Origin of the sequence: Streptomyces sp. cg36 (assembly GCF_041080675.1) — a bacterium.
Taxonomy (GTDB): Bacteria; Actinomycetota; Actinomycetes; order Streptomycetales; family Streptomycetaceae; genus Streptomyces.
This window is the reverse complement of record NZ_CP163520.1, coordinates 623,106-678,029: the sequence shown is the minus strand read 5'-3', so window position 1 is coordinate 678,029 and position 54,924 is coordinate 623,106. Positions and strand designations below refer to the sequence as shown.

The 54,924-nt window shown below is 73.4% G+C and carries 54 protein-coding genes (1 of these 54 cut by a window edge); 21 read left to right on the top strand and 33 right to left on the bottom strand.

The window, feature by feature from the left end:
- From AB5J87_RS03025 to AB5J87_RS03005, 5 genes are all read right to left on the bottom strand, one after another.
- Positions 1-559: the 5' portion of a BTAD domain-containing putative transcriptional regulator gene (locus tag AB5J87_RS03025; protein ID WP_369373603.1), read on the bottom strand. Its footprint begins 2,810 nt before the window's first position; 559 of the gene's 3,369 nt are visible here — the first part of the coding sequence; its start codon is at positions 557-559; its stop codon lies beyond the left edge, outside the window.
- 74 nt (positions 560-633) lie between these two features.
- Entirely contained in the window at positions 634-975 is a 342-nt protein-coding gene (locus AB5J87_RS03020) for a nuclear transport factor 2 family protein (RefSeq protein WP_369373601.1), read from the bottom strand.
- 55 nt (positions 976-1,030) lie between these two features.
- The gene (locus AB5J87_RS03015) at positions 1,031-1,456 is read right to left on the bottom strand and encodes a nuclear transport factor 2 family protein (protein ID WP_369373599.1); all 426 of its coding nucleotides are present in this window, start codon (positions 1,454-1,456) and stop codon (positions 1,031-1,033) included.
- Positions 1,457-1,679: 223 nt separating this feature from the next.
- Positions 1,680-2,750: a M14 family metallopeptidase gene (locus AB5J87_RS03010; RefSeq protein WP_369373597.1), complete on the bottom strand. Its 1,071-nt coding sequence runs from the start codon at positions 2,748-2,750 to the stop codon at positions 1,680-1,682.
- A gap of 12 nt (positions 2,751-2,762) precedes the next feature.
- Positions 2,763-3,077, bottom strand: a complete 315-nt coding sequence (locus AB5J87_RS03005) for a hypothetical protein (protein ID WP_369373595.1) — start codon at positions 3,075-3,077, stop codon at positions 2,763-2,765.
- A 371-nt stretch (positions 3,078-3,448) separates the two neighbouring features.
- Between AB5J87_RS03005 and AB5J87_RS03000 the strand changes: the two genes are divergently transcribed.
- The gene (locus AB5J87_RS03000) at positions 3,449-3,982 is read left to right on the top strand and encodes an FABP family protein (RefSeq protein WP_369373593.1); all 534 of its coding nucleotides are present in this window, start codon (positions 3,449-3,451) and stop codon (positions 3,980-3,982) included.
- Between the two features lie 134 nt (positions 3,983-4,116).
- Here the strand turns inward: AB5J87_RS03000 and AB5J87_RS02995 are convergent, their stop codons facing one another.
- Positions 4,117-5,085, bottom strand: coding sequence for an SMP-30/gluconolactonase/LRE family protein (locus tag AB5J87_RS02995; protein WP_369373591.1), 969 nt, complete (start codon positions 5,083-5,085; stop codon positions 4,117-4,119).
- A 155-nt stretch (positions 5,086-5,240) separates the two neighbouring features.
- Between AB5J87_RS02995 and AB5J87_RS02990 the strand changes: the two genes are divergently transcribed.
- Complete coding sequence (locus tag AB5J87_RS02990; protein ID WP_369373589.1) at positions 5,241-6,098, top strand: carboxymuconolactone decarboxylase family protein; 858 nt, start codon at positions 5,241-5,243, stop codon at positions 6,096-6,098.
- 55 nt (positions 6,099-6,153) lie between these two features.
- On the opposite strand, the gene AB5J87_RS02985 is transcribed toward AB5J87_RS02990, so the two are convergent.
- The 4 genes from AB5J87_RS02985 to AB5J87_RS02970 form a co-directional block, all read right to left on the bottom strand.
- Positions 6,154-6,612, bottom strand: a complete 459-nt coding sequence (locus AB5J87_RS02985) for a hypothetical protein (protein WP_369373587.1) — start codon at positions 6,610-6,612, stop codon at positions 6,154-6,156.
- A 53-nt stretch (positions 6,613-6,665) separates the two neighbouring features.
- Positions 6,666-7,922 carry a hypothetical protein gene (locus AB5J87_RS02980; RefSeq protein ID WP_369373585.1) on the bottom strand — a complete coding sequence of 419 codons (1,257 nt, stop codon included), beginning with the start codon at positions 7,920-7,922 and terminating at the stop codon, positions 6,666-6,668.
- Positions 7,923-8,014: 92 nt separating this feature from the next.
- Positions 8,015-8,662, bottom strand: coding sequence for a TetR/AcrR family transcriptional regulator C-terminal ligand-binding domain-containing protein (locus AB5J87_RS02975; protein WP_369373583.1), 648 nt, complete (start codon positions 8,660-8,662; stop codon positions 8,015-8,017).
- Positions 8,659-9,045 carry a VOC family protein gene (locus tag AB5J87_RS02970; RefSeq protein WP_369373581.1) on the bottom strand — a complete coding sequence of 129 codons (387 nt, stop codon included), beginning with the start codon at positions 9,043-9,045 and terminating at the stop codon, positions 8,659-8,661. Before AB5J87_RS02970 ends, AB5J87_RS02975 begins: the two co-directional genes overlap by 4 nt.
- A gap of 205 nt (positions 9,046-9,250) precedes the next feature.
- Here AB5J87_RS02970 and AB5J87_RS02965 point away from each other — a divergent pair, with 205 nt between their 5' ends.
- Both AB5J87_RS02965 and zapE read left to right on the top strand, forming a co-directional pair.
- On the top strand, positions 9,251-10,183 hold the full coding sequence (locus AB5J87_RS02965; RefSeq protein ID WP_369373579.1) for an aminoglycoside phosphotransferase family protein: 933 nt from the start codon (positions 9,251-9,253) through the stop codon (positions 10,181-10,183).
- Between the two features lie 93 nt (positions 10,184-10,276).
- On the top strand, positions 10,277-11,350 hold the full coding sequence (gene zapE, locus AB5J87_RS02960) for a cell division protein ZapE (RefSeq protein WP_369373577.1): 1,074 nt from the start codon (positions 10,277-10,279) through the stop codon (positions 11,348-11,350).
- Positions 11,351-11,386: 36 nt separating this feature from the next.
- Here zapE and AB5J87_RS02955 read toward each other — a convergent pair whose 3' ends face one another.
- Complete coding sequence (locus AB5J87_RS02955; RefSeq protein ID WP_369373575.1) at positions 11,387-13,546, bottom strand: choice-of-anchor A family protein; 2,160 nt, start codon at positions 13,544-13,546, stop codon at positions 11,387-11,389.
- A 299-nt stretch (positions 13,547-13,845) separates the two neighbouring features.
- Positions 13,846-14,610, bottom strand: coding sequence for a hypothetical protein (locus AB5J87_RS02950; protein ID WP_369373573.1), 765 nt, complete (start codon positions 14,608-14,610; stop codon positions 13,846-13,848).
- Between the two features lie 200 nt (positions 14,611-14,810).
- On the opposite strand from AB5J87_RS02950, the gene AB5J87_RS02945 reads away from it, so the two are divergent.
- Both AB5J87_RS02945 and AB5J87_RS02940 read left to right on the top strand, forming a co-directional pair.
- Positions 14,811-15,512, top strand: a complete 702-nt coding sequence (locus AB5J87_RS02945; RefSeq protein ID WP_369373571.1) for a L,D-transpeptidase family protein — start codon at positions 14,811-14,813, stop codon at positions 15,510-15,512.
- A gap of 443 nt (positions 15,513-15,955) precedes the next feature.
- Positions 15,956-17,227 (top strand): serine hydrolase domain-containing protein, encoded by a 1,272-nt coding sequence (locus AB5J87_RS02940; protein WP_369373569.1) that lies wholly within the window; start codon positions 15,956-15,958, stop codon positions 17,225-17,227.
- Positions 17,228-17,340: 113 nt separating this feature from the next.
- Here AB5J87_RS02940 and AB5J87_RS02935 read toward each other — a convergent pair whose 3' ends face one another.
- Both AB5J87_RS02935 and AB5J87_RS02930 read right to left on the bottom strand, forming a co-directional pair.
- A complete protein-coding gene (locus AB5J87_RS02935) occupies positions 17,341-18,117 on the bottom strand; it encodes a MerR family transcriptional regulator (protein ID WP_369383338.1) in 777 nt (258 codons plus the stop codon).
- A 105-nt stretch (positions 18,118-18,222) separates the two neighbouring features.
- On the bottom strand, positions 18,223-19,692 hold the full coding sequence (locus AB5J87_RS02930; protein WP_369373567.1) for an FAD-dependent monooxygenase: 1,470 nt from the start codon (positions 19,690-19,692) through the stop codon (positions 18,223-18,225).
- A 67-nt stretch (positions 19,693-19,759) separates the two neighbouring features.
- Between AB5J87_RS02930 and AB5J87_RS02925 the strand changes: the two genes are divergently transcribed.
- Entirely contained in the window at positions 19,760-20,389 is a 630-nt protein-coding gene (locus tag AB5J87_RS02925; protein ID WP_369373565.1) for a TetR/AcrR family transcriptional regulator, read from the top strand.
- A 45-nt stretch (positions 20,390-20,434) separates the two neighbouring features.
- Here AB5J87_RS02925 and AB5J87_RS02920 read toward each other — a convergent pair whose 3' ends face one another.
- Positions 20,435-20,680 (bottom strand): hypothetical protein, encoded by a 246-nt coding sequence (locus AB5J87_RS02920; RefSeq protein ID WP_369373563.1) that lies wholly within the window; start codon positions 20,678-20,680, stop codon positions 20,435-20,437.
- A 5-nt stretch (positions 20,681-20,685) separates the two neighbouring features.
- Positions 20,686-21,204 (bottom strand): MerR family transcriptional regulator, encoded by a 519-nt coding sequence (locus AB5J87_RS02915; RefSeq protein ID WP_369373561.1) that lies wholly within the window; start codon positions 21,202-21,204, stop codon positions 20,686-20,688.
- 146 nt (positions 21,205-21,350) lie between these two features.
- On the opposite strand from AB5J87_RS02915, the gene AB5J87_RS02910 reads away from it, so the two are divergent.
- The 5 genes from AB5J87_RS02910 to AB5J87_RS02890 all read left to right on the top strand — a co-directional run bounded on the left by AB5J87_RS02910 (position 21,351) and on the right by AB5J87_RS02890 (position 23,982).
- Positions 21,351-22,016, top strand: coding sequence for a class II aldolase/adducin family protein (locus tag AB5J87_RS02910; protein WP_369373559.1), 666 nt, complete (start codon positions 21,351-21,353; stop codon positions 22,014-22,016).
- On the top strand, positions 22,013-22,396 hold the full coding sequence (locus tag AB5J87_RS02905) for a carboxymuconolactone decarboxylase family protein (protein WP_369373557.1): 384 nt from the start codon (positions 22,013-22,015) through the stop codon (positions 22,394-22,396). The genes AB5J87_RS02910 and AB5J87_RS02905 overlap by 4 nt, the downstream gene beginning before the upstream one ends.
- A gap of 209 nt (positions 22,397-22,605) precedes the next feature.
- Positions 22,606-22,926: a hypothetical protein gene (locus AB5J87_RS02900; RefSeq protein WP_369373555.1), complete on the top strand. Its 321-nt coding sequence runs from the start codon at positions 22,606-22,608 to the stop codon at positions 22,924-22,926.
- A gap of 82 nt (positions 22,927-23,008) precedes the next feature.
- The gene (locus tag AB5J87_RS02895; protein WP_369373553.1) at positions 23,009-23,656 is read left to right on the top strand and encodes an RNA polymerase sigma factor; all 648 of its coding nucleotides are present in this window, start codon (positions 23,009-23,011) and stop codon (positions 23,654-23,656) included.
- Positions 23,653-23,982 carry a hypothetical protein gene (locus AB5J87_RS02890; protein WP_369373551.1) on the top strand — a complete coding sequence of 110 codons (330 nt, stop codon included), beginning with the start codon at positions 23,653-23,655 and terminating at the stop codon, positions 23,980-23,982. Before AB5J87_RS02895 ends, AB5J87_RS02890 begins: the two co-directional genes overlap by 4 nt.
- Before the next feature lie 182 nt (positions 23,983-24,164).
- Here the strand turns inward: AB5J87_RS02890 and AB5J87_RS02885 are convergent, their stop codons facing one another.
- A complete protein-coding gene (locus AB5J87_RS02885) occupies positions 24,165-24,842 on the bottom strand; it encodes an RICIN domain-containing protein (RefSeq protein ID WP_369373549.1) in 678 nt (225 codons plus the stop codon).
- A gap of 257 nt (positions 24,843-25,099) precedes the next feature.
- Between AB5J87_RS02885 and AB5J87_RS02880 the strand changes: the two genes are divergently transcribed.
- Entirely contained in the window at positions 25,100-26,083 is a 984-nt protein-coding gene (locus AB5J87_RS02880; protein WP_369373547.1) for a TIGR01777 family oxidoreductase, read from the top strand.
- A gap of 36 nt (positions 26,084-26,119) precedes the next feature.
- Here the strand turns inward: AB5J87_RS02880 and AB5J87_RS02875 are convergent, their stop codons facing one another.
- The 3 genes from AB5J87_RS02875 to AB5J87_RS02865 all read right to left on the bottom strand — a co-directional run bounded on the left by AB5J87_RS02875 (position 26,120) and on the right by AB5J87_RS02865 (position 28,056).
- Positions 26,120-26,872, bottom strand: a complete 753-nt coding sequence (locus AB5J87_RS02875; protein WP_369373545.1) for a DsbA family protein — start codon at positions 26,870-26,872, stop codon at positions 26,120-26,122.
- 157 nt (positions 26,873-27,029) lie between these two features.
- A complete protein-coding gene (locus tag AB5J87_RS02870) occupies positions 27,030-27,452 on the bottom strand; it encodes a DUF1992 domain-containing protein (RefSeq protein WP_369373543.1) in 423 nt (140 codons plus the stop codon).
- Between the two features lie 109 nt (positions 27,453-27,561).
- On the bottom strand, positions 27,562-28,056 hold the full coding sequence (locus AB5J87_RS02865; protein ID WP_369373541.1) for a MarR family winged helix-turn-helix transcriptional regulator: 495 nt from the start codon (positions 28,054-28,056) through the stop codon (positions 27,562-27,564).
- Between the two features lie 199 nt (positions 28,057-28,255).
- On the opposite strand from AB5J87_RS02865, the gene AB5J87_RS02860 reads away from it, so the two are divergent.
- Entirely contained in the window at positions 28,256-28,675 is a 420-nt protein-coding gene (locus AB5J87_RS02860) for an HGxxPAAW family protein (protein WP_369373539.1), read from the top strand.
- Between the two features lie 23 nt (positions 28,676-28,698).
- Here the strand turns inward: AB5J87_RS02860 and AB5J87_RS02855 are convergent, their stop codons facing one another.
- Positions 28,699-29,355, bottom strand: a complete 657-nt coding sequence (locus AB5J87_RS02855) for a maleylpyruvate isomerase N-terminal domain-containing protein (protein WP_369373537.1) — start codon at positions 29,353-29,355, stop codon at positions 28,699-28,701.
- 521 nt (positions 29,356-29,876) lie between these two features.
- Between AB5J87_RS02855 and AB5J87_RS02850 the strand changes: the two genes are divergently transcribed.
- From AB5J87_RS02850 to AB5J87_RS02840, 3 genes are all read left to right on the top strand, one after another.
- Positions 29,877-30,077 carry a DUF6229 family protein gene (locus AB5J87_RS02850; RefSeq protein ID WP_369373535.1) on the top strand — a complete coding sequence of 67 codons (201 nt, stop codon included), beginning with the start codon at positions 29,877-29,879 and terminating at the stop codon, positions 30,075-30,077.
- 285 nt (positions 30,078-30,362) lie between these two features.
- Complete coding sequence (locus AB5J87_RS02845) at positions 30,363-33,191, top strand: type 2 lanthipeptide synthetase LanM family protein (RefSeq protein ID WP_369373533.1); 2,829 nt, start codon at positions 30,363-30,365, stop codon at positions 33,189-33,191.
- A gap of 148 nt (positions 33,192-33,339) precedes the next feature.
- Positions 33,340-34,335, top strand: a complete 996-nt coding sequence (locus AB5J87_RS02840; RefSeq protein ID WP_369373531.1) for a cytotoxin leucocidin — start codon at positions 33,340-33,342, stop codon at positions 34,333-34,335.
- Between the two features lie 103 nt (positions 34,336-34,438).
- Here the strand turns inward: AB5J87_RS02840 and AB5J87_RS02835 are convergent, their stop codons facing one another.
- The 3 genes from AB5J87_RS02835 to AB5J87_RS02825 form a co-directional block, all read right to left on the bottom strand.
- The gene (locus AB5J87_RS02835; protein ID WP_369373529.1) at positions 34,439-35,227 is read right to left on the bottom strand and encodes an HAD family acid phosphatase; all 789 of its coding nucleotides are present in this window, start codon (positions 35,225-35,227) and stop codon (positions 34,439-34,441) included.
- Positions 35,228-35,353: 126 nt separating this feature from the next.
- Positions 35,354-36,010 (bottom strand): leucine efflux protein LeuE, encoded by a 657-nt coding sequence (gene leuE, locus AB5J87_RS02830; protein WP_369373527.1) that lies wholly within the window; start codon positions 36,008-36,010, stop codon positions 35,354-35,356.
- A 168-nt stretch (positions 36,011-36,178) separates the two neighbouring features.
- On the bottom strand, positions 36,179-36,982 hold the full coding sequence (locus AB5J87_RS02825) for a maleylpyruvate isomerase family mycothiol-dependent enzyme (RefSeq protein ID WP_369373525.1): 804 nt from the start codon (positions 36,980-36,982) through the stop codon (positions 36,179-36,181).
- 145 nt (positions 36,983-37,127) lie between these two features.
- On the opposite strand from AB5J87_RS02825, the gene AB5J87_RS02820 reads away from it, so the two are divergent.
- Positions 37,128-37,580, top strand: coding sequence for an iron chaperone (locus tag AB5J87_RS02820; protein ID WP_369373523.1), 453 nt, complete (start codon positions 37,128-37,130; stop codon positions 37,578-37,580).
- Positions 37,581-37,672: 92 nt separating this feature from the next.
- Here AB5J87_RS02820 and AB5J87_RS02815 read toward each other — a convergent pair whose 3' ends face one another.
- The 5 genes from AB5J87_RS02815 to AB5J87_RS02795 form a co-directional block, all read right to left on the bottom strand.
- Positions 37,673-38,566: an anti-sigma factor gene (locus AB5J87_RS02815; RefSeq protein WP_369373521.1), complete on the bottom strand. Its 894-nt coding sequence runs from the start codon at positions 38,564-38,566 to the stop codon at positions 37,673-37,675.
- Positions 38,563-40,749 carry a PEP/pyruvate-binding domain-containing protein gene (locus tag AB5J87_RS02810; protein WP_369373519.1) on the bottom strand — a complete coding sequence of 729 codons (2,187 nt, stop codon included), beginning with the start codon at positions 40,747-40,749 and terminating at the stop codon, positions 38,563-38,565. The genes AB5J87_RS02815 and AB5J87_RS02810 overlap by 4 nt, the downstream gene beginning before the upstream one ends.
- 509 nt (positions 40,750-41,258) lie before the next feature.
- A complete protein-coding gene (locus AB5J87_RS02805) occupies positions 41,259-41,732 on the bottom strand; it encodes a carboxymuconolactone decarboxylase family protein (protein ID WP_369383337.1) in 474 nt (157 codons plus the stop codon).
- Between the two features lie 171 nt (positions 41,733-41,903).
- On the bottom strand, positions 41,904-43,310 hold the full coding sequence (locus AB5J87_RS02800; RefSeq protein WP_369373517.1) for an MFS transporter: 1,407 nt from the start codon (positions 43,308-43,310) through the stop codon (positions 41,904-41,906).
- Between the two features lie 31 nt (positions 43,311-43,341).
- Positions 43,342-43,935: an ArsR/SmtB family transcription factor gene (locus AB5J87_RS02795; protein ID WP_369373515.1), complete on the bottom strand. Its 594-nt coding sequence runs from the start codon at positions 43,933-43,935 to the stop codon at positions 43,342-43,344.
- 391 nt (positions 43,936-44,326) lie between these two features.
- Here AB5J87_RS02795 and AB5J87_RS02790 point away from each other — a divergent pair, with 391 nt between their 5' ends.
- The 3 genes from AB5J87_RS02790 to AB5J87_RS02780 all read left to right on the top strand — a co-directional run bounded on the left by AB5J87_RS02790 (position 44,327) and on the right by AB5J87_RS02780 (position 50,165).
- A complete protein-coding gene (locus AB5J87_RS02790) occupies positions 44,327-45,922 on the top strand; it encodes a hypothetical protein (protein ID WP_369373513.1) in 1,596 nt (531 codons plus the stop codon).
- A gap of 32 nt (positions 45,923-45,954) precedes the next feature.
- On the top strand, positions 45,955-48,024 hold the full coding sequence (locus AB5J87_RS02785) for a hypothetical protein (protein ID WP_369373511.1): 2,070 nt from the start codon (positions 45,955-45,957) through the stop codon (positions 48,022-48,024).
- Between the two features lie 89 nt (positions 48,025-48,113).
- Positions 48,114-50,165: a DUF11 domain-containing protein gene (locus AB5J87_RS02780; RefSeq protein WP_369373509.1), complete on the top strand. Its 2,052-nt coding sequence runs from the start codon at positions 48,114-48,116 to the stop codon at positions 50,163-50,165.
- Positions 50,166-50,222: 57 nt separating this feature from the next.
- On the opposite strand, the gene AB5J87_RS02775 is transcribed toward AB5J87_RS02780, so the two are convergent.
- From AB5J87_RS02775 to AB5J87_RS02760, 4 genes are all read right to left on the bottom strand, one after another.
- Positions 50,223-50,813, bottom strand: coding sequence for a hypothetical protein (locus tag AB5J87_RS02775; protein WP_369373507.1), 591 nt, complete (start codon positions 50,811-50,813; stop codon positions 50,223-50,225).
- Between the two features lie 149 nt (positions 50,814-50,962).
- Positions 50,963-51,448, bottom strand: a complete 486-nt coding sequence (locus AB5J87_RS02770; protein ID WP_369373505.1) for a hypothetical protein — start codon at positions 51,446-51,448, stop codon at positions 50,963-50,965.
- 113 nt (positions 51,449-51,561) lie between these two features.
- Positions 51,562-54,270 carry an AAA family ATPase gene (locus AB5J87_RS02765; RefSeq protein WP_369373503.1) on the bottom strand — a complete coding sequence of 903 codons (2,709 nt, stop codon included), beginning with the start codon at positions 54,268-54,270 and terminating at the stop codon, positions 51,562-51,564.
- The gene (locus tag AB5J87_RS02760; RefSeq protein ID WP_369373501.1) at positions 54,267-54,611 is read right to left on the bottom strand and encodes a hypothetical protein; all 345 of its coding nucleotides are present in this window, start codon (positions 54,609-54,611) and stop codon (positions 54,267-54,269) included. The genes AB5J87_RS02765 and AB5J87_RS02760 overlap by 4 nt, the downstream gene beginning before the upstream one ends.
- Positions 54,612-54,924 lie beyond the last annotated feature (313 nt).

Here is a 54,924-nt window from a genome sequence, read left to right as displayed (position 1 = left end):
CCTCGCGGGCGACCAGCCGCAGCTCTTCGAGGCGGTCGGCCTCGGCCAGCGCGAAGCTGCGGTCGCTCACGCCTTCGAGCGCGGGGCCGGTCCACAGGGCCAGCGCCTGGTCGAGCAGCGCGACGGCGGACGCGGGGTCGTCCTCGGCGGCGGCCTTGCGGGCCCGGTCGGTGAGGTGCACGAAGCGCACCGCGTCGACCTGGTCGTCCGCCACCTGGAGGGTGTAGCTGGTGTTGCTGCGGGCGCCCGCGCTCAGCAGCACCTGGAACCCGGACGTGGCCCGCCGGCCGGGCTCCAGGACGCGGCGCAGATGCATGACGTGGGTGCGCAGCGAACTGATCGCGCCGTCCGGGGCGTCGCCCTCCCACAGGAGTTCGGCCAGCCGGTCGGTGCTGACCGGGCGGCCCCGGGCGAGCGCGAGGACCGCGAGCAGCGCGCGCTGCTGCGGCCCCAGGCCGATGTGCTCGCCCTGGACCTCCGCACTCACCGGGCCCAGCAGACGGATCCGCACCGACTCCTTCGGCGCCGGTGTCTCGTCTGGCCCCGAGGTGCGGCTCACGCGCTTTCCTCTGCTTTCCTGGTCCCACGGCCCCTGCCGACTGCGCGTGGGGCGCCCGCTCGCCGCCGCGGTGGTCAGGCGGGACCGGTGACGAACCGCCTGATCATCTCGTCGGAGACCGAGAACTCCCATGCGGTGTCGATGTCCCCCCAGATGTCATTGTGGAAACGGGCGGTCACCGACAGACCGTCGGGCGACTCGCGCACCACGCTCATCCGGGCGTGCGAGGAGAACAGTTCGCGCTCGACCCAGTCGTCGAGGTCGCGCTCGGTGCCGACGTCGATCACGGTGGCGTCCTTGGCGAGGACGGCCCACAGCGCCTGCGGGTCCTGGGCGTTGACGGCGTCGACGAACGCGCGCACGGCCCGGTGGGACGGCAGTTCGCCCGGTGTCGTCTCGGGTCCACGGGAAGTCATCTCTGGTGCCTTTCGCGGTGGTGGGGGCCGTGGTGGCGGAGGGGCTCGGGAGGCGTCAGTCGTCGGTGACGGCCCGGTGCAGGGCGTGGGTGTCCTCGAAGAGGTGGTAGCGGGTGATCTGTCCGCCGACGACCGTGACATGGGCGGCGAACGGCGTGACCAGCGGCTTGCCGGTGGCCTTCACGGTGTCCCGGAGATGTCCGATGATCACCCCGTGCTCGCCCTCGACCACGATGTGGGTGACCGTGAACTCCTCCGGCTTGAGGTACTCGTGCAGGGTCGTGAAGAACTTCATCACCCCGTCGCGCCCGTCGCGCCGCCCCGACCACGGCACCGCCGCCGAGCCCGGAGCCTCCCACTCCACCGACTCGGCGAACACCTGCACGGCCCCGTCCAGATCGCGCGCCGCGAGCCGGGCCAGATAGGCGTCGATCGCACCTCGGGTGGCCTGCGCGGCTCCTGCCTGGGGCTGCTCGGACATTGCACCAACTCCTCGTCTCACGTCGTCCCTGGCTCGTGCGGATCCAGTCTGGAGGGCGGCGGCGGTGAGCGTAAGTCGCCCGTCCGTTTCCGGCCATGCCCCCGCCGACCCCCGCGCGGCACCCCGTGCCGAGTCCGCTGACGATCTACCGGGGGCGGTCCGTGGTGCGAAAGGGGCGCCCGCCGACGGCGAGCGCCCCTGCGTACGGATTGGTGCCGTACGGCTACGTGAGCGCGGTGAGGCAGAACTGCACGAGCCCGGAGTCCACGTCCAGGACGATCCGCTCCATCTCGCTCCACGGCGGCTGGAAGCTCTTGCCCCACTCGACGGTGAATCCGAGGATCTTGCCCTGGTGGGCGTCGACGATGTGCCGGGAGTAGGCGTAGTCGTCGCTGGTGCCGCTGGTCGGGTACAGATGGAACGCGGACATCGGCCGGTACGAACGGCCGCGCACCCCCTGGACGCCCTTGCAGAACTGCTCGGCGAGCACGGTGCTGTCGTCGGCGTCGTCCTTCGGGATGTACTCCGCGTACGCCAGGTCGCCCGCCACTCCGCGCTTGCCGTCGAAGGCGGGGTTGCGGAAGTTCTTGGCGGGGTCCAGCGACTGGTTCTCGTCGTCGCCCCAGACGTAGAGCATGTCCTCGGAGTAGCTGTGCACATCGACGAACCAGCGGGTGCGCGGGAAGGCGTCGAACAGCGCGCGCACATTGCGCGTCTCGGGCTCCGAGAACGGGGCGGGGCCCTGGTACACCTGGAAGTCGCCCGGGTCGGCGGAGACCTGGGGCCCGGCGCCGGGGGCGAAGGCCGTGGCGAAGTCGAAGAGGAAGTCGTAGTTGCGGTTGATGTCGACGCCGATCCGGGCGGGGTCGCCGCCGGAGTCGGCGGGGTTGCGGTTCTTGCGCCACATCGGGTCGACGGTCTGGCTGTAGTGCCGGCCGTCGGGGTTGACCAGCGGGAAGACGACGACGTCGAGGTCGTCGAGGATGCCGTGCACCTGGGCCGCGGTATAGGTCCGCGAGCCGTAGGCCAGCCCGGTGCCGCCGGCACCGGCCTCCAGGAGGTCGGCGGCGAGGTGCACCAGGATCTCGCAGCTGCCCCACTCACGGGCGTGCACGCCGCCGATGAGGACGACGCAGTCGTGGGTCCCGGCGGGGCCGCTGCCGATGCGCAGGGCGTGGCAGGTCCGGCCCTCGACGGACGGCTCGGGCAGGGGGACGAGCTCGCACGCGCCCGGGAACGCCGTGGCCAGGCTGGTCACGGCGGACTCGACCTCGGTGGTGTTCAAGTACGACATGGCGGTGGCTCCTCAGTCGTCCCTGACCTTGAGGGCGAGCCCGTGCGGGACCGCGTCGTGGGCGGCGAACCGGTCGCCCTCGCCCACTTCGGCCTGCCGGGCGCGGCCGGTGGCCGCCGCGTCCTCGATGACCGTGATCGAGACGCCCTCGCGTTCGAGGGCCTCGGCCTCCTCGGGGGAGGCGTACGCCTCGATGCTGAACGCGCCGTCCTCGCCCCGGCGCGGGCGGCCCCCCACATCGGGGCGGGCCTCGCGCAGCAGGGCACGCAGGGTTTCGGCGTCCTTGGCGGTGACCCGGACGCGCAGGAGCTGACCGGCGGTGGACATGACGGGCCTCTTCCGGGCGCCGTGCGGTGCACATCAGCGGTGCCGACGACGCGTGGCTGATGTAGATGTATGTCCGATGTGTACCCCGTGGATCCAGGGTGCGCTCCCGCCGCGGAACGAGTCAAGCGGTGCCCCGGGGCGGCCGTGGACCGAGTCGAGCGGCGCCCCCGGTCCGGCGGGGAGCGAGTCGAGCCGTGCCCCGGGCCTCGCGTCGAGCGGCCCGGCCGCGCCGGGGCCGTCCCTTCCTCGTCGTCGTGGACGGCGAGCCGCCACGCGAGCGCGCGGTGGCGGGCACTCGGCGACGCCCTAGGCTGCCCCCTGGAACTCCGCCCCCGACCCCTGGAGCGCACCCCGTGTTCGACCCCGCAGCGATGTCCACGAGCCCGTACCCCGACAGCCTCCGGCCGGACGCCGCGCCCGCCCCGCACGCGCTGCTCGCGCCGGTGGCCTGGCTCCTGGGCACGTGGCACGGCACCGGCCGGGGCGAGTACCCGACGCTCGATCAGGACTTCGCGTACGCGCAGGAGGTGACGTTCAGCCATGACGGGCGGCCGTTCCTGCGGTACGAGGCGCGTGCCTGGCTGATCGACGGTGAGGGTGCGCCGCTGCGGCCCTCGGCGCGGGAGAGCGGCTGGTGGCGGCTGCAGCCCGACGGGCGCGTCGAGGCGCTGATCACCCAGCCCACCGGCATCGCCGAGATCGCGGTCGGCGGCGCGGCCGAGGGCGAGGCCGACCTCGCCACGCACCAGGTGGCCCGCACCCCCACCGCCAAGCAGGTGGACGCCACTCGGCGCCGCTACACCCGGGCCGACGACGGCACGCTCGTCTTCGTTCACGAGCTGGCGGCCGTCGGCCGGCCGCTCCAGCACCACCTCTCGGCCCGCCTGCGGCGCGGGACCGCGTAGCGCGGATCCGCCTGCCGGGATCAGGGCGGACGCGAGGGGCCCGGTGCGGGTGTTTCCGGACACGCCACCCGCGGGTCGCGCCATGGCTTCGGCCGCGCGGCCCCGGGGCCGCACCCGACGGCAGGTGCGGGCGGCTACCCGGCCGAGGGGTCGTACCCGGCCGGGATCTCGTAGATCTTCCCGTTCACCCCGGCCCGGTAGAGCTTCCCGGCCGAGAAGCCCTGGGTGCCGTGGCCGTAGGTGATCTGGGTCGACAGATACATGCCCGACTGGACCGCGCAGAGCGCGCCGTCCTCGACGCGCCAGATCTGCCCCGCCGCATGCGTGGCGACCAGCGGGCGCCCCCGGCTGTCGAGGGTGAGGCCGTCGGGCAGGGCGAGGGCGTCCGCCGGGCCGGGGGAGACCCAGCGGCGGGGGTGCGCCGGGTCGTCGGCGGCGATCCGGTAGAGCCCGGGGGCGACGGTGGTCTGGATGACGTACACCTCGCTCCCGCCGGGCGCCACGGCGATCCCGTTCGGCTGCGGCACCCGGGCCCAGGCGGGGTCGACCCGGCCGTCGGGAGTGACCCGGCCGATGTTCCGGCCGCCCACCGTGGTGGTGTAGACGGTGCCGTCGGGCGCGAGGGCGACGCCGTCGATGCCGCCGAGCCCGGACGCGTACGTGCGGACGGCGCCCGAGTCCGGGTCCACCTCCAGCAGCCGGGACGTCGGGAAGGCGTCGCCGGTGAGGGAGTGGGCGATGTCGTTGCCGGTCCCGACGAGCAGCGAGCCGTCCGCGCGCACGACGATCCCGCCGTTGGCGCCGATGTCGCCGGTCAGGGCGACGGGTGTGCTCCCCGGCGCGTCGATGCGGTAGACGCGCCCGGTGAAGTAGGCCGTGACGAACATCCGGCCCTGCGCGTCGACGATGACCGACTCGACCCAGTCGGGCAGCTGCGCCACTTCGACCGGCTGCGCCGCGGACCCGGCGTCCGGGCAGGCCGGGGCCGCCTGCGCGGAGGCGGGCGCGAGGAAGGCCGCGGTCGCGGCGAGCGCGACCGCCGGCAGGGCGGCGCGGCGTGGCCGGTGTGCCCCGGGGTGGTGCCGTACGTGCGTGGGCCTCATCAATTCCCCTTCTGGCACTGGCTGGTTGGCGGATCCTGGATGAGGGATCCTCCAGTACGCGACGGGTGCGGCGACAGGCGGGGTGGGGTGCGGCGGCATTTCCGGCGGGCGGTTCGCTTGTGCTGGAGTGCGCTCCAAGTTCTACATTCGGCCGCATGAACAGCGCACCGAAGTCCGCATCCCCCTCCGCCGCCGACCGTTCCACCGCCGACGACCGCTTCGAGAACGGCCTTGAGCTGCTGCGCAAGGTCGGCGGCCGGGAGCAGCCCGCCGTGCTGGACGCCCTCGCCGACATCGCGCCCGACCTAGGCCGGATGACGGTGGCGTTCGCGTACGGGGAGCTGCTGGCGAACGACCGGCTCACCCTGGCCGAGCACCAGGTGGCCACCGTCGCCGCGCTCTGCGCGATGGGCACGGCGGCCCCGCAGCTGCGCTTCCACATCGACGGCGCGCTGAACGTCGGGGTGAGCCCGGCCGAGATCGTCGAGCTGCTGATCCACGCCTCCGTGTACGCGGGGATGCCCGCCGCGCTCAACGGCCTCGCCGTGGCGCGCGAGGCGTTCCGGGCGCGCCCCGAACTCGCCTACGAGCCCGCCGCGTCGGTCGAGCCCACCGGGCCGGGCGAGCGGCCCGACGCCGGTGACCGGTACGCGCGCGGGCTCGCCCGGCTGGCCGAGGTGGACGGGCACGCGGGTGACGCCGTGGTGACGTCCCTGCGGGACATCGCGCCCGATCTGGCGCGCTATCTCATCGAGTTCGTCTTCGGCGACATCTACTGCCGGCCCGGGATCGACCTCAAGCTCCGGGAACTGGCCAGCGTGGCCATGTGCACCGCCCTCGGCACCGCCGCCCCGCAGCTGCGGGTGCACGTCCACGGCCTGCTCAACGTCGGCGGCACCCGTGAGGAGGCCGTCGAGGTGATCACGCAGATGGCGGCCTACGCGGGCTTCCCCGCCGCGCTCAACGGCATCGCCGCCGCCCGCGAGGTGTTCGCGGAGCGGGACGCCTCGTGAGAGGTGGCGGGAACGGGGCGGGGGCGGGGCACACCCCGCCCCCGCCCGGCTTCCGTCAGCGCAGCACCGAGGAGAAGCTGTCCAGCTGGATCCACGTCACCGGGTTGGCGGCGAGCGGGCCGTAGACCATCACGCGGCCCGCGGTGTCCGCCTCGACGCGGGTGGCGTTGATGCCGGTGTTGTTGTTGCGCGGGCAGATGCCCCGGGTGGTCTTCGGCGGGCGGATGGCCACCGGGAGCGTGCCGAGCTGGGCGTCGGCCGTGAGGCTGCAGCCGACCGTACCGCGCAGCTGGAGGAACTCCGTGCCCGCGATGCCGACCACCCGGGCCTGCACGGGCGCCTGGGCGGTGATGCCCGCGGCGAGCGCGACGTCGCTCCAGTCCACCACCGTCACGACTCCGGCCGGTGCCGCGGCGGCGGGCGTCGCGGAGAGCAGGGGCGCGCCGACGGCGGCGGTGGGTACGGCGAGTGCGGTGGCGAGCAGGGAACGGCGGCTGGTGGAACGCGGGGACATGGCGGTTTCTCCGGAGGGCGAGGGGTGGTGGGGGCGCGGCGAGTGCGGCGCTGTCATCGCCAGGCGACCGAGACGCAGTCGAGGTCGATCCAGGTGATGGGGTTGTCGCCGGTGGCGCCGTACGCCCACAGCTCACCCAGGGCGTTCGCCTCGATCCGGCACACGCCGCGCCCGGTGTTCATGTTGCGCGGCACGTTCTGCCGGACGGTACGGGTGGGGAAGAGCCGCTGCGGCAGGGTGGCGATGAGGGCGTCGGCCGTGAGGGCGCACGTCACCGTGCCCCGCAGCTGGAGGTGGGTGGTCCCGGCGAGGGCGATGAGCCTGCCGCGCGGTGCCTGGGCGCCCGGCCTGACCCCGGCGGCGGGGGTGAGGTCCACCCAGTCGGAGAGCACCCGCACACCGTCGACCGCCGGAGCCGTCGGATACCAGCAGACGGTGACGTTGCGGCGCCCGGTGGTGCCGGGGACGGTGTCGCTGAAGCCGAACAGCAGCCGGGTCTCGCCGGTGGCCGGGTCGACCTCCACGGCGAGCCCCTCCGGCTCGCGCCGCGGCAGGCCGTCGGCGCCGGTCACCACCTGCGAGTCCAGCTTCTCCTTGGTGTCCAGGGAGTAGGAGGTGATGTACGCGGTCCCCGGGTAGGTGGTCGCCGGGTCCTTCTGCCACTGGTACACGTAGAGCACGCCGCCCAGCACGGTGTACCCCTGGAAGGTGAGGCCCGTCTCGGCGCCCGCGGGCAGCTGGAAGGTGCTCCCGACCTCCACCCACTCGCCCCGGCCGGCCTTCGCCAGGTCGTAGCGGGTGAAGCAGCGGACCTTGTCCCGGATGTGGACGATGGTCAGGACGTTGTTGGCGAAGTCCACCGAGGGGCCGGTGCTGCGCCCGCCGGGCGGCGTGAACTTCTTCTCCGGGGCCACGTCGGCCTGGTCCAGCGTGGCGCCGTCCACGAAGGCGAACCGTGTGACGGCGGTGCCGAAGCTGGTGCTCACCCCGTCGTTGGGCGACACCGGGCCGACCTCGGTCCACAGATACGTATCGGTCCCGACCGGCTCCGCGCCCATCGAGATGCCGTGTCCGAAGCCCTTGAGGTACATGCTGCCGGTGAGTCTGCCGCTCTGCCGGTCGATGCGGTTGAGGTACATGTTCCCGGCCGGGGTCATGGCGGCGCTCTCCATCTGGAGAACGAAGACGTGCCCGTTGACCGGGTCCGAGGCGAACGCCTGCGGCGCCGGGTTCTTCGTCAACGGCACGGTCTGGATGAGCCTGCCGGACACCCCGGACAGGTCTATCCCGTTGGTGTCTGTGATCGCCATGGTTCCCTCTCCCGCTGCCGGGAGTCCGATGCGCCCCCGCAGACCGAGATGGTACGCATGCGGCGAGGCGCGGTGCGCGGTGTACCCCCAGGTCAGGACGGTGTGTGTCCGTCCGGGTGGCCGCGCAGGTGGGCCGGGGTCCGGCTGATGCGCACCAGCCGTTCGAAGTCCACGGCGGCCCCCCGCAGCAGCAGGTCCACGACGTCGGCCGCCGAGGGACGGGCGGCGGTGTCACCGAGCAGGGCCCGCTGGTAGACCGAGGCGGCGAGCAGGTCGACCAGGACGTGCGGTGCCACGTCCGGGCGCAAGTCCCCCCGCCCCAGGGCGTGTTCGACGGCGGAGGTGGCCGCGCGCCTGCTGGGCAGTACGAGTACGTCCAGCAGTCTGCGGTGCAGCTCCGCGTCCCGCGAGCAGTCGGCGACGAGTGGTGCGAGCACCCCCCGGGGCAGCCGCTCGTGCAGCGCCTCGTCCAGCAGCTCGACGGTCTGCATGAGGTCGCAGCGGGTGCAGTTGTTGTCCGGGACGGGGGGGATGTCCAGGATCGAGGCCAGTGCGTCGATGAGGAGGTTCTGCCGCACCGGCCAGCGGCGGCGGATGGCCGCCTTGGTCGTCCCCGCCCGCGCGGCGACGGCCTCCAGGGCGAAGCCCGAGTAGCCGTCGGCGCGCAGGATGTCGAGGGTGGACGCGAGGACGGCTGCGTCGATCGCCGGGTCCCGGGGCCGTCCCGCCGCCGCGCTCACTCGGCGTCCTGCGGGTACCAGCGCAGCTCGACCGTGTTGCCCTCCGGGTCCTGGACGTAGACGGAGGTGGCGGAGCCGCGCGCGCCGAAGCGCGGCACGGGGCCCTCGGTGACGGTGAGGAGGCCCGCGTCGATGACCTCCTGCCAGTCGAGCGGTTCGACGACGAGGCAGATGTGGTCGACGTTGGACTCGCCGCGCGGCCGGTCGAACAGGTCGATGATGGTGTTCGCGTTGACCCGGACGGAGGGGAAGGGCACCTTCCCGGCCCGCCACTCCTCGACGCGGACCGGCTCCAGGCCGAGGGTGTCGGTGTAGAAGGCGAGGGCGCGCTCGACGTCCTGGACGTTGAGGACGAGGTGGTCGAAGTCCTTGACACGCAGCATGACCGTGAGCCTTTCGTCGAGTCCGATGGCGGCCGATCGAGATTTCGATTCGAACCGGATCGGATCGTAACAAGGAAAGTGGGGCCGGGGGAAGAGCCGAGGGGGATGTGGTTCGCGTGACGCGGCAGTGGGGTGAGGGGGTGTCATGGGAGGTGTGGGCAGGGAGGCTTTCCGGGCGGGGAGCGATGGCGCGTAAGGTGCCGGGATGATCGTGACACCCGAGGAGTTCACGCGGACCACCGTCGAGCGCGAGGGCGAGGCGGGATCGGCCTGGCTCGCGGAACTGCCGTTGATCGTCGATGAGTTGCTCGAAACGTGGGAGTGCGTGCCGGACGGTGACGTCACGCACGGCGGGGTCGGCGTCATCGTCCCCGTGCGGCGGCCGGCCGAAGGGGCCGCCGTGCTGAAGGTCTCCTTCCCGCACCCCGGCAACGTCCACGAACCCGACGCGTTCGAGGCATGGGGCGGGCGCGGCGCGGTCCGGCTGTACGAGCGGGACGACACGCGCTTCGCCATGCTGCTGGAGCGGGCGCTCCCCACGACGCTCGAACAGCTCGTGGACGGCGACGAGGTGGTGGCCGTCGCCGGGCGGCTGAGCCATCGGCTCGCCGTGCCCGCACCGGCCGCCCTGCCGCGGCTCGGCGACCGGGCGGACGACTGGGAGGCGGAGCTCCGCAAGGACGCCGACGAGCTGGCGCACGCCCTCTCGCCCCGGGTCCTGGACGCGGCCCTCGACACCGTACGCGACCTGGGCCGCGTCCAGCCCGACACCCTCGTCCACGGCGATCTGCACGCCCGCAACATCCTGCGCGCCGAGCGCGAACCGTGGCTGGCGGTCGACCCCAAGGGGTACGCGGGAGACCCCGCCCACGACGGCGGCACCCTGCTCAAGTCGCGCGCGCTCGCCCTCGTCGGGGCCGACGACCTGGGCAAGGCCGCCCACCGGGTGGTCGACGTGTTCGCCGAGGCGGCGCAGGTGGACCGCGAACGCGTCTGGCGCTGGTCCCAACTGCACGCCGTGCAGGCCGCGTTCTGGGCGCGCCGGCACGGCTTCCGCGGAGCCCGCGGCGGCCCCGAGCTGGAGTGGATCACCGCGTTCGCCGACCACCTGGCGACGCTGCTCACCGAAGCGGGCTGAGGGGCTGCCCATGAACCCCCGCCCGCGCCCCGCCCGTGGCCGGGCCCGTTCCCGATGCGATCATGGCCCTTTCCGGCACGGGGGAGCAGTACGGTGCACAAGCGCGAAGCGGCGATGCGCGACCATTTCCACGAGACGGCCACCCGGCGGGGCTTCGTCCTCGCCCCGGCCCAGCGGGCCGCCGTGGAGCGGCTGTCGCGGCTGGCGGGCGAACTCGCCCGGCCGGTCTGGACGTTTCCCAGACCACCCCGCGACCTGTACGTCTGGGGGCCGGTGGGCCGCGGCAAGAGCTGGCTGGTGGACACCTTCTACGAGGGCCTGCCGACCGGCCGCAAACGCCGTCTGCACTTCCACGACTTCTTCCGGCGCCTGCACGACGGAGTGGTCCGGCCGGGCGCCCGCCAGGACAAGCAGAGCGCCGTCGACAGCGCCCTGGACGAGCTGCTCGGGGACAGCAGGGTCCTGGTCTTCGACGAGTTCCACGCGCACGACGCGGGTGACGCGATGCTGATCGCCCGGCTCTTCCGCACCCTGCTCGACCGGCGCATCACCTTGGTCACCACGTCCAACCACCCGCCCGCCGGACTGATGCCGAATCCGCTCTACCACCACTTGTTCGAGCCGACCATCGCCCTCATCGAGGAGCGGATGGACGTCCTGGACGTCTCGGGCCCGGTGGACTTCCGCCGTCTCGCCGCGGCGCCGGGCGCGGGCGGAACCGGATTCGCGGCCGGACTGTGCCTGCCCGTCGGGGACGCCGGACCCCTGGCCCTCGGCCTTCCCGTCCCGACGCCCGCCGAGGCGGCCTCGGTCCCGGCCCATCTGCGGGAGCTGCCCGCCCGCGCGGTCCGCGGCGACCTCGTGTGGTTCGGCTTCGACGTGCTGTGCGAGACGCCGACGGCGGTGCCCGACTATCTGGCGCTCGCCGAGGTCTTCGGCACGCTCGTCCTGGACGGCCTGCCCCCGCTCGCCGAGGCGACCGCGGACGGCCGGCAGCGGTTCGCGAACCTCGTGGACGTCGCCTGCGACCGGGACCTGCGCCTGATCCTCATCGGCTCCGACCCCCTGACCGGCTACGCCGACGACCCCGCCGCGACGCGCGACGCCGACCGCACGGCGAGCCGCCTCGCCCTGCTCGGGCGGGCGGACCGGCCCGGGGGCGCGTGAGCCGGACGGACCGGCCCGCGCGCCCCCGGAGCGGTATCAGCCCCTGCCTCCCTTGCCTCCCTTTCCGCCCTTGCCCTTGTCCGGCTCACCGCGCTTGTTGGCGAGGCGGACGGTGACGCCGGTGGCGGCGTTGGACGCCGTCACCTGGTAGGGGCCGGTGACGGGGTTCCTCGGACGCTCGTACCCCTCGGGCACGGCCGTCTCCTGGAGGTAGTACGTGCCGAGCCGCAGGTCGCCGAAGACGCACCGGCCCGCGCCGCTGGTGGCGCACCCGGAGCCGACGGCCGAGTCCGGGTGGGTGCCCGTCATCTGGAGCCCGGGGACGCCGTTGGTCTCGTGCCACAGACGGAACACCGCGCCGCGCAGCGGGTCACCGCTCTGCTGGTCGGTCTTGGCGACCGTGATCGACCCCCTGGGCTCGGGCATGGCGTGCACCGTGTTGCGGGCGTCCACCGAGACGCCCTGGGCGGCGTTGGCCGGGGTGAGCACCAGCGGGCCGAAGACCGCCGGGGAGGGCAGGTCGTACCCGTCCGGCGCCTTGGTCTCGCGCCAGTAGTAGGTGCCCAGCGCGACCGTGCGGCGGCACAGCCCCGAGCCGTTGGTGGTGCAGGCGGCGCCCACGATGGTGTCGGCGCTGGCACCCGACGTCTGGAGTCCGGGGACGCCGTTGGTCTCGTGCCACAGCTCGAAGACCGCCCCGGACAGGAGCTTGCCCGTGGACGCGTCCTTCTTGACGACGCTGACGTCGCCCTCGGTGGGCTCCACCGGCCGGTGCCGGTTGTGGGCGGTCACCGTGACGCCCCGCTCCGCGTTGGCCTCGGTGAGGACCAGCGGGCCGAAGACGTCGGGGTTGGGCAGCAGGTAGTCCTGGGGCGCCCTGGTCTCCCGCCAGTAGTACGTGCCGACGGGCACCGTGCGCTCGCAGGTCCCTGCCGCCTCGGTGGTGCAGGCGGCGCCCACCTTGGTATCGGCGTCGGCACCCGACGTCTGGAGTCCGGGGACGCCGTTGGTCTCGTGCCACAGCTCGAAGACCGCGCCCGCCAGCGCCTTGCCGGTGGCCTCGTCCGTCTTGAGGACCTTGACCTTCCCCTCGGTGGGCACCGGTGTGCCGCAGTCGGGCAGGTCGCCCTCGAAGGGGTAGTTGTGGATCTCCTGGCCGCCGCCGCCCGAGGCCGGGCTGCTGTGGGTGAGGGACCCGGTGGTGAACATGCGCCCGTTCATGCCGGGCAGGGTCAGCGTCGTGGTGGACGCCTGGTTGCCGACGAGCACACTGCCCTGGAACTGGCCGGTGCCCTTCAGGTCGACCGACGTGGCGTCGGGGAAGTTCCACAGCAGCCGGTTGCGCAGCTTGTTGAAGTCGCTGGAGTCGTCGATCGTGCCGCTGTAGGTGTTGATGGTCCGCTGCGTACCGACCACGTTGATCAGGATGGTCGCCCCGTCCGGGATGTTCCGGAACGCGATGCCCTCCTGCCCGCCGGTGGCGCCCTGCATGTCGAAGTCCACGTTGAACACCTGGAGCTTCGAGGTGTTGTCACCGGTGAACAGCGTCTGCCCGCCCGAGTGGGTGGCGGTCCCGGTGGCGGGGCGCGGCCGGCCGTCCGGGTGCGCGTAGCACTGGCTGGCCGTGGTCAGCTCGCCGCGCAGCGCCCGGTAGGGCCGGGCCGCCTCCGCGTCGCGTTCGATCCGCTGGGCGAGGATCGTGCCGCTGACGGCGCCCGCGTGGCGTACGACGCCCTGTTCGGCGAGCAGCCGCTGTCCGGCGGCGACGGTGATGTCGCCCCCGGTGGTCAGCCAGTCGGCGCCGACCGGCGGCGCGACCCGGGAGCCGACCCCGGCCTCACCGACGTTGTAGATGCCGCTGACGCCCGCGGCCTTGTTCTGGTCGAACTTGCCGAGCACGACGACCCGGCCCTCGGCCTCGGCGGCCTTCTCGCGTACGAGGAAGTCACCGCCGACGTATACGTTGATGCCGTTGTCACGGAACCTGATCGGGTCGTTGTTGATGGGTGGGTACACCCCGTTGGGCGGACAGACGCCCGGCACGCATGGGCCGAGCCCGCCGGGCAGGGGTTTGGCGGCCAGCGCGGCCCTCGCGGCCGACATCGGCGAGGGCGTGCCGGGCGCGGCCGAGGCCGACGCGGGCAGGGCGCCCACCGACACCACGGCCGCGGTCAGCAGCAGCCTGAGCGCTCTCACGCCGGGGCGGACCTGGGAGACACGGAACACCGGAACAATCAGCTCCTCGAGCAGTCAGATGATCCCCCTTCGGGGTCAGCGTCACACGGGAGCGGCCGCAGCCCCCCGACCCGGCAGGTGTCGCAGGTGAAGACCACCGCAAAGGACCAGAGCCGCCCCCCGGCCCGGCCGCGCACAGCTCCATGCCGCGCGCGGCGACGGCCCCCGCGCGCCCCGTGAACGGTCCGCCCGGACGGCCCACGCTGACGGGGTGTCCGGTGCCGGCGCCGGGCGGCGGTGAGCCGAGCGGGTCCGGCCGCTCAGCCCGACGGCGCAGCCACCGGCGACGGCCAGGGGCCGGGCGGCAGCGGGGCGCGGCGGCCGGTGAAGTCCACCGTCGTCGCCTCTTCGCCGGCGCCCATCAGCCGCGCCTCCACCCGCCCCAGCGAACCCGTGCCGTCGACCCAGTAGGTGACGGGCGGGGCGGCCGGGTCGGCGGGCCCGGACGGCTCGGGGGCGCGCCTGCCCAGGCCGACCGACGGGCGCGCGGGCCGGGGTCCGGCGAACCGGGTGTAGGCCCGGCGCCCGATCCGGTCCTCGCCCAGCCACTTCGGCCCCGACCGCGCCAGCAGCTGGGCGTTCTCCGGGTGGTCGCTGCCCAGGGCCAGCACCAGCCGCAGGGCGCGGTCCAGCGGGTCGTGGGTGTAGGAGCGGTGGGACCAGCGGATCCGGCCGCCGGCCCGGGCCGACGCCTCCCCGGGGGAGACCGACACCGCGGCCGTGTCCCAGGCCAGCCTGCCTTCGTGGCCGAGCGCGCGGTAGCTGCCGGACGCGCGGTGGGCGGCGTAGTCGACGACCGCCTCCACACTGATGTCGGTGTCCGCCACGGGGACCCGCAGCCGGACGGCCGCCGGGCCGCTCTCGTACACCGACAGCCGTGCCAGCGACAGCCGCTGGGCCTCCGCCAGGGTCACCGGCCGGGCCCCGTCGTCGGCTCCGCACGCCGTCGTGCCCAGCAGCAGCCCGGCCGCGAGCAGCGCGGCGCACCCGCCGCGGCGCACGGCCCGGCGGTTCGGTTGTCCCATCACCGGCTCAGCACACCATCGGCCGCGCGGTACGAGCGGGTGTGACACGGCCGGGTCGGCCGTTCAGCCGCGCCCGGCCGGTCCGGGGCGGCACCCGGATGGCCCACACGCCGGGGCGGCGCGCGGCGTGCCGTGCTCGAATGGCCGCAGGGCGCCGGTACGGGACGCCGTCGCCGCAGGACAGCGACCTGGAGCCCGTCATGACCGCCCGCATACGCCGTTCCCGCCTGCCGATGCTCCTGGGCGCGCTCGCCGCCTGCGCGCTGGGCCTGGCCACTCCCGCCGCCGCGACCGCGCCCGCGGCTGCCGCGCCCGCGTGCACCGCCGACACCGGCCCGTACCAGTGGCAGTTGGAGCAGTACCTCCACCTGCCCGCCGACGGGCGCGAGTCGGCCGCCGACTGCGCCGCGATCCGCACCTTCCAGGAGCGCAACGGCATCAGCCCGGCGGACGGCTACGCCAGCCTGGCCACCTACCGCGCCACCTTGGTGGTCGAGGAGCGGCGCGCCCCCAACAAGGCGGGCAAGTGCCCGCGCCACGCGGGACGGCTGGTCTGCGTCGACCTCGGCCGCCAGTTGCTCTGGGTGCAGCGCGACGGCCGGGTGATCTATCCGGCGGTGGCGGTGCGCACCGGCCGCTGGGGCCAGCAGACCCGGGACGGCTGGCACGAGATCACCGAACGCCGTCTCGACGACTACTCGGAGCTCTACGACAACGCGCCCATGCCGTACGCCCAGTACTTCTCCGGCGGCCAGGCGTTCCACGGCGTGTACGGCGACCTCTTCAACGGCGGTGGCTCGGCGGGCTGCATCAACCTCCAGCTGGAGAACGCCCGGGTGCTGTGGAACACCGTCGACCTCGGCGACGCCGTCTTCATCTGGGGCCGCAAGCCCGCGACCTGACGCCCCGAAGGGCGGTCCGGGTGAACCGCTTCCGGCGTACGGCGCCCTCGTACTGACCGGACCTCACCAGTGGTCGCCACACCCCGACCACCTGCGCCCGCGCCGCCCGCGCGGACGGATCCGTGGACGTCACCGGGTCTGTCGCGAGGCACGTACCACCTGCGGGAGACGGCGGTCCCCGAGGGCTGCCGCCCGCCCGCCATCGACCGCTGACCGCGCTGACGCGCCGGCCATCGGCCGCTGACCACACATGCCCCCGGAGCGGGTTCGGCTCCGGGGGCATCGCGCTGCCCGCCGCCGGGGGCAGTCGCGGGAGGTGGTCGTGGGGGTCCGTGCGGTAGTGGGCCGGTCCGCCCCGTACGTCCCTATACGATCTTCACCTGTATGGACGCTACGACTCCGGGGCAGCGGACAAGCCCCCGGGAAACAGAGGTACTTCACATATGGCTGGAATCAAGCTCGCGCGTTCGGTGACCACGCTCGCCGCCACGGTGGCGCTCGTCGCCGGGAGCGCGGTGGCGGCGACGGGTGCGCAGGCCCAGGGCAACGACCCGGACCTCGCCGGGGTGCGGGACGGGCTGCAGCGCGTCCTTGACTCGGGGGCGCCGGGCGCGTTCGCGGTGATCCGGGACCACGGCAACCCCGAGCTCAACCGGACGCTCACCGCCGGCAAGGCCAACCTGGACGGCACGCCCATGAACGCCGACTGGCGCTTCCGGGTGGGCAGCAACAGCAAGATGTTCACGTCCGTGCTGGTGATGCGTCTCGTCGAACAGGGCCGCATGGACCTGGACAAGCCGCTGCGCGACTACCTGCCGGCCGGAACGGTCCCCGACAGCTGGGCGATCACGGCCCGTCAGGTCATGGAGCACCGCGCCGGTGTGTACGACCACACCAACGACCTGCTGGAGCAGGCCGGTGAGGAGACCACCGACGCCTTCGAGAAGCGCATCCGCAACAACGTCTACGATCCCAAGGACCTCGTGGCGATGTCGGTGAAGCACGGGCTGCAGTACACGCCGGGGACCAAGTACTCGTACTCGAACACCGACTTCTTCCTGATGGGCCTGGCGGTCGAGCACCTGACCGGACGCCCGTACGCCGATGTCCTGCGCGAGCAGATCTTCGAGCCGCTGAAGCTGCGGCAGACGTCGTTCACCGTGCCCACGAAGGCCATCGCGGGCGCACACGTCACCGGGTACCTGACCAACGACGACCGCAGCAAGCCGCTGCTCGACTCGACCGAGCAGACCGCGTCGTGGATCTGGGCCGCGGGCGGCGTGGTCTCCACCGCGCGCGACCTGGACCGCTTCATGACCACGGTGATGGCGGGCAGCTCCGGCGGGCTGGTCTCCGACGAGTCGCTGAAGCAGATGACCAGCGTCCTGCCGACGCCCACGGCCAAGGTCAGCTACGGCCTCGGGGTCCGCGAGATCGCTCTCACCTGCGGCAAGGTACTCGGCCACGGTGGCATCGTGCAGGGTTACCAGACGCAGACCTTCACCACCCGGGACGGCAAGCGCACGGTGGTGCTCTTCGCCAACGCCTCCAACAACGGCACGGTCACCCAGGCCCTGACCAACACCCTGGAGCCCGCGTTCTGCGGCAAGGCCCCGGCCCCCGCGCCCAAGCTGCGCCGCTCGCTGACCGGCGACGCGCAGTTGAACGGCAACGACGCGCGCTGGGTCCCCGCCGTGGACGACAGCCGCATCTGATCCGGCCGGACGTCCGAGGGGCCGGGCCGTCCGCGCGCCGAGCGCGGGCGGCCCGGAGCCGACGCTCCGTCCGCCGCCGGGGGCTCGCGGCCCCCGGCGGCGCGAGCGGGGGATCAGCCCAGCCGTGCGTCGGCGTACCGCACCATCGCGTCGCGCTGGTAGGCGGCGAGCCCGTCGGCGATCTTGTCGAAGTTCGCCCGGAACCTCGGATCGTCGACATAGGTCTGGCCCAGCCCCTTGTACGCGACCGCGTTCGGCGTCCAGAAGCGGCAGACGCTCCGGTAGTGCGCCTCCATCTCGGCCTGTACGGCGGGGTCGTCGACCGGGGCGCCCGCCACCATGAACTCGGCGAGGCGGATCATCTGTGCCGTCGCCTCGCGCTGCCACCGCTCCTGGTCCTCGGCGGTCATCGACTCGGCGGCCCGCCGGGACTGCTCCCAGTGCTCGGGCCAGCGCTCGCGCGCCTCCGCCTCGATCTCGGCCTCGATCTCGGGGTCGGACGCCCCGAACCCCTCGAAGAGGTTCTCCGGCCTGTTGATCCTCGTCATGTTGTCGTCCTTCTCCTCCTCCAGTTCGGCGATGGTCCGGCCCACGGTGCGGGCCAGTGTCTCCAGCCGGTCCCGCTCCTCCAGGAGCCGCCGCTGGTGCTCGCGCAGTGCGGTCACCCGGTCGACCTGGCTGTCCAGGACCGCCCGGATCTCGCGCAGGCCCAGGTCCAGTTCGCGCATCAGCAGGATCTGCTGGAGCCGCAGAAGGTCGGCGTCCTCGTAGTAGCGGTGCCCGTTGCCGGAGATGCCCGCGGGGGGCAGCAGGCCGATCTCGTCGTAGTGCCGCAGTGTCCGGGAGGTCACCCCGGACATCCGGGCCACCTCCGCGATCGACCAGGCCATGGTCCCGCCTCTCATCGCCGGGCCGGTGTTTCCGGCCACCTGACGACCGTAGAAGTTGACGCAGCGGAAACCGCAAGCCGACCGGCCCGGCGGGCCGTGGGTACCTCAGCCGAACCAGCGGGCCAGCGCCTCCTGGAGCGGGGTGCCGTCGGTGTCGGTCCAGGCGAGGTATCCGTCGGGGCGGACCAGCAGGGCACCGGCGCCGTCCAGGTCCTCCTCGGTCTTCGCCATGATGTGCTCGACGCGGTCGGCACGCTTGCCGACCGGCCTCGGCCGGCCGTCCAGGGAGAGCAGCAGCCCCCGGCCCGAGCGCATCAGCCGGCTCGCCCGGGTCGGGCCGTCCTCGGTGGTCAGCTCCACGTCGATCAGCCGGGGCCCGACGCCCGGGTAGCTGAGGTCCAGGCCGGACATCATGCCCGAGACATAGTGGTTGGTGTCGGGCAGCCGCAGCAGCTCGGTCACCAGCTCGCGGACCGCGCCGAGGTCCTCGTCCCCTCCCACGTTCATGATCGCGTTCTGGGCGCGGGTGTGGCGCAGCACGCGCGCGGCGACCGGGTGCCGCTCTTCGTGGTAGCTGTCGAGCAGACCGGCGGGGGCCCAGCCCCGGATCGTGCCGGCGAGCTTCCAGCCCAGGTTGACCGCGTCCTGGATGCCCAGGTTGACGCCCTGGCCGCCGATCGGCATGTGGATGTGCGCCGCGTCCCCGGCGAAGAACACCCGGCCCTCCCGGTACCGCGTGACCTGGCGTGCGGCGTCGCCGAAGCGGGAGGCCGCGCGCAGCTCGCCCAGTTCCGTGTCCGGTCCGTACACGGCGTGCAGCGCTTCGCGGACCTCGTCGGGGGAGACCGGCGCCGAGTGGTCCGGGACCTCCCCGGAGACCCTGCCGAACAGCATCCGGTAGAGGTCCGGTCCGATGGGGTGCAGGATCGAGTGGAAGCCGCCCGCCACGCGCGTGTACTGGCTGAAGTGCCCTTCCTCCGTGGGGACTTCGGCGGACATGGAGGTGAGGGTGAGGTCCGCCGCCACGGCGGACATCCGGCGCTCCTGGCCGGGGAAGGGGACGTTCATGAGCCGGCGGACCGTGCTGTGCCCGCCGTCGCACGCCACGAGGTGGCCGCCCCGGACCGACCCGGTGGCGGAGGCGTCGTCGACCGCGCGCCACTCGGCGGTGACCCCCTCGGAATCCTGCGCGACCGCCGTCACCTCCCGGCCGCGGAGCACGGGCACACCCCGCTCGCCGAGGAGCCGTTCGAGACGGGCCTCCAGGCGGGCCTGGGAGACCTTCACGGGGCACCGGTAGCGGGTGCGCCAGCTGCCGCAGTCCAGCTCGACGGGCAGGGTGGCGAAGTGTCCGCCGCTCGCGCTCTCGGACGGCTCCCGGGCGAGCAGCGGTTCCAGCAGTCCGCGCAGGTCGAGCACTTCGGCGGTGCGCGGCTGGAGCGAGCCCGCGCGGGACTGGGGGCTGGGGGCGGGCCGCCTCTCCAGGACGACGACCGGGACTTCGGCCAGCGTCAGTTCGTACGCCAGCATCAGGCCGGTCGGGCCCGCGCCCACCACGATGACTTCACTCCGCACGACGACCTCCGAAAAGAAGAACTGGGTGCAATTCTGCACTCAGTCTACCACGAGGTAGACTGAGTGCATGAATCAGCGCATGGGCCTGCGGGAACTCAAGAAGGAACGCACCCGCGAGACGATCGCGGAGACGGCGGTCCGGCTCTTCCTCGACAAGGGCTTCGACCAGGTCTCGATCACCGAGATCGCGGAGGTGGCGGAGGTTTCCCGGCGGACCCTCTTCGCGTACTTCCCGACGAAGGAGGACCTCGTCCTCCAGCGGTTCGCCGACCACGAGAGCGAGGCGGCCCGGATCGTGCGCGCCCGTCCGGCCGGTCAGGCTCCGCTGGAGGCGCTGCGGGCGGCTCTGCTCGACGCCCTGGCGCGCCGCGAGCCGAACACGGGGCTGTGCGACGACCCCGAGGTCATGGCGTTCTTGCGCATGATCCTCGAAACGGAGAGCCTGGCGGCGAGGATGACCCGGTACACGGCGCGCGGCAGCGACGCGCTGGCCGGGGCGCTGCGCGAGGCTGGCCTCGATCCGCTGGACGCGCGCCTCGTGGCCGCCCAGGTCATCGTGGTGCAGCGGGAGCTGTCGCTCGTCAACCAGGAGTGCCTGGCGGACGGCACAACGGCCGACGACCAGTACCCGCTCGCGGTACGCGCGGCCGAGCGGGCGTACGACCTGCTGTGCGAGGGGCCGGGGCGGCAGGGCTGACCCGGCCCGGCGGCGCCCTCCGGCCGCGCCGGGCGGCCCGGCGGCTCAGTGGCTCAGCGGATTGCGCGGAGTCGTGTGCGGCCCCGGGTAGTCGGGGTCGTCGTCGGCGTGGGGCAGCGGCCGGTGCCCTTCGGACCAGTCGTTGGTCCACCCGCACACACCGCAGGCGTAGCGCCCGTCGAGCCCGGCGACCAGGGTGCCGCACTTGCGGCACTCGGCGTAGGTGATCTCCGGCTGGAACACGGGCGCGGGCGAGGGCAGTGGGTCGAGCTCCGGCGGCCAGGCATCCATGCGGGTCAGGGTAGTGGGGAGGCGGCGTCCGGGGCGGATCCGGCCTCCGGGCCGGCCGCCGACGCGCCGGGGGCCGGGCCCGGCACGCCCCAGGTCGCCATCTGCTCCTGGAACTTCGGGCATCGGACGATGTCCTGCTCGCCGCAGAGCAGGGCGTGGTTCAAGAGCTGGTGGGCGTGTTCGAGGTCGACCATGCGCTGCTCGATCTCGGCGACCTTGGCGCGGATCATCGTCTGTCTGCGCGTCTGCTCCTGCTGGAACTCTCTGATCTCGACCAGCGTCAGCCCCGCCTGCTGGCATTTACGGAGGATCACGATCCGCCCGGCTGCCTCCGGGGGATAGCGCCGCTGCCCGCTCTGGCGCTCCGGCGCGGGCAGCAGCCCGTGGCGCTCCCAGTAGCGGATGGCCGACGCCGGCACTCCGGTGATCTCGGCGAGCCGCCCGATCGTCATCCGTGCGCCGGTGTCCCCGCCCGCGCTCACCCCGGTGCCCATGCCCGTGCCTGTGCCCGTATTCATGTCCATGTCCGATTCCATGCCCATCCCCCCGTTCCGCCGGAACCTCGTTCACCCGGGCATTTGACTTGAACCTTAGTTCAAGTTGAAGAGTGGTCCGCATACGGACGGCGGCCGATCGGCGGTCGCCGCCGGCGCACTTCGGAGGCACCGGTATGACAGACGCACAGCTGGTCGGCGAGCGGGCCGGGCAAGTCGTCCAAGCGGCCGAGACGTTGTTCGCGGCGGGGGTCATGTCCCGTTCCGGGCACGCCAACCTGAGCGCAAGGACCGGCCGCGGCCGCTTCCTGCTGACCCCCGGATTCGTCCGCGGGCTGCGGCCGGAGGAGCTCGCGACGGTCGGCTTCGACGGGCAGGTCCTGGACGGTACGCTCCAGTCCGTGAGCGCCGAGATCATCGCCATGCACAGCGTGATCTACCGCGCCCGGCCCCGGGTGGGCGCGGTGATCCACACCCACTCGCCCTCGGCGACGGCGTTCGCCGTGGCCCATCGGCCGCTGCCGTGCCGGACCGAGCCGATGCTGCGGTTCGGGCAGGCCGAAGACGTTCCGGTGGTGCCCTGGGGGCCGCGCGGCTCCGACGTGTCGGTGCGCGGGGTGGCCGACGCGCTGGAGCGGTGCCCGACGACCTCCGCCGTCCTGCTCGCCAACCACGGCCTGCTGGTGTTCGGCCCCGACTCCGCCGCCACCGCCCACCTCGTGGTGGCCATCGAGGAGAGCGCCGAGGCCGAGCTGGCCGCCGCGGCGATCGGCGGGGCCGTCGACTTCCCCGAAGGCGCCGTGGAGGCGGTGCGCGCGTCGATCGCGCGGGTGGCGTCATGACGTACGAGGACGACCCGGCCGCGCGTGCCGAGGCCGTGCGCGAGCGCTACCGCGCCACCCTCGGGGAGGTGCCCGGCGGTGTGGAGGACCGGCTCGGTCTGGCCCAGGAGTTCGGCCGGCTGCCCACCGAGGAGGCGCTCACGGCGCTGCGCCACATCGTGCTGACCGACAACCCGCTGGGGGCGCGGGTGCAGCAGCTCGTCCACTTCGGACAACTGCTGGCCCTGGGCCGGGCCGACCCCGCCCGGGTGCACGCCCGGGGCGCCCTGCACGCGGGCGCGAGCATCACCGATCTGCTCGGTGTCGCCGAGACCGCCCTGATCACGGCGGGTGTGCCCGCGTACGCGCTCGGCACGGAAATCATCACCGAACTCCTCTGAGGGCCGTCCAGTGCCGTCTGGGGGGGGGGAGGCCCTCCAACCCCCGCTCCGGCGTCCGGCACGCGCGCTCGCCGAGGGTGGCTCGGTGGATTCGGGAAAAAACCTCGGACCGACTCGCAACCTCCCCCCGTGCCGTACGTCTGGTGGGTTGAAGGCGCCCTTCAGCCGTTGTTCCAGACCGTGTTCTTGACACACCTCGGGAGAGTCCCATGTCCTTGCACACCCAGCGGATCCACCGTGCCCGTCCCCGGGTCCTGGGCGCCGTCACCGGTGTCGCGCTGCTGCTGGGCGGCGGTTTCGCCGCCCAGGCCGTCGCCGACTCCGGCGGTACGGCGGCGCCCGCCGCGCCCAAGGTGACCACCACCGGCGACCCGGCCCCGCGGGCCGGTTCGGACTCCGGCGCCACCTCGAAGGCGCCCGGCGCCTCCGGTCCGGCGAAGGTCGTCGGGGCGGGCGGCTCCGGCGCCGGGGCGGGCCCGGCCGAGGCCGCGCCCCGGGTGATCCGGCCGGGCGGCGGGGCCGAGAAGTAGCGGGAGCCGCACCGGAGTAGCACCACCACGGGGTGGGCCGCCGTACGCGACGGCCCACCCCCACCGTCTTGGATCGAGGCCCATGCAGTACGCCATCTCCGCAGTGCCGGCGCCACCCTGGTGGTCCCGGCTGCTCTCCCGTGTCTCCCGCGCGCTTCCCGCCGAGCCCGCAACCCGTGCCGGATCCGCGCCGGGGCGCGGACGTCTTCTCCGGGCGGTCTCCGCGCCGTACGACGAGGAACCCCCGCCCACGGTGACCGAGCTCTACCGGGCACGGCGGCTCGACATGGTCCGGCTCGCGCTGTTCCTGGTGGACGACCCGCACACCGCCGAGGACGTCGTCCAGGACGCGTTCGCCGCGCTCTGCCGCAGACACGGCACCGCGCTGGAGGGGTTGCGGGACCCCGGTGCGTATCTGCACACCGCCGTCGTGAACGCGGCCCGCTCCGTACTGCGCCGCCGCCGCACCGCACGCGCCTACACCCCTCCGCACCCCGGTTACGGGCCGCCGGTCGACGAGGGGTTGCTGCTCGCCGAGGAACACCGCCAAGTGTTGGACGCATTAGCACAATTGACGCACCGTCAACGAGAAGTCCTCGTCCTGCGCTACTGGTCCGAACTCACCGAGGCGCAGATAGCGCAGACACTGGGCCTCTCGCGCGGCACCGTGAAGTCCACCGCGAGCCGGGCCCTGGACGTCCTGGAGAAGAAGCTGGGGGCGGCCCGATGAAGCCGTACTCCGAAGAGGGCCGGGCGGCGACCGAGGACCGGCTGCGCGCCGCGCTCGCCGCCCGCGCCGCACTCGTCACCCACCACGACCTGCGCCCCGCCGAACCGCCGCAGGGGCGCGACTGGGGTGCGCGGCGGGTGCGGCGGATCGCCTTCACCGCGCTCGCGGTGGCCGCCGCCGTGGTGGCGGTGTGTCTGCTCGTACGGCCCGGTGGCGCGCCGGGGCCGGTGCCGCCCGCCCACCGCCCCGGCGTCGAGGAGCCCCCGGCTCCGCCCCGGCCGGTCGACCCGTCCGGGACGGATCCACGGGTGGTCGTCCGGCCGTAGCCGGGCCGTGCGGCACCGTGAAGCCCACCGCGAGCGCGGCACGGGGGTCGGTACTCGTCGACGAGGGGGTGCCGCTCCGGTGGGTGCCGAGGGGTCGGTTCATGTGTCGTCCGTACGCGCTGAGGGGTCCGGCGCGAACGCCGGACCCCTCACCCCCGTTGCGTGCGGCTGTCCGCCGCCGATCAGTACCAGTAGTGATCGGCATAGGTGCCGCACGGCCATTGGATGACCTTCATGCCCTGGTCCCGGCTGGCGCCGGGGATGGCGAGGCACTGTCCGCTCTTGCCGTTGGCGATGTGCGTGACGCCCGCCCGGTCGGACGCGAACGCCCAGTAGTGGTCGGCATAGGTGCCGCAGGGCCACTGGATGACCTGGGTGCCCTGGTCCGTGCTGCCGCCGGGCACGGCCAGGCACTGCCCGCTCTTGCCGTTGACGACGTGGTACCAGTACCAGCCGCCGGACGTGAACTGGTACTGCACGGACCAGTAGTGGTCGGCCCAGCCGCCGCACTGCCACTGGATGAGTCCGGTGCCCTTGTCCGTGCTGCCGCCCGGTACGGCCAGGCACTGCCCGCTGTTGTTGTTGGTGATGTGGTCGTAGACGCCGTCGGTCCGCAGGTTCGGTGTCGCGGTGGAACCGGACGCCTTGGACATCAATTTGGCGACGTCGGCCGGGGCCAGCGGCTTCATGCCCTTCAGCGCGTTGAGCGCGGCCGGGGATACCGGAGGGGCGGCCTTGAGCGGGGCGGTGGCCGCCGTGGAGGTCTGTCCCGGTCCGGCGGGCTGCGCCGAGGCCGTTCCCGTGATCGGCACCGTGAGGAGTCCGAGCGCCGCGGCCAGCAGCGCGAGTCTCTTGAGCACGTCGTGGGTTCCTTCCCGACGGAGCAGTGGCCCTGCCCGGGCGAGCCCGATCGAGCGTTCGACCGAGGTGGCGTCGAGTCTGGCGGGCGGGGCTCATGGCCGTATTGTTCGAATACGACATGATCTGGAGGCATGTCATCCGGTTGCCGCTCATATCGACGGGGAGCGAACGCCGGGCCCCGATCGGGCCGCACGCCTCTCTTTGAACGTGTTCAACTCCATGGGCTAGGGTCGTGCCACGCACCGAGGAGGGGCCGATGAAGATAGTGATTCCCGGGGGCACCGGGCAGGTGGGCACGGTCCTCAAGCGCGCGCTGACCGCCGCCGGCCACGAGGTCGTCGTCCTGACCCGGCATCCCAGGGGCGCCGGAGAGGTCCACTGGGACGGCCGGACCCCCGGCCCCTGGACCGCGGAGATCGACGGCAGCGACGTCGTGGTCAACCTCGCGGGCCGCAGCGTCAGCTGCCGCTACACGCCGGAGAACCTGCGGGCCATGATGGACTCGCGCGTCGACTCCGCCCGGGTCGTGGGAGAGGCCGTCGCGGGGGCCGCCGCCCCGCCCCGGGTCTGGTTGCAGATGAGCACCGCGACCCTCTACGCCCACCGCTTCGACGCGGCCAACGACGAGGCGAACGGCGTGATCGGCGGCGGCGAGCCCGGCGTACCCGACTACTGGGCCTACAGCGTCGACATCGCCAGGAACTGGGAGCGGGAGCAGGAGCGCGCGGCCACCCCGCACACCCGCAAGGTCGCACTGCGCTCGGCGATGGTGATGAGCCCCGACGCGGGCGGCGTCCTCGACGTCCTGTCGTGGCTCGTACGGCACGGCCTCGGCGGTCCGGTCGCGGGCGGCGCGCAGTACGTCTCCTGGATCCACGACCGGGACTTCGTGCGCGCGGTCGAGTTCCTGGTGCGGCGCGACGACATCGCCGGACCCGTCAACCTCGCCGCCCCCGGCCCGCTGCCGCAGCGCGCCTTCATGCGCGCGCTGCGGGCGGCCTGGGGCGCCCCGGTGGGACTGCCCGCGACCAAGTGGATGGCCGAACTCGGCGCGCTCGCCCTGCGTTCGGACACCGAACTGCTGCTGAAGAGCCGCCGTGTGGTGCCGGGCCGACTCCTGGAAGCGGGCTTCTCCTTCGAGCACGACCAGTGGGCGGGGGCCGCCACCGACCTGGTGCGGCGCGTACGCGCCGAACGCGGAAGCCCCCGGGTGCGCGACCTGCCGTTCCGTACCGGCTGATCGCGAGGCGGTGGCGCGGACGGCGGTGCGGCCGGGTCAGCCGTCGTGCCGACTCAGGGCGGTCCTCAGCAGTCCGGTGAACGCGTGCGCGTCGAAGAGGACGGCGTTGGCGTCGACCGGGACGCGGTAGCCGTCGATCTCGGCGGTCGGCGTCCCGGGGCCCTGGCCCCGCTCGGTGCCCCGGGCCTCGTACGCCCGCTCCGAAGCGGCGACGAAGTCCCGGTACCTCATGGTCCGCACGGCCGCGTCGAACGCGGGGCCGCGCAGTCCCGGCACCTTGGCGGCGAGGTCGAGCAGCCGCGCGGTGGTGAAGCCGTCCGTCGACTCCTGCGGCTGATTGCCGTACAGCACCTCGTGGTACTCCGTGAACTTCCCGGCGTCCAGCGCGGCCCGCAGGGCGTTGACCGCCCGCTTCGAGCCGCCACCGCCGAGCCGGTCGTCCAGGAACGACGCCAACGTGTACTGGGTGCGCACGGTCCGCCGCACGACCGCGTCCCGCAGCACCGGGCCGCCGCCACCGGTGCCCTCGAACTCCTCGCACACCGGGCACCGGGGATCCTCGAGCAGTGCGACCGTCACCGGTGCCCGCGGATCTCCCACGACGATCGTCGTTCCGTCCGCCGCGAGCCGCTCGGGCACCGCCGCCACGCTCGCGTACGCCGTCAGCCCCGGCCGCCGGGCCGCGGAGCCGGACTCCCCGCCCGTCCCGCCGCCGCAACCGGCCAGCAGCACGGCCGCGGCACCCACCCAGACGAGCAACGCGCTCCGTCCGACCGACCCCACACCCACGAACCCCTCCCGGTCCCGCGCCCGACGCCCCGCCCGGACACCCCCGCCGACCGGCGGACCGGCCGCGGTGCGGGGGAGTCGTCGTCAGTACTCTCCCAGGCGTGCGGGGAGCGCGCGGCCGTCCTCGCGGAAGTGGCCGAGGGAGGGGCGGGGCGCGTCAGCCCGTGTGCTCCGCCCCGGTCCCGCGGGCCGCGCGCCACTCGCGCACGACCTCGTCCACGTCGATCCGCTTCCGCCCCAACGGCGGTCCCGGCGGCGGGCGCAGCAGTGCGGCCTGGATCTTGTCGTTGAGCGGTTCGAGCAGTGCGCGGACGGCCCGTTCGGAGCGCAGCCGCCCCACCGAGGCCAGGGCGTCCTCGATCTCCTTGCGGAGCGCGAGAGCGGGCGGCAGCATGCCGGTCACACCCTCACGGGCCATCTTCTGGCGTATCCACCACATCTCGTCGTAGGGCGCCTCCGCGTCCTCCAGCGGTTTGCCGAAACCGGCCAACTCGGCGAACTCGCCGCGCTCCTGCGCCTCGCGGATCTGCTTGTCCACCCACGACTCGAAGCTCACCCCCGGGGGTTTGCGTTCGGTCACCGGATCACCCCTTCACGTCACGAACGGAGAAAGCGGCACACCTTCCACCCTAATCACCCGCGCCCGTCCACCCGCTGCCCGGCCGGGAGCGGGAGGGGGCGAGGGTGTGTCAGGCGGGTGCCTCCCCGCCCTCGCGGATCTCGCGCAGCGATGTCTCCATCAGCTCCTTCGCCCGGGTGAACCAGTCCGCCAGTACGGCGATCTCGTCGGGCGAGTAGTCGCCCAGCAGGGTGCCCAGACGTTCGTAGAACGGCCCGTAGACCGCGAGGACGCGGGCCCGGGCGGACTCGTCCATGACCACCCGGACCCGGCGCCGGTCGCTCGGATCGGCCTGGCGGCGCGCGTAGTTCGCCTTCTCCAGCCGGTTGAGCACACCGGTGACGCCGCCGGTGGTCAGCCGGGCCCGCTCGGCGAGTTCGCCCGCGGTCAGGGCCTCGCCCGCAAGCGCCGCCTCGACCAGGAATCCCAGGCAGACGAGGTCGGTCGGATTGAGTCCGAGCCGCGAGGCGACGTCCTGCTGTCCGATGTGCGCCAGCGCGATCATGCGGTCCATCGCCGCCAGCGCCTGCTCGGGAGCCGCCGCCGGGCGCGCCTTGCCTTCCACCGAAATTCCCCTTACGATCTAAGATACTTAGCAAGTAAGACATTCTAGTGCGCGGCACGGCTGTTCACCACTGTCCACTCGCTCGCCTCGTCATCCCGTGCCGGCCACCCGCGTCCCCGACAAGACCCGCCGGACGGGCCCTGGCATCCCGCCGGTCCGACCGACCCGGCCCGATGCGCTGGTACTTCAGGGAGAAGACATGGGATCACACCACTCGGGAGCACACGGCGACCACGACATGGGGCACACCGTCGCGGGATGGACCGGCACCGCGCTCGCCGTCGGCAGCGCCCTGGTCACCGGCGCGGCGCTCGTCGCGGGCTCCCCGGTCGGGCTGTGGGTGGGGCTGGCCGACCTGGTGCTCGCCGTACTCATCACCTGGGCGCTGCATCTGCTGGGGTGGGGCAAGGCGTCCGGTCCGCGCCCGGCCGGGCTCCGGGACTGGCGGGTGCGTGACGTCCCGGCCCGCCGGGGGCACGCGGGCTGTGTCGGCTGCCGCATCGCGGGCCGCCGTGGCCCCCGCCCGGTCACACCGGCCCCCGCACCCGTGGAAGCCGCTGCACCGGAGCCCGAGTCCTGCCCGACCCTGATTGACGCAGCGTCAAGTAACAAGGGGTGAAGGAGAGATGGCTCCGCGTCGGGCTATCCGAGGATCAGCGGGAGCTTCGACGTGAGCGGGCCCAGCGCGGCCTTCTCGGCCTCGGTGGGGGCCCGCCGTCCGGTGCCCACCAGCAGGGCGTCCGCGTCGCCGAACGCGGCGGGGAACTCCGCCCCCGCGATCCGCTCCAGCATCGCGCGGGAGCGGGCCAGCCCCGGCGCGGGCGGCTGGGCGGCGTTCGGGAGGTGTGCGACCAGGTCGAGGTGGTGCAGCGTCCACTCCAGTACGTACGCCGTCAGGTAGTCGCCCGTGGTGAGCACCTGGTCGCGGGTGCCCACCAGACCTTCCTGGTCCGAGAGTCGAGCGGCACGGCCCGCTGCCGAGCCCACGTCGTCCAGATGGAACTTGAGCAGCCACGGCTGCTCGTACGCCGCGGCCAGCCGGACGGTGAGCGCGTCGAGGGGGTCGTCCCCGGTCGGCGGCTTCTCGGCGGGCTCCCAGTAGGTCACCGCGTCCCGGGTGGGCGGGCCGTCGGCGGGGGTGGCCAGGGTGATCAGGACGTCCTGGGCGTCGATGACCAGGTGGCACACCAGATCCCGGACCAGCCAGCCGGTGCAGCCGGACGGCCGGGCGAAGTCCTCGTCGGAGAGCTCGGCGACCGAGGCGAGCAGCGCTGTCCACGACTGTGAGAAGAGTTCCACACCGGCACGGTAGTGGGCCGCCTCGGCGGCCCACAAACGCTTTGCCGACCACCCGGGCGCTGGGCCCGACGTCCGCCCGGGGGAAAGAGATCCGTTCGCCCGACGTGCGCCCGGGTGAAGGAAAACCATTCGCCCGATGTCCGCCGGGGGAACGGGAATCGGTCCGCCCGATGTCCGCCGGGGGAACGGGAAGCCTTGACCGGCGGGCCGGTCAAGGCTGAAGTCGGCCATCGCGGGGGATCAAGCGATAGAGGCCGCTTTCCGCCGTCCGGGAGCCTGCGCCGGGCGGCGTGATCCGTCCGCGACCGCTTCCTCGCGCCGCCGCCCCGGCCGCCGGACGGCCGGGGCGGCACGGCCGCGTCGGTGCTCGTCCGCGACGTGGTCCCCGGCGACACACGGACCGCGGTGCCGCGCACCAACACCTCGGCAGTGTGGCCGGATTAGTCGTCTGACAGGTGTTCGGATCCGGCAATACTCGGGACTGGGCAACCCGTCCCAATCCCTATGTCCGGAGGCCGCAGATGCCCCAGACCCACGTTCCCGCCGCCGCTGTGCTCAACGCCTGGCTGTCGGGGTCGGAGAGTGCGTACGGTCAGACCAACCCCGCCGGTCCGCTCTACGTCGGCGGCGCCGCCGCCGAGGCGGCGCTCACCGACCCCAGCGACTCCCTCTACGGCTTCTGTTCCAGCCCGAGTGGGTCGCGCGGCAGCTGGTGCTGCTGATCACCGGCAGCACCGCGAGAACCGTCCGTGGAGCACCCTGCCGGAGAGTGCCCTCTCCGGGTCCCGTCCATTGAGCGTTCGCCGGGCCGACCGTTCCCCCCGAGGCGTGAGCCTGCCGGGAGGGGCGGTACGCGCGGTGCGACGTCCGGCGGACGGGCAGTGCGAGACGGGCGGGTGGGGGACCGTTCGCCGCGCCCACCGCTCTTGGGCCGGCCGCGCGGTTCCCCACACCTTTGGGGCGCCAGAACGGCGTGAAACGTGCGACGACATGGGGAGAGTGGACGGGTGGACGTTCCGGCGCCGTCGAAGGGGGGCGAGGCGGAGTGGTTCGCCCGGCCCGTACGCACCATCGCCCGCCCCTGGCGGGAGGAGCTGGCCCGGCGGCTGGCCGCCGTGGACCAGCTGTCGGACAAGGAGCGGGACGTGGTGCTCGACGCGGGCCACGAAGCACTGCTCAGGTCCCTGCACGCCAAGCTGTCCCGCCTGTTCCTGATCGAACTGCACGCGCTGCGCCTGACGGCGGGCGGTGAGTCCCCGGAGAGCAGGGCCAGGGCGGAGAGCGAGATCTGGACCGACTTCGTCGAACGGGCCGCACAGGACGGCTATCTGGACCAACTGGCCGAGCGGTACCCGACCTTGGCGCGGCGCGTCGACGCGGTGGCGCAGCTGTCGGTGGCCGCGACGGCCGGATTCGCCCAGCGGCTCGCCGCCGACCGCGAACCGCTGGGGTCACTGCTCGGCGGATCCGTGGGGGAGCTCAGCGCCGTCGAGTTCGGGGCGGGCGACACCCACCGCGGGGGCCTGACCGTCAGCCGCGTCGACTTCGGCGGCGCCGGCGTGATGTACAAACCCCGCCCGTCACAGGCGGACGTGGCGCTCGGCGCGCTGCTGGACGAGCTGTTCGCGGACTTCCCCGGTGCCCCGGCGCCGCACGAGAGGATCCGGGTGCCGCGCACGCTGGTGCGCGACGGCTACGGCTGGTCCGAGTTCGTCCACCACCGCTACTGCGCGGACGACGCCGAACTCGCCGCGTTCTACCGGGGCGTGGGGCACTGGCTGGCCGTCCTGCGCTTCACCGGCGGCACCGACATGCACGCCGAGAACATGATCGCCGCGGGTCCGGTGCCGGTGATCGTGGACGCCGAGACCCTCTTCGACGCCCCCGCGCCCTTCCCGCCCAGCGGCCGGGGCGACGCGGTGGACGTGGCCGCGGCGGCGATCCGCCGCACCGTGCTGCGCACCGGACTGCTGCCGGTGCGCGGTACGGGCTTCGCGCTCGGCGGCGTGGACATCTCCGGCATCGGGGCGCTGCCCGGGCAGCAGCCGCTGATCCCCCACCCCGTGATCGCGGACGGCGGCACCGCGGCGGCCCGGTTCCAGGTGGACCTGGTGGCCATGCCCTCGGCGGGCAACCACCCCAGCCCCGCCCCGGTGCTGAGCACCTACTGGGACCGCGTCCTGGCGGGCTTCCGGGAGATGACCGCGCATCTGCGCCGCCCCGGCGTCGATCCGTACGGGCTGCTGCGGCGCTTCGAAGGCGCGCAGGCCAGACGGATCCTGCGCCCGACCCAGGCGTACGTCGACATCGGCCGCATGCTGTGGCACCCGGCCTCGCTGCACGACGAACCGGCGGCCGTCGAGCGGGCCCGGGACATCCTGCGGCGCAACGCCGAGGTGCTGCCCGGCGCGCCGACCGACCGCGAGGCCATCGACGGCGAGATCGCCGACCTGCTGGCCGGTGACGTCCCGATGTTCACCTTCACCGTGGGCGCGGACGACGTGCGCACCACCATCGAGGACTGGCGCACCGCCGATCTGCCGCAGGAGGAGTCGGTCATCCAGGACGCGCTGGTCGGCGCGTACCTCAACGAGCGCTCGCTGCCCTCGCGCGTACAGGCGGGTGCCGTCGCCCCGCACGCACGCGACCGCGAGCGCCGCCGCCGCGAGCTCGCCGCGCAGATGGTGCGGCGGCTGTGCGACGGGGCGGTGCGCGGCGCGGACGGCACGGTCACTTGGATCAGCCCGGTCTTCACCCCGGCGGGCTGGTCCATCAGGGTGCTGCCCGCCGACCTCTACACCGGGCAGGGCGGGGTGGCGCTGACGCTGGCGGAGTACGGGGCGGAGGTGCGGGCCGGACGGGCGGACGAAGTGCCCGGCGTCACCGAGACGTTCGAGGGCGCGCTGCGGGTGCTGGTGGGCACCGAGGACCTGACGCCGACGCCGTCCGCCGGGGCGTTCAGCGGCGCCGCCTCGCAGGTGTGGACGTGGCTGGCGCTGCACCGGGTGCTCGGCGAGGAGTGGCTGCTGGAGCGGGCCGCCGCGCGGGCCCTGCTGCTCACCGAGGGGCCGCTGGTCGACGACGACGTGGAGGTGGACCTCCTGAACGGGGCGGCCGGCGCGATCGTGCCGCTGCTCGGCCTGGCCGCGGCGACCGGGCAGGACCGCTGGCTCGCCGCCGCCGCGCGCGTCGGGCGCAGGCTGTCCGGGCTGGCCACCGTCGACGCGAGCGGTGCGCGCTGGACGACCCGGCTCAACCCGGAGGGCATCGGCGGCTTCGCGCACGGCGCCACCGGCATCGGCTGGGCGCTGACGCGGCTCGCCCTGAGCGGGGCGGGATCCCCGGCGGAACGGCACGGCTGGAACCACCTCGCCGACCGGGCCTTCGCCTACCAGGAGTCGCTCTACCGGCCCGAGCAGGGCAACTGGCTCGATGTGCGCGTCGGCGCCGAGGAGGACTTCTTCACCAGCTGGTGCCACGGCAGCGCGGGCATCGGGATCGGCATGCTCGACCTGCACCGGCGGACCGGCATGGACACCCATCTGGACATGGCCCGCCGCGCCGCCCGGGCCTGCGCGGCGGAGGGGTTCGGCTGGAGCCACACCCTGTGCCACGGAGATCTGGGGCTGTGGGAGTTCCTCACCGCCATCGGTTTCGGTGACGCCGACGCGCACGACGGGGAAATCCTCTCCGGGCTCGAACAGCGCGGCCCGGTCGGGGGATTGGCGCGCGAGGCGTTCTCGCCAAGTCTGATGTCCGGGCTTTCCGGGGTCCTGCACACGCTTTTGCGGATGCATCCCGCCGCCGCACTGCCCAATCCCCTTCTCCTCGACTGACCGCAGGAGTACGGCGATTCGGCCACCGGACTGCCCGCCCGGGCAGCCGAAGGACTTAAGTCCCTAGGCTGCCAGGGGAACAGGGGATTGCATGGCGTATCACGCGTCGCCTTCCGCACGCCGTGCCGCAGAAAGGCCCCGAATCCCCATGTCCCAGATATCCGGCGTCTCCCGGCGGAGCCTGCTGGCTCTCGCCCCCGTGGCCGGGGTGGCCGCCACCGTCCCGGTCGCGCTCGCCGCGGCTCCCCCCGCGCAGGCCGCACCACCGAAGAAGGGCGCGGCCCGTACCCTTCAGGAGATCACCGACGCCTGGGGCGGCTGGCTGGCCCGTGAGCGCCATCCGTCGTCCCGGGGCTGCCGGTTCACCGCATCGACGGATTACGGAAAGCAGAGCTTCCTCGCCGATTACCACCGCCATCAAGTACGGACCAAGTATTCCGGCATCGCCTACGACCCGAGCGCGCCCTCACCGATTCCCGGGCAGGTCTCCTCGGTCACCACGAACTACCGCAACAGCACGTCCGTCGAGCAGAGCGTCACGTACAAGCAGAGCCGCACGACCGAGCAGGACCTGCGGATCTCGGTGACGGAGTCGCTGAAGATCGGCGTCACCATGGAGGTGTCGGCGGAGATTCCGGCGGTCGCCAAGGTGAGCGAGACGACCTCCATCGAAGTCGGCCTTTCCGCCACACAGGAATTCGCCCACAAGGAGACGCAGACCTGGAGCGTGGACCTGCCGCTGCGCATTCCGGCCAAGTCCGCGGTGGAGGCGTCCTTGGTGGTGGGGACGCAGCGGTACGACATCGACTGGACGGCCACGGTGTCGATGACGGGGATGGTGGCCGTCTGGTTCAACGAGAAGGTCGACCTCAACGGCGGCTCCGACCTGCACTGGCTGTGGTTCGTGCCCATCCAGGACGTCTTCCGCGACTGCCGGGACCACCGGATCGTGGACACCACCGGGTACGAGATCACGGCGGACGCGGCGGTGAACGCGTTCGCGACCGGCACGTTCAGCGGTGGACAGGGCGTCGCGCTGACCATCAACACCGTACAGAAGCCGCTGGACGGTCGTGCGGCCCAGCCGCTCACCATCCCGGTCACCCCGGACGGCAGGCGGGCGGCGGCCGTTCCGGGCCGCTGACCCCTCCACCGATCCGTCCACCGACCCGTCCGACGGCGGCCGGTGGGGCCGGGTGGGGTGCTGGCCGGGGCGCGTGAGGGATCGCGCGCCCCGGCCCGTGCGCCTACGGCAGGAAGTACATCGGGTTCGGGATCTTGTACGTCTTGTCGGCGTGGCCGCCCGAGAGGTCGGTGTACTGGTCGCCGAGGTTGGCGACGATGCGGTAGCCGAGGTCCTCGATGTGCTTGCGGGTGCCCGCCTTGTAGTCGACGGTGGAGCACGTCCAGGTGGGCTTGGCGCAGCTCAGGTAGGCCGGGGGGTTGACCTTGTCCTTGAGGAAGAAGTGCGCGGTGTCGACCGGGACGCCGTAGCCCGCCCTGGTGAGGTTCAGGGCGCTGGCGTCGCGCTGCGAGGCGTCGCGGCCGGTGAGGAAGAAGACCGTGACGCCCTTCTTGGCCGCGTAGTTGACCAGGTCGGGCATGCCGAACACGGCGATGGACCGCGCGCTCTGCACATACGCGTTGAAGGCGGTCGCGTTGTACGCGAAGCCGTTCTTCTTCTCGTAGTCGTAGGTGAGCAGCGTCGTGTCGTCGACGTCGAGCACGATCGCGGGCTTGCGGCCGTCCCGCGCGCGGTGCTCGGCGGCGTGCTTGATCTGACGCTTGGCGCGCTCCTCGATGGAGGCGACCTGCTTGGCGTAGTTGCTGGTCGGGGACGCCTGGTAGGCGCCGGTGGAGTCGGGGGCCCCGCCGTAGTAGGCGTTGATCTGGTCCTCGACCTTGGTGATGTTCGGGATCTCCTTGTCGCTCTTCGGCGTGCTGTTCCCGGCGGTGGCCGCGTCGGCGCCGTAGAGGGCGGCGCCGGTGACGGCGAGAGCGGCGACGGTGGCCGCGGTCTTGGTGACGGTACGCATGGGCGCATGTCTACGCGCATCACACAGCCTCCCGCCAGGGGCTTTGGCCAACTCTTTACTGGTCGGTAGCTAAAGAGTGAGCAGGGCCCTGGGGGAGGCGGCGGACAGCGGGGGACCGGGAGGTGCTCACACCCCGCTGAGCGAGAGCTTCGCGGCGAAACCGAGGAAGAGGACGCCCGCGGCCGAGGTGGCCCCCGCCGACAGCCGCTTGCGGCGCCGGAAGGCGGCGGCGAGCCGGGTGCCGCTGAATATCAGCGTGGACAGATACAGGAAGCTCGCCAGGTGGAGCAGGGTGCCGAGCACCAGGAAGGAGAGCGCCGGGTAGGCGTACCCCGGGTCCACGAACTGCACGAAGAACGAGACCAGGAAGAGGATGGCCTTGGGATTGAAGAGGCTCAGCGTCAGGGCGCGCCGGTACGGCCGCTCCACGGCGGCCTCCGCCTCGGGGCCCTCGGAGGCGGACTCGGCGGCCGAGTGACGGCCGCGCCACATCTGGCGCGCCTGGCGCAGCATGCCGATCGCCATCCAGCAGAGGTATCCGGCGCCCGCGTACTTGACGACGGCGAACAGCAGCGGCGTCGTCTGCAGCAGCGAGGCCGCCCCCAGCGCGGAGAGCGTCATCAGCACGGTGTCCCCGGTCCACACGCCCGCCGCCGCGACGTACCCCGCCCGCACACCGCGGCGCGCCGCGACGGAGAGCACGTACAGCGAGTTGGGCCCCGGCGCCAGAATGATCAGCACCAGGCCCATGAGATAAGTCGGAAGATCGGTTACACCCAGCATGTCGGCGAGTGTCGCACACGGGTGTGACACCGGATCCGGGTGTTTCACGATGTGACCCGGGCGGGCCCGGCGGGTGGTCGGGGGGAAGGGCCACAGCGGGGCCCGGCAGGGTTGCGAGAGCGGCGGGGCCCGGCCGGTTCCCGGGGCCACAGAGCCCCGGCCCCTCACCTACAGCGGCGGGACCAGCTTGAAGTACCGGTCCAGGAGCGCCGCGTCGCCCCGGACCTCCAGGCCGTCGGCGGGGATGCGGTGCCACAGGAACAGCATCAGCTCCGACGCCGTGGCCGTCAGCTCCACCAGACAGCAGCCGGTGCCCTCGTTGAGGAGGACCTCCTCCGGGTCCGTCTGCACGACCCAGACGCGGAAGCCGTCCGACTGCCTGAACCGCATCCGTTCGCCCTCGCCGGGCGGTGTCGGCCGCTGGGCGCGCCGGGCGGGCGCCATGACCTCGAACGAATGGGTGACGGCGTCGGCGGCCAGCAGCCGGTCGACCGGCCCGGCGGTGCCGAGGGCGTTCTCCGCGTCCCAGCGGTGCACGGCCGCCTCGATGGCCTGCATCCGCAGCCAGAAGCCGACCGACTGCTCCGGCGCCCAGGACCACACCCGCTCGGCCGGATCGCACGAGGCGAACAGCTCCGCGAGCGTGTCGGCGCCCTCCCGGAACCAGTCGAGGAGGTCCGGCGGGAGCGGGGCGCGGTGGGGCGCCCGGTCCGGGTCCGGCCAGCCCCCGTAGTCCGCGGGGAGGCGGAGGAAGGAGAAGTCGGCCTCGTCCGGACGCTGCCGCAGCCGCTCGCCGATCACCCGGATCACATAGCGGTGTACCGCACCGAGGTGGAACACCAGGTCCGCCATCGACCAGCCGGGGCACGACGGCACCAGCGGCGCCCCGTCGGCCCCGGCCTCCCGCGACGCCCTGCGGGCCGCCGCCTCGAACGCCTCGGCCTCGCGGCGGAAGTGCGCGATGTAGTCCATGGCGCCATGCTGTTGCGCCCGTACCCGAGGACGCAACAGCGCGGCCGGACTTCCCGGCGGGCCGTTGTCAGTGGTGGCGGATATCGTCCGTTCCCAAGATCCGGTGTTCGGGATCCGCACACGATCCGTACAGGGGAGTCCTGCCATGAGCGGCAACGACGGTGGTACGTACGAGGGGTTCACGGCCGAGGAGCGGGCCGCGATGAAGGACCACGCGAAGGAGCTGAAGACGGCCTCGCGGCGCCGCTCACGGGCGGACAAGGAGGCGGAGGCGGCGCAGGAGGTGCTGGCGAAGATCGCCGAGCTGTCCGACGCCGACCGGGCCAGGGCCGAGCGCGTCCACGCCGTGATCACCGCCAGCGCCCCGGGCCTCGCCCCCAGGCTCTGGTACGGGATGCCCGCCTACGCGCTGGACGGCAAGGTCGTCTGCTTCTTCCAGAGCGCCGAGAAGTTCAAGACCCGTTACGCCACGCTCGGCTTCAGCGACCTGGCCGCCCTCGACGACGGCGCCATGTGGGCGACCGCCTTCGCGCTCACCGACGTCACCGCCGAGGTCGAGGCGCGGATCGCCGCTCTGGTGAAGCAGGCGGTGGGCTGACGGGCCCGCGCGGGGCACGTCGGGCAGGGCATGGCGGGCCGGGCACCTCGGGTCGGCGCCGTCGCCGGGTGAGGGCGCGCCGGGCGGTCGAGTCAGTGCCTGTCCCTCCTCGTCTGGTCCATGCCGACGACCTCGAAGTACGCGTGGTCGGTGGCGGTGTCCTCCAGACAGCCGCGCAGGCGCATCCGGTCGTGGTCGGTGAGGGCCGGCCGCACGACGCCCGCGTACAGCCGGTCGCCGAGGGCGCCGAGCGCGGCGTCCGTCAGCGGGGCCGAGGTGGAGTGGCGGCAGCGGTCCCAGATCTCGTGGGCCAGCAGCGCCTCGTAGTCCGGGCCGGACGCGCCCCGGGTGGCGAGGCGGACGACCACCGAGGTCGCGACGGTGTCCGGGGCGCGGTCCTCGGGGCGGGTCTCGGTCAGTTCGCCGAGACCCAGGACGAGCGCGGCCAGCGCGGTCGTTCCGGCGACGAACGAGGTGACCCGGTGGCGGGTGCGGCGCGGGTCCCGGCCGCCCGGCGGCAGGTCGTCCAGGTCGGCGCCGAGCGGCGGTGCGGCGAGCACCGCGAGACGGCCGGCGGTGCGGCGGTCGGCGGCGGGGCGGACCGTGCTCTGCGCGATCTTCTGCACGACCCGGGCGAGCCCCGAGAGCACGGCGCCCGCCGCCATCAGGACCGGCACGAACACATGGGTCCGCTCCACCCGGACGTCGTCCAGCCAGCGGAACCGGGTGGCGGGATCGTCCTGTTCGCGCAGTCCCTCCAGCCGGGCCAGGACGTCGGCGTGGCGCCGGTCGCTCTCGCCGATGCGCTCTTCGATGCGGCTGAGGCGGCCGAGCAGGACCAGGCCGAGCAGCAGGATCTCGGCGACGAGCAGCAGGACGCCGCACATGATCGCGCGTTGCCACTGCCAGCGGTAGAGGTAGATGACGACGTACGAGCCCGCGCCGAGCCCGGCCGCGCCCGCGAAGAGGGGTGCCAGCCGCTTCACCGGTCGGCCGCCTCTCGCGTCCGCGCGTCCGGCCGTATGTCGCCGCTCGTCCCGTCGACGGCCAGGCGCGTGCCGGGAGCGAACCGCTCTACGGCGTCGGTGGCGCCGACCACGGCCGGCAGGCCGAACTCACGCGCCAGGATGGCCAGATGGGAGAGGGGGCTGCCGGTCTGCGCGACCAGGGCCGTCAGCCGCGGCAGCAGCGGGGCGAGCGCCGGGTCGAGGGTGCGCACGACCAGGACGGCGTCCTCGGGAGGTTCGCCCCGGCCGTCCCAGGCGGTCCCGGCGGCCCGGCCGCCGGAGACTCCCCGGGCGGGGGCTTCGCTGCCCCGGGCGCGCTCGGCGACGACCACCGTGTCGTCGGCCAGACGGAACGCGTCGGGCAAGGGCGGTCCGTCGGGGCGGGGGCGGCGCCGTCCCACGTCCGCCGGAAGCGGGCCGCCCTCCAGCGAGGCCAGCATCTCCGGCCAGCGCAGCTGGGCGACGGTGTCGAGCGACAGGGCGAGACGGTGTGCCGCCTCCTCGACGAGCCGCGTCTGCAACTGGTGGACCCAGCGGACGCGCAGCCGCAAGGACTCGCGGGGAGGCAGGGCGACGTGGCCGGATTCCTCCCTCGTACTCCTGCCGTCCGGACTCGGGCCGCCGCCCGGTCCGGGACCGGTGCCCGGCGACGGCGGTGGCAGGACGAGCGGACGCGTCAGGCTCGGCGGGGTGAGTGCCAGGACCACCGGTGCGTCCGCGACGATCTCGGCGTCCGTGCGGGCGCGGGCGCGCCCGGCGGCCAGTGCGGTCAGTGCCGCGCTCGCCGCCGTGCGGGTGCCGGTCTCCCGCAGGAGCGCGCCCGCCAGGGCCTCCTGGGCGTGCAGGGCGGCCAGTGCGGCGCGGGTCCAGCGCAGCAGGTCGCTCAGTTCGGACCGGGAGAGCGCGTCCGGTGCCGGGGTCCCGGCCAGGCGGCGGTCGATGTCAGCCGTCAGGTCCAGGGCGAGGTCCGGCAGCGCCCGGGTCAGCCGTCCGGTACGCCAGGCGGCACCGAGCCGGCGGGCGCCCGGCAGCGGGTTGAGCCGGGCCAGCAGGCGGTGGCGCGGCGGGGTCACGCCGAGGAGCCGCAGGTCGGCGGCGGCACGCCCGGCGACCGTGGTGACCACGGGGTGGGTGCGCAGCAGTCGGCGCGGTGCGCTGCCGCCGATGTCGAGCGCGTCGCGGAGCCCCCGGGCCATCGGCGCCACCCACAGGTCCTCCTCCAGCGGCTGGAGCGTGCCCGGGAGGGTTTCGGCGACGGGGCCGGGGCCGAGCAGGCGCGCGCCCCGTGCGGGCCGCGCGGTCATGGCCGTGATCGGGCGGGCCTGGAAGAGCCAGAGGCGTCCCGTCGCGTCGAAGCCGAACTCCATGTCCTGCGGCCCGCCGAAGACCTTCTCCGTACGCCGGGCGAGCCGGGCCAGCCGGCGCAGCTCGGCGCGGGTCAGCAGCCGTTCGTCGCCGCTCTGCCGGGGCCCGGACCGCAGGGGCCGGCCCGCGCGGGTCAAGTGGTAGCCGGTGCCGTCCTGTTCGCCGCTGACCAGGGTGTCGGGACCACCGCGCACGGCGCTGACCAGCATCCGGTCGAGCCGGCCCTCGACGGGGTCGGCGCCGAAGAGCACACCGCCCACCCGGGCGTCGAGCATGGGCTGGACGAGGACGGCCATGGCGGCGCGGGTGCCGTCGGGGCGCTGCGCGGAGTCGAGCACCGTACGGACGGCGGCGCGGAAGGAGGTCCAGTCGCGCACATCGAGGACGGAGGCGAACTGGCCCGCCAGGGACGACTCCTGGGTGTCCTCCTGGGGTGAGGAGGAGCGTACGACCAGGGGCTCCGCGCCGTCGCGCGAGAGCTCGCGCCAGGCGTGCCGCAGGGCGTACGCGTCCTCCGCGCCGCCGTGCGGGATGACGAAGCCGGGCAGCACCGGCAGCCCGGCGCCCGCCGCGCGGGCCAGGTTCGCGGCCTTGGACCCCGTGGACAGCGGCAGCCGGGCCTCCGGACGGTCCAGCGCGACGGTGGTCGGTGGGACGGTGGCCGGTGTGACGGTGGACGACGCGGTGGTTGCCGCCGTGACGTGCGGCGTCGTCGCGTCGGCCGGTGAGGGGAACACCGCCCGCTCCGCGCCGGGTTCACCGCCGTACGCCCGGCCCCCTCCGTCGCCTCTCCTCATCGGGCGCTACCCGGCGCGAGCGCCCACGGACGCGTCCGTGGGGTGGCGGGGGATCCCGGTGACAGCGGCGGTGCGGTCCACGACAGTGCGAGCATGTCTCTCCCCCTCGGCCCCGAATCCGGGATTCGACCGAGCCTTCGCCTCGGTGCTGTGCCTTGTCTGCGGAGCGGAGGCCGGACGTCTGGATCGGGCGCCCGACCGGGCGCCCACCCCTGTGGCCGGACGGGGTGTCCCCCCGTGCGGGACACCTGGTCACACGGCCACCGAACCCCGCGGGACCGGCCCCGCTCCTCGGTTGTTCATGTCAGTTTCCGCTTGAGTCTGCCTTGTTCCGCGCAGGACGTGACGGATCGGCAGTGCGGATCAAGCCATGTGGGCGAGAGCGCCCCGGACCGCGGGGAGCGGTGTCCGGGGCGCTCTTCTCGATGCCGGTCCGCGTCGGCCGACCGTTTGCGCGAACCGGCCCGGCGGGTGTCGCCCTACGCGAACTTGCCCGGTGGGTGGCCGCGTTACGCGAACTGGCCCGGCTGGTAGTCGCCCGCGGGCATGCGGACCATCACGTTCACGCGGTTGAAGGCGTTGATGAGCGCGATGGCGGCCACCAGGGCGCCGAGCTGGTCCTCGTCGTAGTGCTTGGCGGCGTTCGCCCACACCTCGTCCGTGACGCCGACGGAGGCGTCGGCGAGGCGGGTGCCCTGCTCCGCGAGCTCCAGGGCGGCGCGCTCGGCCTCGGTGAACACCGTGGCCTCGCGCCAGGCCGCGACCAGGTTGAGGCGCGTCTGGGTCTCCCCGGCGTGCAGGGCGTCCTTGGTGTGCATGTCGGTGCAGAAACCGCAGCCGTTGATCTGGCTGGCGCGGAGCTTCACCAGCTCCTGGGTCGCGTGCGGCAGCGTCGATTCGGCGAGCACGTTGCCCGCGGCCACGAGGTGCTTGGCGACCTTGGCCGCGACGGGGTTGGCGAAGAGGTTGAGGCGGGCGTCCATCACGTACTCCTTGTTGCCGTGTTTCGCTGTCACCTTTACGACAATCGGCAACGGCTTCTCGTGACACCCTGCGGTGTGACCTGCGTCTCAGGGGGCGAAGGGGTGTGATGGCGCCGGTAAATGACGGTGTGTCAGGTAGTGAGGGGTCGCGAAGCCGGTCAGCGTGCGGGGTCAGCGCCCCTGGGCCCGGTACGAGCGGGGCGCCGCCGACCTGTTGGCGGCATACGCGGAGTCGTCGGTGGCGTACGTCGACTCGTCGGTGTGATGGGTCGAGGGGCCCGGCTTCGGCTCGTCGTCCGGGTCCGGCGCCGATTCGACGGCCTTGCGCCGGCGGGGCAGTTCGGCGCCGCGCACCGCGCGGGACGACAGGGCGATGAGCGCGCCGACACCGCCGAGGGCGCCGCAGCCGACGAAGACCGGGGCGGCGCCCCAGGCCCCGATGGCGGCGCCGACCAGCGGATAGCTGAGGGGTGCCAGGCCCACCATCGTCAGCATGACGACGGAGGTGACCCGGCCGAGGTAGGCCGGAGCCGCCGCCGTCTGGATGAGTGTGGCGTTGAGGCTGCCGAATACTCCCGCGCTGAGCCCGATGCCCGCGGCCAGCACCGCCGCGAGCCACAGCGCCGGGACCAGCGCGATCGCGGCTGCTCCCGTGCACCCCGCCAGCAGCGTTCCGACCATCAGCAGCCCCGCCCGGGGCAGCCAGCCCGCGACGGCGAGCAGGGTGGCGCTGGCCGCCGCCCCGGTGCCGAAACAGCCGACGATCCAGCCGTAGCCGGACGGCCCCCAGCCGCGCTCGGCGTTGAGGAGCACCATGCCGACGTTGAGCGTGCCGGTCAGTCCGAGCTCGACGATGGCACCGGTGACCACCAGCGGCCCGATGAGGCGATGGCGGCGGATGTAGCGCAGCCCGTCGAGCAGGTCCGCGCCCGCCGAGCCCGATGCGGCGCGGTCGTCGCCGTGCGGGGCGAGCGGCCGTAGACGTACGGACAGCAGGAGCGGCAGGGACAGGGCGAAGAGCGTGCCCGCGACGGCGAAGGTGGCCGGGACGCCGCCGAGCCCCATGGCCAGACCGCCGATCGGCGGACCCGCGATCTGGCTCAGGCGCATCGACAGGGAACGCATACCGGTGACGCGGGCGAGCTGGTCGGCGGGGGTGATCCGGGGCGGAAGGGCCCCGACGGCGGGGACGAAGACCGAGTCCACCGCGCCGAAGACCAGCGCCACCGAGACCAGGATCCACAGGGCCGGTGCGGTCACGGCGAGGGCGGCGGCCACCGAGAGGATGAGGAGGCAGCGCAACGCGTCGCTGCCCAGGACTATGCGGCGGGGGTCGAACCGGTCGGCCACCACGCCCCCGAAGAGCATCAGCAGTGCCCGGGGCAGCGCTCCCGCGGCCATGACGAGCCCGACCTCGGTGGGACCGGCGGCCCGCTGGGCGGACCAGCCGAGGGCGACGAAGTACACGCTGTCACCGACGAGGGAGGCGGTGTACGCGGCGAGCCAGCGCAGGACGTTGCCGTCGCGGTGGGCGGACGGGGCGGCGTTTTCGGGCAGCACGGTTTCCACGCTGGTCATGAGGGGGCTCCAGAAGAGGGGGGAGGCGGCGTCAGGGGCGGAAGGGGAAGCCGTACAGGTGCACCGACACCTGCTCGCGGTTCTCCGTGGCGCCGTCGGACCGGGCGGCCTTGCCGCGCTCCCGCCAGCGGCGGGTGACGGCCTCCAGCTCCTCGTTCATCTCGGTGAGTTCCGCGGGGGTGAGCTCCAGCAGCCACTCCGAGGTGAAGGCCGCGTCGGTCCACTCCTTGCCCCATGCGGCGCTCTGGCCGAGGTACGCGCGGTACTGGGCGACCCGGGTGTCCACGAGGCTGTGCGTCACCGCGCCGACGACCGCGGCGCCCTCGGGCGTGTCCGCGAAGTCCGACGTGCGGTACGCCCAGCCCTCCTCGGACGCCACCCGCCACCACCGCTCGCGCCCGTCGGAACCCTGGTCGCGCGCCTCGGCCACGAAGCCGTGCTCGGCCAGCTTGCGCAGGTGGTAGCTGACCAGCGACGGCGCCTCGTCGACCTGCTCGGCGAGCTGGGACGCGGTCGCGGTGCCCGCCGCGAACAGCAGGCGGTAGAGCTGCATCCGCAGGGGGTTGGTGAACGCCTTCAGCCGGGACAGGTCGGTGATCTGGTCGGACTTGCGCTTCGGGGCCATGCTCGAACTCTAGAACTGAAAGATAATTTGCGCAATAAATATTTCTGATCGTGGCCGCCCGTCGCCCGTTGTCCGTCGCCCGCTGCCCGCCGGCCGTTCGGCGTTCGGCGTTCGGCGCGGATCGGGTCGCGGGTTGCGGGTCGGAGCGCGGGTCGTGGGGTGCGCCGCGGACTCCGTGGAACCGTTCGGGGTCGACTCGGTGAAGTGTTCTGACGCCCCCTCGGGCGGCTCCCGCGCGGTTCCGCGCGGCCCCTGAGCCCCCGTCAGCCCATCATGATCACTCTTTCGCTCGCGGGATCAGTGCACGAATCAGACAAAACGGATAAAACGATCATATTCCGATGTACGGGATCTCTGTGGCCGGGTCGCGGGATGTGGAGGCGGTCGTTTCATGGAACGCATCATCAGGGGGTCCGGGAGCGAGCGGCCTTGGCCTCGCCGGGCGGTGACCGTGCTGCTGGGATGCGCGGTGACCGCCGGTCCCGTACTGCTCGGGCTGCCGTCCGCGGCGGCATCCGTCACACCGTCACCTGCCGCCCCACAGCTGGTGACGGGCGCGGACGCGTCCCCGTCGGCCTCCGCCACGGAGGCCGCGCCCGAGCCGTCCAAGTCCGCGTCGGCCTCGGCCTCCGCCCCGGCGTCCGCGAGCGTCTCCGCGTCCCCGTCGGCGGCGTCGGAGACCCCTTCCGCCGCGAGCGCCGCGCCCGTCCACCCGGAGACCGCGGCCCCCGCCCCCTCCGAGCCCGCCGCGTCCACCTCTGCGGCCGAGCCGACCGCGTCCACTCCCGCAGCCGAGGCGACCGCGTCCACCGGCCCGGCCACCACCTCGTCCGCCGCGCCCGGGACCCCCGTCCCGGACCCGCCCGGGACCGCCGCGCCCGCGCACCGGCCCGGCCGCACCCCCGTACGCCCCGAGCACTCCTTCGCCGTCCCGTCCACCGAGGCACCGGCCGGTCGTGGCGCCGGGGGTTCGTCCCCGGCGGCCGGGGCGCGGCGGCCGGTCGGGCAGGCCGATCTCGTGGCGAGCGCCGAAGCGATCGGCCGGGGAGAGCCGGGAGGCCGCGCGGGCGGCGCCGTGCGCGGGCCGGACGGGGTCTACGACTACCTCATCACCGCCGTCAACCACGGCCCCTCCCAGGCGACCGACGTCACCGTGACCGACGAGCTGCCCGAGTCCCTCGTCTTCGTCTCGTCCCGCGACGGCTGCACGGCGCGCGGCCGGACGATCACCTGCGGCCCGCTGCCGAAGCTCGGGGTGGGGGAGTCCCACGCCTGGTCCGTGACCGTACGACTGGCGGACGACTACGACGGCGACGGCTCGGACATCACCAACTCCGCGTCCGTCACCTCCCCCACCCACGACCCCCGCCCGGAGAACAACACCGCCTCCGTGACGGGTCTGCCGGTGAGCCCGGACTGGGGGCGCGCCGACCTCGCGCTGACCAAGACGGCCGTGCTGGCCGAGGGGCGCCGCTGGGTCCGGCCCGGGGAGACCTTCCGGTACCGGATCACGGTGCGCAACCAGGGCCCGGGCGTGGCCCGCCAGGTGCGGGTGAGCGACCCGCTCCCCGGTGAGCTGAGCTTCGTCGCGTCGTCGGACGACTGCGCCCCCGACGAGGCGAACGCCCGCACGGTCCTCTGCCCGTCCCTGGACCGGCTGGCGCCGGGGGCGTCGGTCTCGTACGAGATCACCGTGCGGGTCGCCAAGTCGCTGCCGCGCCATCTGCGCCAGATCGACAACATCGCGTCGGTCACCTCCGCGACCCGCGACCCGGACGAGTCCAACAACCAGAACGCCTCGCACACCACCGGCCCCGACGGCGGTCCGCTCTATGTGAAGCCCTGGCAGGAGCCGGACGGCGAACTGCCCGACACCGGCAGCGACGTGCCGGACTGGCTGGGCTGGCTGGCCGGTACGGCGGTGGCGGCGGGCGCCGTCCTGGTGACCGCGGCGCGCCGCCGCACGTCCGGGGAGCCCAGGCGATGACCCGTCGGTGTGCCGGGGGACCGGCTGCCCGTGTGCGCCGTCTGACCACGGTCCTGGTGGCGTTCGCGCTGGTGCTCGGGCTGGGCGGGCTGCTCCGGCCGGCGACGGCGGGCGCGCTCGCCGGGGCGCCCCGGGCGCTGACCTTCCCCGTGCGCGAGACCTTCGACAACGGCAACGACGTGGGCACCGCGACCGGGAGCGCCACTTACCAGAACGGCTGGCTGCGGCTCACGCCCGCCACGGCCTCGCAGGCCGGGTCCTGGCAGATGAAGGACTCCTTCTCCACCAGCCTCGGCATCGTCGCCGAGTTCACCTACGCCACCTACGGCGGCAGCACGTTCGACGGCAAGCGCGGCGACGGCATGGCGTTCTTCCTCGCCGACGGCAGCGCGTCCACCGGAACGGGCGCCCTGGGCGGTGCGCTCGGCTACGCCTGCGCGGGTTCGTCGACGCGCTGCACCTCCAACGGTGTGCCGGGTGCCTTCCTCGGCATCGGCCTCGACGAGTTCGGCAACTTCTCGTCCAACTCCACCGGTGCCAGCGGCCCCGGCACACAGGCGAACAAGATCGTGGTGCGGGGCGGTGGCAGCGGTACCACCGGCTACCGCTTCGGCACCTCGGCCAACGGCCCCGGCGGCACCGTGGAGACGGGCAGCCGGGCCAACTTCCGCACCGTCCGGATCGCCGTCCAGCCCAAGAACGGCAAGCCGATGCTGTCGGTGTGGTCGGACTCCGGCCCGGGCACCGCCCTGACCAGCCTCATCAGCGACTACGACGTGTCCGCCATCACGAACCAGCCCGCGCTCCCCTCCACACTGAGGGTGGGTTTCTCCGCCGGTACGGGCGGCGCCACCAACAACCACGAGGTCGGGGACCTCACCATCAACGTCCCGGCCAACCTCACCATCAGCAAGACGGGCAAGCCGAGCACCGTCGGCGCCGGCACCGGACCGGTGACGTACACCGTGACGGTCTCCAACAGCGACGCCAACGACGTGACGGGCGCGGTCGTGAAGGACGCGGTGCCGGGTCTGACCGGGGTGCGCTGGACGTGCGCCGCGAGCCAGGGCAGCGCCTGCGCCAGGGCCTCCGGCACCGGAGACCTCAACACCACGGCGGACGTGCTGCGCAACGGCACCGTCACGTACACCATCACCGGCACCGCCCCCGCGCAGCCGACGACCCTGACCAACACGGCGACGGTGACCGCCCCGACCGACCGGATCGACACCGACACGGCCGACAACTCCGCGTCGGCGGTGACCACCGTCACCGCACGGGCCGACGCGTCGGTGACCAAGGAGGCCCTCGGCACCGGCCCGGTGGCCCCCGGCGAGACGTTCGACTACCGGATCACCGCACGGGACAACGGCCCCTCGGACACCAGCAACGTGCGGACGACCGACACCCTTCCGGCCGGGCTGACGTTCGTCTCGTCGCCCGACGGATGCACGGCTTCGGGCCGCACGATCACCTGTCCCACCGTCGCCCGCCTGGCCGCCGGCGCCTCGCAGTCGTGGACGTTCCGGGTCCGCCTCGGAGCCGCGTACACCGGCGACGGCACCGACCTCGGCAACACCGCGACGATCACGCACGACGTCACGGACCCGGACACCTCCAACAACACCAGTGCCGCCGTGCTGCCCCCGGGCGGGGTCCGGCCGCCGCAGGCCGATCTGGCCGCCGTCAAGAAGACGACCACCACGGCCCGGGTGGCACCGGGCGAGAGCTACGCCTACACCGTGACCGTCGTCAACAACGGCCCCTCGGTGGCCCGCGGGGTCCGGGTCGTCGACCCGTTGCCCGACGCGCTGACGTTCCTCTCCTCCAACGACGCCTGCGCGGTCAAGGGCACCACCGTCACCTGCGGCCCGGTCGCGACCCTGACTCCGGGCTCCCAGGTGTCGTGGACGTTCCGGGTCACGCTGGACCCGGCCTACAGCGGTGACGGCACCGACGTCCGCAACACCGCGACGGCCGCGGCCGACACGGCGGACCCCGACACCACCAACAACAGTGGCACCGCCACTGTGCCGGGCGGCAAGGTCAAGCCGCCCACCGCGGACCTGGAGTTCGCCAAGCAGGCCGACTCTCCCGCCTGACCCGGCGTCCCGCCCGTCCGGCGGGCCGCCGCCCCACACGTCCGTACATCGGTGTACGGCGACCGGAGCACGAACGGAAACGATGCGAGATGAGAACGACACGACGTCGTCGGCGCCGCTGGCTGGGCGCCTCGGCCGCCGCGCTGCTCTGCGCACTGCCGCAGTGGTCCGGGCTGAGTCCCGCGTCCGCCGCGGTCACCCCGCCCGGCGGTCTGATCACCTACACCCTCACGGCGAAGAACAACGGACCGTCCGTGGCGCGCAACGCGACGGCGACCGACACCCTGCCCGAGGGCATCACGTTCGTCTCCTCCGCCGACGGCTGCACGGCCTCCGGGCAGACCGTGACCTGCGGGCCCGAGGCGCAGCTCGGCGTGGGCCAGAGCAAGAAGTGGAAGTTCGTCGCCCGGCTGAGCCCTTCGTACCAGGGTGACGGCTCGGACCTGGGCAACGCGGCGACGGGCACCTCGGAGGCGACCGACCCGGACCCGGACAACAACAAGCCCAAGCCGGTCATCCCGCCGGGGCCGTTCACCCCGCAGTCCGACATCTCCACCGTCAAGACGGCCCTGGGCAGCGGTCCCACGGTGCCGGGCCAGGAGTACGAGTACGAGATCGCGGCCTCCAACGCCGGGCCCTCCGACGCCCGCAACGTCACGGCCACCGACACCCTGCCGGACGGTGTCACCTTCGTGTCCTCGGGCGACCCGTGCACGGCGTCCGGCCAGAAGGTGACGTGCGGCCCGCAGGCCAGGCTGGTGCCCGGCGGGACCGCGAAGTGGACCTTCAAGGTGAAGCTCAGCTCCGCCTACGAGGGCGACGGCTCGGACGTCCACAACAGCGCCACCAGCACCTCGGACTCCAAGGACCCCGACCTCACCAACAACACCAGCACCGCGGTGCTGCCACCCGGCGGGGTCACCGCACCGCAGGCCGACCTGTGGGCGGCCAAGCAGCCCGTCACCACCACGCCGATCGCCCCGGGCGAGACCTTCGAGTACGCGGTCACCGCGCACAACGATGGCCCCTCAAGGGCGAAGAACGTGAAGATGACCGACGCCCTGCCGGCGCAGCTGGCCTTCGTCGACTCGGCGGACGGCTGCACCGCGAGCGGCCAGAACGTCACCTGCGGCCCCCAGGCGGTACTGGAGCCGGGTGCCTCGCGCACCTGGAAGTTCCGGGTGCGCCTGGACTCCAACTACACCGGCGACGGCAGCGACATCCGCAACACCGCGACCGTCGGATCCGACACCAAGGACCCGGTCCCGGCCAACAACACCAGCTCGCCCGCCGGAGTGCCGGGCAGCAAGGTCAACAAGCCCACGGCCGACCTGGCGGTGACCAAGACGGCGGTCGGCGACACCCCGCCGACACCGGGCACCACCTTCGACTACAAGATCACGGTGACCAACAACGGCCCGTCGGCCGACGCCTACAACGTGAAGCTCACCGACAACCTGCCCGAGGGGCTGTCGTACGTGGCGTCCAACCCGAGCGGCTGCACCGTCTCCGGGCGTGCCGTCTCCTGCCGGCGCACCGCCCCGCTGAAGGTGGGGGAAACCGTCGACTACTTCCTGACGGTGAAGGTGGACCCCGCCTACCGCGGCGACGGCAGCGACATGAAGAACACCGCCCAGGTCACCGCCGACAACATCGACCCGACCAGCGAGAACGACACCTCCACGGCCACCCCGCCGGGCGGCCGGATCAACCCGCCCTCCTCGGACCTGGCCATCGTGAAGAAGCCGGTCACCAACACACCGGTCGCGCCCGGCGAGACCTTCGAGTACTCGGTGACCGTCACCAACAAGGGCCCCTCGCAGGCGGAGGAGGTCAAGGTGACCGACACCCTGCCGACGGCGCTGAGCTTCGTGTCCTCGGACGACCCCTGCACGGCGGGCCACGACGTGGTCTGCGGGCCGCGGGCGACCCTGGCCCCCGGTGCCTCGGTGACATGGGTGTTCAAGGTGAAGCTGGCCGCCACCTACACCGGTGACGGGTCCGACATCCAGAACACCGCCACGGTGACCTCGGCCACCGCGGACCCGGTGACGGACAACAACTCCAGCACCACCGGCCCGCCCGGCGGAAGCGTCAAGAAGCCCACCGCGGACCTGGAGGTGACCAAGCAGACCCCTTGATCCACGGTCCCACCGACCGGGGGCGGGCCGCACGCGCGGTCCGCCCCCGGCGGTGTGTCAGTCCGCGATGTCGATGTGCATGTTGAACCGCACGCCGCAGATCTTGACCAGCAGATTGCCCTGCACCTTGCGCTGGGCGAGCGTCCCGCCGACGGAGCCCTTGCCGAGAGCGGCCTTGTCCTGGGGGGCGTGGCTCACGAACTCGGTGAACACACCGCCCCCCGCCAGCCCGGACGCCAGCCCCCACTCGCCGCGCAGCTCCCCGTAGGCGTCGGCGTCCATCGGGGTGCCGCCCAGCCCGAGGTTGACCCGCTCGCCGCCGACGTACGCGTCCGCGCACTGCTTGAGTATGGTGCCCACCAGCGAGCCCTTGAGCTTGTAGTTCACCTTCACGGCGGCCAGCAGTCCGCTCGGGTCCGCCGCCAGCTTGGCCGCGCGGGCGTCCCTCGCGCCCGACTTGACCATGTCTTCCTTGTCGCTGTCGATGGTCTTGCGGGCCCCGGCGAAGCCGAGCTCCTTGTCCTGGGCGATGTCGATGGAGGAGGCCCACTTGCGGGGTTCCACCCACTCGGGGTCGAACCCGATCTCCTCGCAGTATTCGATGAGGTCCTGCTCGGCCTCTTTCGGATTCTTCGCGTACCGCGGCATACGTCCTCCCGAAGAGCGGGTGCGTCTCGGCGTGGCGGGGTACAACGTGGCACGTGTCGCACACCCCTGTCAGCCCTTGTCGCGAAAACGGGAGAGGGGTGTACGACCGGTACGTATGTGGCGCGCGCGGAACGGAAACTGAGGGAGCGTCAATACTGCCAATGGGGTCGTCCGCTCACCATCCGGCAGTAGATCGTCCGCCCGTTCGCCGCGTCCGTGGACCGCCCGAGATCGGCCTTGCGGCAGAACTGGCCCGCGTTGTAGCAGTTGCCCGCGTTGGAGACGATCTCGCAGCTGCCGGAGTGCGCGGAACCGGTGGCCTTGGCGCTCGCCCGGCCGCCCGGCGCCGGGGGCCTGGGGGTGTGCGGCTTGGTGGGCGCGGCGGCCGGGGTGTGCGGCTTCGCGCTGGTGCGGCTCGGCGTCGGCGTGGGAGTGGCGGAGTGGACGGAGGCGGTGGGCGTCGGGGTGGGGGAGGGCGAGGCCGCGGGGGTGGACTTCGCGGTGATCGACGGTGGCGGCGGGGCCGCGCCGGAGTCGCTGTCCTGGCAGCCCGCCAGGGTGAGGACGGCCGCCAGGGCCGCACCGAGGACGGCGGCTCTGGCGCGCCGAGAGCGGGAGGGTCTGGATATGTGCATGGCGGAGCACTCCTGGTACGGGAACGGAACGTGCACGCGGCGACATCACTCGCTCGCGCCGCGTGACAGGCTACGCGCCCGCACCCCGCCGCATCCGGCGAACGGGCCCGTAACTACGGGGGTTGAGGGTCCGTCAGATTCGCCGAGTCCGCCGAGTCCGCCGAGTCCGCCGAGTCCGCCGAGTCCGCCGAGTCCGTCTGGTCCGCCGGGTCCGGGGGCGGCGGTACCGAGAAGCCCGGCGGGATGCCCATGCGGACCGCCCGGGACGAGGGGTGGGCGATGGCCCGGGTCGAGGGCCCGTCCTCGACGCCGGGGCCGTGGCGCAGCCGGAGCGCCTCCGCCATGAGCCCACGCGCCCGTACCCGGTCGCCCAGCGCCCATTCGACCTTGGCGATCAGACGGTAGGCGTAGCTGAGCGCGGCGGGGTCGTCCACCGTCGCGAAGCGCTTGAACGCGAGGTCGGCGTCGCGACGGGCCCGGATCGGGTCTCCCGTTTTGCGCAGGGCCTCGGCCGCCGTCGCGAAGGCGTGGGCCGCCCCCTCCCGGTCGCCGCGCTCGTCGAGCAGCCGGGCCGCGCGACGGGCCGGTTCCACCGCGTCCCGGTGCCGCCCGGCGTAGATGCGCAGCGCCGCGAGGCCCACCAGCGACTCGGCCCGCAGGCCCAGGTCCCCGGACTTCTCCGCGAGCGAACCCGCCTCGGTCTGGAACCGCAGGGCCTCGTCCACGAGATCGGCGGCCAGCGCCTGTTCGGCGAGGGACATCAGGTGGCGGGCGCGCGCGGCGTCGTCCAGCGGCGCCCGCACCTCGGCCCGGAGCAGCGCGGCGGCCACCTCCTGGCGGGTCGCGGACGGGGTGACCACCGCCGGTGCGGCGCGGTCCGGCGCGGCGCCCAGCAGGACCAGGGCGGCCCGGGCCAGCGCGGTGCGGGAGCGGGCGGCACCGGGGCCGTCCTCGCGGTCCACGGCGGACGCGTACCGGAGGGCGGCCTCGGCCTCCTCCCGGGCCTCACCCGGCCGGGACTCCGCGTGCAGGGCGCCGGCCACGGCGCAGCTCAGCTCGGTGGCCGAGCTCCACCGGTCCTCGCGCGCGGCCCGGGCCGCGGCCCGCAGTTCGCCGAGGGCGGCGGCCCGCCAGACCGGGTGGGAGCCGTCGTCGGGGGCGGACTCCAGCCGGCCGCGCAGATGCCCGTAGAGCGCGGTGCGCCGCTCGCTCTCCTCGGCGGGGGTGGTGCGCGAGTAGCTGCGGTACAGGTCGTGGAAGGCGTAGCGGTCGCCCGCGCGCTGGAGCAGCCCGACGTCCACGAGCTCCTCCAGCATCAGCCCGCAGATGCCGGGGGAGAGACGGCAGAGCGCGGCGGCGGAGTGCCGGTCGAAGTCCGGCCCCGGATGCCCCGCGCAGTTCTGGAGCACCCGCCTCTGCTGGCCGCCGAGGGTTTCGTACGACACGGTGAACGCGGTACGGACCCGGTCGTCGTCGGAGTGCAGGTGCTGCAGCGGCCGGTCCGACTCCCGCATCGCGTCGAGCAGCAGATCGGGCGGGGTGCGGCGGAGCCGGGCCGCGATGGGGCGCAGGGCGAGCGGGAAGCAGCTGAGCAGCTCGGCGATCTCGGCGAGTTCGCCCTCGTGCCCGGTGAGTCCGCTGATGTCCTGGAGCAGCGCCACCGCGTCGGCCACCTCCAGCGGGGCCAGCGCGTAGCGCCGCACGCGCTGGGGCGGCAGCGCGTCGGTGAGCGAGGAGCGGCTGGTGATCAGGAGCAGCGCGTCGTGCGGCACCCCGTCGCCGGGGGAGGCGCCCATCGGGCCGTTCACGTCGTCGAGCAGGGTGACCGGGACGCCGCCCGTCATGGTCTGGTCCCCGCCGTCGGTCAGCCGTCGGTGCAGCTCGGCCGCGAGCGCCGACTTGCCCACGCCGGGCGGCCCGTGCACGACCAGGGCGCCGGGCCCCTCGGCGGCCCGCGCCGTGAGCTCCCGCAGCTCGCGCTCCCGGCCGAACAGCCGTGTGGCGGGCCCCGGTTCCGGCGCGCCGGAAGCAGGGCCCGCCCCGGGCGCGGCCGACGCGGTGAAGGCGGCATTGTGGAAGACGGCGATCCGCTCGCCCGAGTTGTGCGCCCCGATCTGCGGGTGCTGGGGGTGTTCGCGCGCGCTGAGCGTCCGGTGCAGCCGGGCGTGCAGGGTCCCGAAGTCGAGCACCGGCCCCGCCTCGGGCACGCCCGAGCGCAGCAGCCCGAGCAGGGCGCCGGTGAAGGCGGACAGCTCCTCGTCGGCCATCGAGTACGCGACCTCGGTGGCCGCGCTGGAGGTGAGCACGCAGACGCCGTCGATGTCGGCGGCCCGCTTCAGCAGCGCCTCGCGGGAGCTCATCCCGCCCTCGACGGCGGTGCCGCTGAAGCAGCAGTCCAGGACCACGGCGCACTTGAGGCCGTGCCGCCGGTGTGCCGCGCGCACCTCGTCGCGCACATGGGCGTAGGGCAGCGCGCGCCACATCTGGTGCTCGTTCGAGTCGTGCAGGGCGAGATGGAGTTCGGAGAGCCGGTCGGGGTGGAGCAGGCCGTGCCCGGCGTAGTAGACGAGCAGGGTGTCGGTGGCCTCGCCCACGGCGTCGCTGATGGCGCCCATGACGGCGTCGCCGTTGGCCTCGCCGCCGAGCACCCGGCAGCTGTCCGGGCGCAGCCCCCACACGGCGTCGTCGCACAGCGCGTCCCGCAGGGCCGTGATGTTCCTTTCCACGGCGGGGAGTTGGGCGAGTCGGCTCCCCGGCGAGTAGCGGGGCACGCCGATCAGTACCGCCCGCGAGGCCGCGGGGTCGGAGAGCAGCGCCGTCATGTGCCGGACTGCTCCGTGCGGGCCCGCAGGACCTCGATGACGTCCTCCGCCGTGCCCTCGAGGACGGTGCCGTCGCTCTCGGTGATCCGGACGACCGGCCGCTGCACGCCCCGGGGGCGCCGCCAGGCGGCGGTGGTGACGAGCAGTCCGATCAGCCCGACGGCGCTGTTGGCCACGGCGGTCACCGTGTCCACCGTCCCCATGGTGGTGACCGGTGGCGCGGCCGTGCCGCCGGGCTCGATGGTGACGCCCGCCCGGGCGACGGAGGGATCGCGCAGCAACCACCCGGTCAGGGCCGTGGCGCCCGCGGCGCTCCCCGCGCTGATCCGTACCTCGGCCATGCGGCTCCCCCGTGGATCACGTGATCGGCATCCGTGCAGCAAGGTCAGGATCCCACCTCCACCCGGCCGATGGGCAGACTTCGACGCGTTTTCCCGGGCCGGTGGAGTCCGGGTCCCGGCGGCGGCCGGGGCCGCGGGCGCGGACGGTGCGACCGTGGCGGACCCGGCAGGTGTCGCGGGCCAGGAGGTGAGGGCGCGGGTGACGCTCCCGCGGGGACGGGCGGGGACTGCGGGGTACGTGCGGGTATAACAGACCCCATGGCGTACGACGATGACGCACCGCGAACCGCCAGGTCCGGCGGGGCCGGGCGCG

Coding starts and splice junctions, on each gene's coding strand:
- AB5J87_RS03020 (WP_369373601.1), bottom strand. CDS start 975: ATGACTTCCCGTGGACCCGAGACGACACCGGGCGAACTGCCGTCCCAC.
- AB5J87_RS03015 (WP_369373599.1), bottom strand. CDS start 1,456: ATGTCCGAGCAGCCCCAGGCAGGAGCCGCGCAGGCCACCCGAGGTGCG.
- AB5J87_RS03010 (WP_369373597.1), bottom strand. CDS start 2,750: ATGTCGTACTTGAACACCACCGAGGTCGAGTCCGCCGTGACCAGCCTG.
- AB5J87_RS03005 (WP_369373595.1), bottom strand. CDS start 3,077: ATGTCCACCGCCGGTCAGCTCCTGCGCGTCCGGGTCACCGCCAAGGAC.
- AB5J87_RS03000 (WP_369373593.1), top strand. CDS start 3,449: ATGTCCACGAGCCCGTACCCCGACAGCCTCCGGCCGGACGCCGCGCCC.
- AB5J87_RS02995 (WP_369373591.1), bottom strand. CDS start 5,085: ATGAGGCCCACGCACGTACGGCACCACCCCGGGGCACACCGGCCACGC.
- AB5J87_RS02990 (WP_369373589.1), top strand. CDS start 5,241: ATGAACAGCGCACCGAAGTCCGCATCCCCCTCCGCCGCCGACCGTTCC.
- AB5J87_RS02985 (WP_369373587.1), bottom strand. CDS start 6,612: ATGTCCCCGCGTTCCACCAGCCGCCGTTCCCTGCTCGCCACCGCACTC.
- AB5J87_RS02980 (WP_369373585.1), bottom strand. CDS start 7,922: ATGGCGATCACAGACACCAACGGGATAGACCTGTCCGGGGTGTCCGGC.
- AB5J87_RS02970 (WP_369373581.1), bottom strand. CDS start 9,045: ATGCTGCGTGTCAAGGACTTCGACCACCTCGTCCTCAACGTCCAGGAC.
- AB5J87_RS02965 (WP_369373579.1), top strand. CDS start 9,251: ATGATCGTGACACCCGAGGAGTTCACGCGGACCACCGTCGAGCGCGAG.
- AB5J87_RS02950 (WP_369373573.1), bottom strand. CDS start 14,610: ATGGGACAACCGAACCGCCGGGCCGTGCGCCGCGGCGGGTGCGCCGCG.
- AB5J87_RS02945 (WP_369373571.1), top strand. CDS start 14,811: ATGACCGCCCGCATACGCCGTTCCCGCCTGCCGATGCTCCTGGGCGCG.
- AB5J87_RS02940 (WP_369373569.1), top strand. CDS start 15,956: ATGGCTGGAATCAAGCTCGCGCGTTCGGTGACCACGCTCGCCGCCACG.
- AB5J87_RS02935 (WP_369383338.1), bottom strand. CDS start 18,117: ATGGCCTGGTCGATCGCGGAGGTGGCCCGGATGTCCGGGGTGACCTCC.
- AB5J87_RS02925 (WP_369373565.1), top strand. CDS start 19,760: ATGAATCAGCGCATGGGCCTGCGGGAACTCAAGAAGGAACGCACCCGC.
- AB5J87_RS02920 (WP_369373563.1), bottom strand. CDS start 20,680: ATGGATGCCTGGCCGCCGGAGCTCGACCCACTGCCCTCGCCCGCGCCC.
- AB5J87_RS02915 (WP_369373561.1), bottom strand. CDS start 21,204: ATGGACATGAATACGGGCACAGGCACGGGCATGGGCACCGGGGTGAGC.
- AB5J87_RS02910 (WP_369373559.1), top strand. CDS start 21,351: ATGACAGACGCACAGCTGGTCGGCGAGCGGGCCGGGCAAGTCGTCCAA.
- AB5J87_RS02905 (WP_369373557.1), top strand. CDS start 22,013: ATGACGTACGAGGACGACCCGGCCGCGCGTGCCGAGGCCGTGCGCGAG.
- AB5J87_RS02900 (WP_369373555.1), top strand. CDS start 22,606: ATGTCCTTGCACACCCAGCGGATCCACCGTGCCCGTCCCCGGGTCCTG.
- AB5J87_RS02895 (WP_369373553.1), top strand. CDS start 23,009: ATGCAGTACGCCATCTCCGCAGTGCCGGCGCCACCCTGGTGGTCCCGG.
- AB5J87_RS02890 (WP_369373551.1), top strand. CDS start 23,653: ATGAAGCCGTACTCCGAAGAGGGCCGGGCGGCGACCGAGGACCGGCTG.
- AB5J87_RS02880 (WP_369373547.1), top strand. CDS start 25,100: ATGAAGATAGTGATTCCCGGGGGCACCGGGCAGGTGGGCACGGTCCTC.
- AB5J87_RS02860 (WP_369373539.1), top strand. CDS start 28,256: ATGGGATCACACCACTCGGGAGCACACGGCGACCACGACATGGGGCAC.
- AB5J87_RS02850 (WP_369373535.1), top strand. CDS start 29,877: ATGCCCCAGACCCACGTTCCCGCCGCCGCTGTGCTCAACGCCTGGCTG.
- AB5J87_RS02840 (WP_369373531.1), top strand. CDS start 33,340: ATGTCCCAGATATCCGGCGTCTCCCGGCGGAGCCTGCTGGCTCTCGCC.
- AB5J87_RS02835 (WP_369373529.1), bottom strand. CDS start 35,227: ATGCGTACCGTCACCAAGACCGCGGCCACCGTCGCCGCTCTCGCCGTC.
- leuE (WP_369373527.1), bottom strand. CDS start 36,010: ATGCTGGGTGTAACCGATCTTCCGACTTATCTCATGGGCCTGGTGCTG.
- AB5J87_RS02825 (WP_369373525.1), bottom strand. CDS start 36,982: ATGGACTACATCGCGCACTTCCGCCGCGAGGCCGAGGCGTTCGAGGCG.
- AB5J87_RS02820 (WP_369373523.1), top strand. CDS start 37,128: ATGAGCGGCAACGACGGTGGTACGTACGAGGGGTTCACGGCCGAGGAG.
- AB5J87_RS02810 (WP_369373519.1), bottom strand. CDS start 40,749: ATGAGGAGAGGCGACGGAGGGGGCCGGGCGTACGGCGGTGAACCCGGC.
- AB5J87_RS02805 (WP_369383337.1), bottom strand. CDS start 41,732: ATGGACGCCCGCCTCAACCTCTTCGCCAACCCCGTCGCGGCCAAGGTC.
- AB5J87_RS02800 (WP_369373517.1), bottom strand. CDS start 43,310: ATGACCAGCGTGGAAACCGTGCTGCCCGAAAACGCCGCCCCGTCCGCC.
- AB5J87_RS02795 (WP_369373515.1), bottom strand. CDS start 43,935: ATGGCCCCGAAGCGCAAGTCCGACCAGATCACCGACCTGTCCCGGCTG.
- AB5J87_RS02790 (WP_369373513.1), top strand. CDS start 44,327: ATGGAACGCATCATCAGGGGGTCCGGGAGCGAGCGGCCTTGGCCTCGC.
- AB5J87_RS02780 (WP_369373509.1), top strand. CDS start 48,114: ATGAGAACGACACGACGTCGTCGGCGCCGCTGGCTGGGCGCCTCGGCC.
- AB5J87_RS02775 (WP_369373507.1), bottom strand. CDS start 50,813: ATGCCGCGGTACGCGAAGAATCCGAAAGAGGCCGAGCAGGACCTCATC.
- AB5J87_RS02770 (WP_369373505.1), bottom strand. CDS start 51,448: ATGCACATATCCAGACCCTCCCGCTCTCGGCGCGCCAGAGCCGCCGTC.
- AB5J87_RS02765 (WP_369373503.1), bottom strand. CDS start 54,270: ATGACGGCGCTGCTCTCCGACCCCGCGGCCTCGCGGGCGGTACTGATC.
- AB5J87_RS02760 (WP_369373501.1), bottom strand. CDS start 54,611: ATGGCCGAGGTACGGATCAGCGCGGGGAGCGCCGCGGGCGCCACGGCC.